This window comes from Fundidesulfovibrio agrisoli (assembly GCF_022808715.1).
In the GTDB taxonomy this organism is placed as follows: domain Bacteria; phylum Desulfobacterota; class Desulfovibrionia; order Desulfovibrionales; family Desulfovibrionaceae; genus Fundidesulfovibrio; species Fundidesulfovibrio agrisoli.
Genome location: NZ_JAKZKX010000019.1, coordinates 1 through 43,049, shown reverse-complemented (window position 1 = coordinate 43,049; position 43,049 = coordinate 1). Strand labels below are relative to the sequence as shown.

The window sequence follows — 43,049 nt, the reverse complement described above, 5'->3', positions numbered from 1 at the left end:
CCCCCCCCCACCCACACCCAAAACACCCCCCCGCCCCCTCACTCTGTCCGGCGCGGGCCTTTGTTGTCGTGAGAACGTCAGGGCTATTTCTTCTTCAGGGCGGCCAGGCGGTCGGAGAGGCTCTGCTGCTCAGCGGCGGGCTTTTCCCCGGCGGCTTCCTTGAGAGCCTGGGCCAGGTAGGGGTCCTCGGACTTGGGCGGGGTGAGCAGCTGGGTCTTGGTGTTGTGCACCTCGGTCTTGGCTTCGAGCTCCGCGGCCTTCTTGGACATGGCGTCGAAGGCGGTGCCGATGGTGGAGGCCTGCTGCTTGATGCCGGCCACCACCTTGGCGCGCTCCTCCTGCTCCTTGGCGCGCTCCATGCGCACCTGGGCGGCGTCCATGCGGCGCTTGGCGTCGCTCAGGCGGGCGCGGGCGGTCTTCAGGCGCTCGGAGGCGTCCTTCACGGCCTGGGCCAGCTCGTCGTAATAGCCCTTGGCCTCGGTGGCTTCGCGCAGCTCGCGTTCCACCTCGGGAACCATCTTCTCCAGCTCGCCCAGCAGGGCGGCCAGGCTGGCCTCCACCTGGGGCTTCTCCTCGGGTGAGGCGGACTCGGCCCGGGCCTGCAGGCGCTCGGCGGCGGCCAGGCGAAGGTCGTAGTTCTTCTGGATTTCCTTGGCTTCGCGGTCTTCCTTTTCCCAGGCGTTCTTGGCCGCCACCATCTGCTGGGTCAGCTTGGTGAGCGCGTCGTCGAGCTCCCCGATCTCGGCCTCGGAGGCTGTCTCGGGGTCGAACTGCACCAGCAGCTGGACGAAACCCTGCTGGGCGTCCTGGGTCTTCTGGATGAAGAAGTGCTTCAGGAAAGTAAACATGCGTTGTCTCCTTGGAGTGTTAGGCGCGTCTTCTGAAGAACATGAAATACGCGGCGCCGCCGAAGGCCACCAGGCCCACGATGGGCCAGAGCATGCTGGAGGCGGCGTTCTTGTTCTCGATCTTGGGCTGGGCCATGACCACGTTGGGGTCAACGTCCTTGGGCAGGGCGTTGGGGTCCACGGGGGTGCCGTCCTTCTTCATCTGGTCGAGCTTGGCGTTGAGCTCGTCCAGTTGCTTCTTGAGGTCCGCGTTGGACTCGGAGAGCTTCTGGGCCTCCTGTTTGAAAGCCTGCACGCCGGGGTCGCTCTGGTGGTTGTAGAAGAAGCTGGAGCCGGAGCCGAGGTGCGAGAGCATGAACCACATGAACATGGCGTCCCACATGCCGAAGCTCGAATAGCTGTGGAAGGCGTAGCCCGGCGCGCTCCAGCCGCGGCCCGCGTAGTAGTCGCCCCGGTAGGAGCTGTAGTCCTGGTAGGAGCCGAAGGTGCGGTTCTGGTTCAGGATGGGCTTGCTGGTGCTCACCTGGCCCGGGTTCACCGGGTTGCCGGACTTGCCGAACTGGCCCTGGTACTCCTGGTAGGACTTGGTTGCGGCCGACTTGTTCACCGAAGAGGCCCCGGAGGAGGAGAAGGCCGAGGTGGACGAGGACTTCGAGCCCGTCGAGGAGGACGCGCCCGAGCTGTTGGACCAACTGGACGAGCCGGAGGGGCCGGCGGGGCTGGAGGGACTCTGGGCCGAGGAACCGGACCCGGAGGACCAGCCCGAGGAAGTGCCGGACGTGCTGCCCGAGCTCGACCCGGACGGAGTAGAGGACGACCCGGAGGACCAGCCGGAGGAGGAGCTGGTCGAACTGGAAGTACCGGAGGAGCTGGTGGAGCTCGGCTTGGATGAGCTTGACCACCCGGAGGATGAGCTTGAGCGGCTGCCGCTGGAAGAGAACGAGCTGCGGCTGGAGCTCGAACTGGAGGATGTCTTGGCCAGCGAAAGGGCGGCTGGCCCGAACACCATGCACAGGGCCAGAGCCAGGGCCAGAAGCGTTCTGAAGCGCATGGGTGACTCCTTAATAGATCTTGAGCGCCTGCGGGGTCATGACCACCCCAGTGAGGATGCGGACCAGGGCCTGGCCGGGCTCGTCGTCGGCCGAGACCAGCAGGTACTCGCGGCTGTCGCCAAGCTCGCGGCTGTAGAGCATCAGCTTGTGCTCGACCACGATGGGCTCCTTGGTGGGGTCCACGAAGATGCGCTCCTGGGCCTCCACGGGCTCGGCGTAGTCCCCGTCGCCCCAGTCGCGCGTGTAGCGCACCCCGTCGGGGGAGGTGATGTCCTGCCCGCCGATGAGCCCGCCTTCGCCGAGCCAGGTGTCCCAATCGCCGGGGGTGGCCGGGAAGACCTCCTGCAATACCTGGAGGCAGTTAACGTCCAGGACGGTGCCGTCCTTCTGCTGCTGGAACTGGTACACGGCCTGTCGCTCGCCGGCCTTCACGTAGGCCCGGGAGATGGTCAGGCCGAAGAGCTCCATGCCGGAGACGGCCTCCACCACGATCTCCCCGGAGGGCAGGGGCAGAGTCAGGCCCAGGCCCTCGTAGCGCAGGGCTTCGCCCGGCTCCACGGCCAGGATGGCCCCGATGCGCAGGGTGTCCGGCAGCTTGGGGTACTGGGGATGGTAGGAATCTTCCTTCTTTGATTTCCAGAACATGCAGGCTCCTTCAGCAAGGGGGTGGAGTCCAGTTGCATTTAGAGTGGGGCCGGGGGTTTGGCAAGATGAGCAGAACCTTTCAAAGATGAAATGATGTTCATGTGCCCGCGGGCGGGAATCAGGCTGGCAGGAAATCGTAGGCGCCAACGCCCTGCACCAGGAGCACGCGGCAGGGCTCGGGGCCGAGGCAGCGCACGCGGTGCGGGGTCCCAGCGGGGATGCGTTTGAATTCGCCCGGCGCGATGGCGTGGGTTTCGTCGGGGTCGGTGGTGGAAATCTCCACCGCGCCCTTGAGGCAGAAGGAGGTGTCGTCCACGGTGTTGTGGCGGTGCCAGGGTATCTCCTGGCCCGGGGCGAAATCCATGAGCGTGACGCGGAGTTCAGGGGTCTGGGCGATGGTCTGCTTGCCGGCGATGGCGTAGGGGGGTGGGCTCGTCTGCATGGCGTCTCCTTGCAGGCGCCGGGGCGGGAGGCTACCCCGGCGCGCCGAGTTGCGATTGCCTTCAGGCGTGCGCGTTATCCGCTGCGGGCGCATGGCAGAAAGCGCCCGGCGGCCTGCGCCGCGCCCCCGGCCGTGTACGCCTAGGACGAGGGTCCGGCGATGGCGGCGCGGGCGTGCGTGAAGCGGTACACGTCGCCTTCCATCAGGAAGGGGGTGTGCACGAAGCTTTCCATCTTCGGGGTCTTGTACTTCAGGCGCCCGAACCCGCCGCACAGAGCGGTGATGGTCACGGTCTTGCGCTGCCAGGGGTTGAAGAAGATGCGCCCAAGTTTGAGCCCGGTGGCGGTGTCTTCGATCTCCACGGCCCTGGGGAAGGAGCTGTGGTTCTCAAGCTCCACGTTCACCAGCACGCCGGAGAAGAACTCGGCGAAATCCATGAGCTTGCCGTAGCGGAACTTGTAGTTCTCGCGGACGGTCTCGATTTTGCCGGCCAGGGTTTCAACCTCATCGTCGTCGAGGTGCTGAAAGGTGTTTTTCAGGTGCGTCCGCAACAGGTGAGCCTCGTCCATTGATAGCCTCCTCATGTGTTCGAGTCTTTCGTCGCCGTCTATCACCGGAAAATCGTCGTGGTCAATTTCCGAAGCCGCGCGGGCGGCCGCCATGAGCAGTGGAAGCGTTACCATCGGGTTGCCTGTACGTCTCTTTGTCAAAAAAATGGGAGCCGCGCGGGCGGCTCCCAAAAGCAACATGAACAGGGTCGGTTGTAAAGCCTATTTGGAGGCCACCACGGAGACGGTCTGGGTGGCGATCTCCAGCTCTTCGTTGGTGGGAATCACGTACACGGCCACCGGCGAATCGTCGGAGGAGATCTTGCAGACCTCGCCGCGCTTGAAGCCGTAGTTGCGGTCCTTGTCGATCTTCACGCCCACGGAGCCCAGGCCTTCGCAGACCATCTGGCGCACGTCGGTGTCGTTCTCGCCGATGCCCGCGGTGAAGGCGATGGCGTCGCAGCCGTCAAGGGCGGCCAGGTAGGCGCCGATGTACTGCTTCACGCGGTAGCAGAACATCTCGACGGCAAGCTGGGCCATCTTGTCGCCCTTGGCGCGGGCTGCGTGGATGTCGCGCATGTCGTTCATACCGCAGATGCCCTTGAGGCCGCTCTGCTTGTTGAGCAGGTTGTCGATCTCCTCGACGCTCATGCCCTTGTTCTTGGCCAGGAAGGCGTAGATGGAGGCGTCGATGTCGCCGGAGCGGGTGCCCATCATCAGGCCCTGCAGCGGGGTCAGGCCCATGGAGGTGTCAACGCAGACGCCGTTCTTCACGGCGTCCATGGAGCAGCCGTTGCCCAGGTGCACGGTGATGCAGCTGGTCTTGTCGAAGGGCTTGCCGATGACGGAGGCGGTCTTCTTGGCCACGTACCAGTGGGAGGTGCCGTGGAAGCCGTAACGGCGCACGCCCAGCTCCGTGTAGTAGGAGTAGGGGATGGCGTAGGTGGCGGCGTAGTCGGGGATGGTGGCGTGGAAGGCGGTGTCGAACACGGCCACCTGGGGCACGCCGGGGTAGAGCACTTCCGCGGCCTCGATGCCGATGAGCTGGGGCGGGTTGTGCAGGGGGCCCAGGATGAAGAACTTGCGGATGGTGGCCTTCACGTCGGTGTCGATGACCACGGGCTCGCGGTACACGGTGCCCGCGTGCAGCACGCGGTGGCCGATGGCGGCGATGTCGGAGACGGCGCTCACAACCTTGGTCTCGGGGTTGGAGCTGATGAGCACGTTGGCGGCCTTGAGGGCGGCGCCGTGGTCGGGGAAGGCCTCCTCGGAGCTCACGGCCTTCTGCTTGTCGCTGCCGGGGAAGGACTTGTGGGCGATCTTGCCCATGGGGTCGCCGATGCGCTCCACAAGGCCGGAACAGAGCACCTCCTGGGTGTTCATGTCGATGAGCTGATATTTAAGCGACGAGCTGCCGCAGTTGAGAACCAGGACGTTCATGCAAAGGCTCCTTACGATGTATTAGTGCTGCGCCTGAATGGCGGTGATGACGACGGTGTTCACGATGTCCTCCACGGTGCAGCCGCGGGAGAGATCGTTCACGGGCTTGTTCAGGCCCTGAAGGACGGGGCCGATGGCCACGGCCGAGGCGGCGCGCTGAACGGCCTTGTAGGTGTTGTTGCCGGTGTTGAGGTCCGGGAAGATGAACACGGTGGCCTTGCCCGCCACGGCGGAGCCCGGCATCTTCAGCGCCGCGACCTCGGGGTCGATGGCGGCGTCGTACTGCAGGGGGCCTTCCAGCAGGAGCTCGGGGGCCATTTCGTGGGCGATCTTGGTGGCCTCGCGGACCTTGTCCACCTCGGCGCCGGAGCCGGAGCTGCCGGTGGAGTAGGAGAGCATGGCGATGCGCGGCTCGACCCCGAAGGCGGCGGCGGTGTGCGCGGACTGGATCGCGATTTCAGCCAGCTGCTGGGCGTTGGGGCTGGGGTTCACGGCGCAGTCGCCGAAGACCAGCACCCGGTCGGCCAGGCACATCAGGAACACGGAGCTCACGATGGACATGCCGGGCTTGGTCTTGATGATCTGCAGGGCCGGGCGGATGGTGTCCTGCGTGGTGTTGATGGAGCCGGAGACCATGCCGTTGGCCTGGCCCATCTGCACCATCATGGTGCCGAAGTAGGTGGGGGAGAGCATCTGGTCGCGGGCCATCTCCTCGGTGACGCCCTTGGCTTTGCGCATCTCGTAGTAGGTGTGCCAGTACTGCTCGTAGAACTCGGACTTGGCCGGGTTGACGATCTGGGCGCCGGAGAGGTCCAGGCCCAGCTGGGAGATCAGCGGATGGACCTCGTCCTCCTTGCCCAGGATGGTCAGGTCGGCCACGCCGCGGCGCAGCAGGATGTCGGCCGCCTTGAGGATGCGGGTGGAGGTGCCCTCGGGCAGAACGATGTGCTGGCGCTGGAGCTTGGCCTTGTCGATCAGGCTGTACTCGAACATCTTGGGCGTGATCTTGGAGGAGCGCTTGGCCTCCAGGCGGGAGCGGAAGTCCTCGCCGTTGACGTGCTTCTCGAAGGTGCCCAGGGCGGTGGCGATCTTCTTCTGGTCGTCGGACTCGATGCGGCCGTAGAGGTCCATGAGGATGCGGGCCACCTTGTAGGTGTGGCCTTCGGCCAGCAGAACCGGCAGGGGCACGCCGGTCCATCCGTCGATGAGCTTCTTGATGCTGGAGTTGGGCTCGATGCCGCCGGTGAGCACGATGCCGGCCACGTCCTGATAGGCGGTGGACAGGCGGGAGGCGTAGCAGCCCAGCACCACGTCGGCGCGGTCGCCCGGGGTGATGACCAGGGCGCCCTTCTTGATGTATTCCAGGAAGTTGCCCACCTGCATGGCGGCCACGATGTAGTCGTCGATGGGGGTGTCGAGCTGGTCCTGCCCGTAGAGCACCTGGGCGTTCAGCCACTTGGTCACGTCGGCCACGGTGGGCTTGCCCAGGGTGGCGTCCTCGGGGATGGCGTAGGTCAGGCAGTCCTGCCCGCCGATGTACTTGCAGGTCAGCCCGTTGAGGACCTTCTCCTCGAAGCCGGGGTCCACGCGGTTGACGATGGTGGCGAAGATGTCCAGGCCCTTCTCCGAGAAGGTGTCGATGGCGATCTGGGTGGAGGCGATGAGGGCCTCGGCGGGCTTGTCCAGGCCGTTGGAGACCAGGATCACCGGGCAGCCGATGTTGGAGGCGATCTCGGCGTTGATGTCGGACTCGAAGGCCAGGTCGCTGCCCAGGAAGTCCGTGCCTTCGAGCAGCACGAAGTCGTACTTGGACTCGAGCTCCTTGTACTTGGCAAGGATGTTCTCGATCATCACGGTGTGCTTGCCCTGGTTCATCATGTCGCGGGCCTGGTCCAGGGTGTAGACGAAGGTGTCCTCGTAGCGCATGTTCAGGTAGAACTGCGAGAGGATCAGGTTGATGTCGTGGTCTTTCTTGCCCTGGGTGGAGCCGGAGATGATGGGGCGGAAGAAGGCGACGCGCTGGAAATCCTTCAGGAGCAGCTGCATAACGCCCAGGCAGATGGCGGATTTGCCGCTGCGGGCCTCGGTGGCTATGATATAGAGGTTTTTAGCCATGCGATTCTCCTCGTTTGCAATGGGGTGGTTGGTGCCGGCGGGAAGAGCCACAGGTGGAGGAGGCTGCCGCCGGATGAGAGAGTGAACCAATAAGAAGGCCGGTTTGCGGCCTGAGAAGTCGGAGTTCCGGCGCGCAGGCCGGGGCGTCGGGCGACGCATATACGGAGGCGGGCGCGCTGTGGCGCGCCAGGAAAGACAGGGTGGGGGTCATGACGGTCCACGCAAGGATTGTGCTCCGGCGGGGCGAGGCCCCGTCGAAACTGGATTCGCAGGCCCTAACAAGGACCGTGCCAGATGTCCATGTTTGGCAATGGTGCATAATTCCAAGCTGTTGTCGATTCCCGTCAACTGCATCGTAGACTTATTTTCCAGACAAAACCAGAAGTGAATTGGGCCCGAGTGGTGTCGTTGCGGCTTGGGGGCGATGGACTTGGGTGAGGCTGGCTGTTCAAACACCCGGATACGCAGGGAATATTGCGAGAAGGGCCTTGCTCCGTCCGGTAAATCGGACAGGTCCGAATTGCGGGACGGAGCGTATCGAGTTTTGGAGGATCTCAGCCTACGCGAAGGATGTCGCGCGCCTCCTGCTCCGTGAGCGGCCGCCCCAGGCGCTCCGAGGCCTCGCGCACGCGGCTCACCAGCGCCTCCACATCCACGGCGGCGGGGTCGATGCCCATCTCGTTGAGCTTGGCGGCCACGGCCGCGCGTCCGCTCTTCTTGCCCAGGGCGGTGGAGCGCGCAAGGCCCAGCCGCGCCGGGTCGTAGGGCTCGAACAGGGCCGGGTCGCGGGCGATGCCGTGCACGTGCAGGCCCGTTTCGCAGGCGAACTGCCCGCTCCCGGCCACGGCCTTGCGCGGCGAAATTTCAATCCCAGCGGCTTCGGCCACGGCCCCGCACAGCCCCGGCAGTTCCGCCACGGCGTAGTCCCGCCCCAGGCGCAGGTGCAGGTAGGCGGCCAGCTCCTCGGTGCAGGCCAGCCCGGCGCGCTCGCCCAGGCCCAGCACCGTGCAGTCGGCGTAGTCGGCCCCGGCCAGCAACCCGGCCAGGGCGTTGCCCGTGCCCAGCCCGAAATCGTTGTGGCAGTGCACGCCCACCGCGATCTTCACCCCCGCCTTGAGCCGGACCACGGCCTCGGCCACGGAAAGCGGATTCCAGACCCCCACCGTGTCCGAGAGCCGCACCCGCGACGCCCCCGCGGCCTGGGCCGCCAGGGCCGCGCGCACCAGAAAATCAGGATCGGCGCGGGAGGCGTCCTCCAGGCCCACGGAGACCCGGGCCGCGCCCAACTCCCCGGCCAGGGCCACGTGGCGGGCCAGGTGCTCCAGGAGTTCTTCCTCCTCCATCTTCAGGCGGGTGCGCATGTGCGCGGCGGAGACGGGCAGGCCCATGTGCAGCCAGTCCGCGCCCAGGGGGGCGGCCGTCTCGATGGCGTCGCGGCGGCAGGCCGTCCACACCGAGACGGGCGGGGCGCCGTCGCGGGCGCGGGCCAGCTCCAGCAGGGCGGCCAGGCTCCCGTCGCGGCCGGCAACGCCCAGCTCCAGCTCGTCCACGCCCAGGCGGCACAGCCGCTCCAGAATGTCCGCCTTCTGCTCCGGGCGGAAATAGACCCCGAAGCACTGTTCGCCTTCGCGCAGGGTGGAGTCGATGAGCTTCACGGCTTCCCTGCCTCCGTGCCGGGGGTCTCCCTGGCCAGGAGCCTGGCGAAGTCGCGCGCGGGCACCGGCTTGGAGAAAAGGTAGCCCTGGAACCCGCCGCCGCAATCCAGCGCCTTGAGGAATTCAAGCTGCTCCTCAGTCTCGACGCCCTCCGCCACCACCTCCAGGCCCAGGTTCTTGGCGATGGAGACGACGGAGCTGACGATGGCCGCGTCCTCCTGGTCGGAGGGCAGGCCGCCTATGAAGGATTTGTCGATCTTGAGCGTGGTGATGGGCAACCGCTTGAGATAGCTCAGGGAGGAGTAGCCCGTGCCGAAGTCGTCCAGGGCCACGGTGATGCCCATGACGGTCAGGGCGGAAAGGCGGCTGTGGGCCTGCTCGAACCCGGTGAGAAAGAGGCTCTCGGTCACCTCCAGCTCCAGGCTGGTGGGTGGCAGTCCCGTGCGCTCCAGGATGGCCATCACGGTGTCCACCAGGCCGGGCTGCTCCAGTTGCCGGGCGGAGAGGTTCACGGCCAGCTTCAGGTGGGCGTGCCCTTCGTCGGCCCAGATGCGGGCCTGCCTGCAAGCCTGCTCCAGCACGATCTCCCCCAGGGGGACGATGAGGCCCGTCTCCTCGGCCAGGGGGATGAATTCCGCCGGGGAGACCACGGACCCGTCGGAGCGGTGCCAGCGCACCAGGGCCTCCATGCCCTGGATGGAGCCGGTGAGCAGGTCCACCCTGGGCTGGTAGTGCACCCTGAACTCATCCCTGGCCAGGGCCTTGCGCAGGTCGTTCTCCAACTGCAGGCCGCGCAGCACCCTGTCGCCCAGGTCCTCCGTGAAGAAGGCGTAGCCGCTGGGGCCGGAGCGTTTGGAGGTGTACATGGCGATCTCGGCGTTGCGCATGAGCTGGCCGGGGTCCGTGCCGTCGTTGGGCGAGATGGCGATGCCCACGCTGGCCGAGATGCGCAGTTCCTGCCCCAGTATCTCCAGCGGGGCGGCCAGGCTGGTCAGGATGCGGCCCGCCACGTGCGCGGCGTCCTCGGGCTCGCGCAGGCCGGTGAGCAGCATGTAGAAGGTGTCGCCCCCGTAGCGGGAGAGGGTGTCGGCCTGGCGCATCAGCGGGGTCAGCCTGCGCGAGACCTCCGCCAGGAGCAGATCCCCGGCGCGGTGCCCCAGGCTGTCGTTGACGGCCCGGAAGCGGTCCAGGTCCAGGCAGATCACGCCCAAAAGCCCGCCGGACTTGGCGGCGTTGCGCAGGGCCACGCCCAGGCGGTCCTGGAAGAGGAACCGGTTGGGCAGGTCGGTCAGGGCGTCGTGGTAGGTCTGCTGGTGGATGAGGTCCTTGTCGCGCTTGATGTCCGTGAGGTCGTGGAACACGGCCACATAGCGCTGCAGCGCGCCGGAGCCGTCGCGCACGGCGGTGATGGCCAGCCACTCCGGGTAGGCCTCGCCGGACTTGCGGCGGTTCCATATCTCGCCGGACCAGTGCCCGGTCTCGGAAATGGCCCGCCACATGTCCGCGTAGAAGGCGTCGTCGTGCCGGTCGGACTTGAGCACTCGCGGGTTGCGGCCCACGACCTCGCCGGCGTCGTAGCCGGTGATGGCCGTGAACGCCGGGTTGACCCACTCGATGTTCCCCTCGGGGGAGGTGATGGACACCCCCTCGCGGCAGACACCGAGCACGGTGCTCAAGAGGCGAAGAATCTCGTCCTGCGAGAGCCCGGGATAGGTGGATTCCATGTACGTCAGCCTTCGCCCGCGAAGCAGGGTCTAGAAGAATTGCAGCAGCATGCGCGTGGCCATGATGAACAGGAAGACCGCGAAGACCTTCTTGAGCTTGGCCACGGGCAGCTTGTGCGCGATCTTCGCCCCGGTGGGGGCGGTGAGCATGCTGCAGACCACCAGCCCGATCAGGGCGGGGATGTAGATGAATCCCAGGGTCGCGCCCGGCAGCCCGGCCTTGCCCAGGCCGCCGAAAATGTAGCCCACGGTGCCGGCCAGGGCGATGGGGAAGCCGATGGCCGCCGAGGTGCCCACGGCCTGGTGCATGGGGATGTTGCACCAGGTCATGAACGGCACGGAGAGGGTGCCGCCGCCGATGCCCACCAGGGCGGAAATGACGCCGATGCCCGAACCCACGCCGAAGATGCCCTTGGCGCCGGGGATCTCGCGGCTGGGCTTGGGCTTGATGTTCAAAAACATCTGGAAGGAGACGTAGTAGAGGAAGAAGACGAAGAAGCCCTTGAGGAATCCGCTGGAGAGGATGGAGGCCAGCCAGCTGCCCGCCAGGGTGCCCACGATGATGCCGGGGGCGATGGCCTTGACCACGTTCCAGCGCACGGCCCCGTGTCTGTGGTGGGCGCGCATGCTGGAGACGGAGGTGAACATGATGGAAGCCAGGGAGGTGCCCAGGGCCATCTGCATCATGTATTCGGGGGGCATTCCCTGCGCGGTGAAGAGCACGGACAGCACGGGGACGATGACGATGCCGCCTCCGACGCCCAGGAGCCCGGCCAGGACCCCCGCAACCGCGCCGGCGAGGGCGTACAGCAGCCAGTACGTAACCATCGGATACTCCGGATCGAAAAATTGCGGCGCAGGCCGCCGCTTGGCCAGGACTACTGACTTTTGCCGAGGATGTCGACAATCCCAGGCGGGTGGAATCAAGCGCCGGCAGGCCTTTCGGATGGGATGGGGGGCCCCTTTACATGTGTCAGCGGCCGGAGGGCGCAGCTGTCGACATTCGATCTTACAAAAAGGAGAACAAAATTGTAAACTTTTTTGAAACATCACAGTGTGACATCGCCGAACGCCCCCATCTGCCAGATTCACCCGAACTCCCCGCAGCCCGCTCCAGCCAACGATTTTACCAAATTTGCAAAAAACTGCCTGTTTTGGCACGGCGCTTGCCTTATGCCTTGCGTATTTCAAATCGACCCCATCCCCTTTCGGAGGTTTGTCATGAGAAAGATCGCAATTTACGGCAAAGGCGGCATCGGCAAGTCCACCACCACCCAGAACACCGTGGCCGGTTTGGCCACCCTGGGCAAGAAGGTCATGGTCGTGGGCTGCGACCCCAAGGCCGACTCCACCCGCCTGCTCCTCGGCGGCCTGCAGCAGAAGACCGTCCTGGACACCCTTCGTGAGGAAGGCGAGGACGTGGAGCTCGAAGACATCCTGAAGCCCGGCTTCAAGGGCACCATGTGCACCGAGTCCGGCGGCCCCGAGCCCGGCGTCGGCTGCGCCGGCCGCGGCATCATCACCTCCATCAACCTGCTCGAGCAGCTGGGCGCCTATACCGACGACAAGAAGCTCGACTACGTGTTCTACGACGTCCTGGGCGACGTCGTGTGCGGCGGTTTCGCCATGCCCATCCGTGAAGGCAAGGCCCAGGAGATCTACATCGTCGTCTCCGGCGAGATGATGGCCATGTACGCCGCCAACAACATCTGCAAGGGCATCGTGAAGTTCGCCGAGGCCGGCGGCGTGCGCCTGGGCGGCCTGATCTGCAACTCCCGCAAGGTCGACCGCGAGCTGGACCTCATCACCGCCCTGGCCGACCGCCTCGGCACCCAGATGATCCACTTCGTACCCCGCGAGAACCAGGTGCAGCGCGCCGAGCTCAACCGCAAGACGGTCATCGACTTCTCCCCCGAACACCCGCAGGCCAACGAGTACCTGGCCCTGGCCTCCAAGATCCAGGACAACCAGAAGTTCGTCATCCCCACTCCGCTGCCCATCGAGGAGCTGGAGTCCCTGCTGGTGGAATTCGGCATCGCCAACTAGCGGCCGACGGAACAACATAGAGCAAGACAGGAGAAACGAGCATGTCCCTTATCATGATCCGTTCCATCGTCCGCCCCGAGAAGGCCGACGACGTGATGGCCGCCCTCATGGACGCCGGCTTCCCGGCCGCCACCAAGCTCGCGGTCGCCGGCCGCGGCAAGCAGCGCGGCATCAAGATCGGCGAAGTGACCTACGACGAGATTCCCAAGGTCCAGATCATGACCGTCGTGTCCGAGAAGGACAAGGACTACGTGATCAAGACCATCGTTGACTCGGCCCGCACCGGCGGGAAGGGCAACTTCGGCGACGGCAAGATCTTCGTCACCCCGGTTGAAGAGATGTACACCATCAGCTCCGGCGTGAAGGAGACCGACCTCTCGAGCATCGGGGAGGCCAGGCCATGAAGGAAGTCATCGCCATCGTTCGCATGAACAAGATGAACCAGACCAAGAAGGCGTTGACCGACGCGGGCATCGCGGCCTTCTTCGCCCACGAGGCCTGGGGACGCGGCAAGGGGCTGGTGAACTCGATCGTGGCCGCGGGCGCGGCCCAGGGCTACCAGGAAGCGGCCGAAGTGCTCGGCAGCAAGGGCAAGCTCTTCGCCAAGCGCCTGATCACCGTGGTGGTGCCCGACGAGCAGGTGAGCACCGTGGTGGAGGCCATCATGGCCGCCAACAAGACCGGCCAGGCCGGCGACGGCAAGATCTTCGTGGTGCCCATGGCCGACTCCGTGCGCGTGCGCACCGGCGAGAGCGGCAACTGCGCCATCGCGTAAACGGCTCCCCGAGCCCCGAAACGGAGCCCCTGAAGAGGAAGCATTATGGACGCCCCAATCACTGAAAAGGTCGCCCCGGCGATCGATCCGGAAGAAGTCAAGAAGGAGCTTCTGGCCAAGTACCCGCCCAAGGTCGGCCGCAAGCGCTCCCAGCAGATATACATCAAGGAAAACGAGGGTCCCGAGGACCGCGAGGTGCTCTCCAACGTGCGCACCGTCCCCGGCATCGTGACCATGCGCGGCTGCACCTACGCAGGCTGCAAGGGCGTTATTCTCGGCCCCACGCGCGACATCGTGAACATCACACACGGCCCCATCGGCTGCGGCTTCTACTCCTGGCTGACCAGGCGCAACCAGACCGACGCGTCCGCCCCCGGCGCCGAGAACTACATCCCGTATGCGTTCTCCACCGACATGCAGGACGAGGACATCATCTTCGGCGGCGAGAAGAAGCTCAAGAGGGCCATCCAGGAAGCCTACGACCTGTTCAAGCCCAAGGCCATCGCCATCTTCTCCACCTGCCCCGTCGGCCTCATCGGCGACGACGTGCACGCCGTGGCCCGCGAGATGAAGGCCCTGCTCGGCATCAACATCTTCGGCTTCTCCTGCGAGGGCTACAAGGGCGTCTCGCAGTCCGCCGGCCACCACATCGCCAACAACAAGATCTTCACCGAGGTCATCGGCACCTCCGACACCCCCAACCGCACCGGCAAGTACAACATCAACATGCTGGGCGAGTACAACATCGGCGGCGACGCCTTCGAGATCGAGCGCATCCTGGACAAGTGCGGCATCACCGTGAACGCCACCTTCTCCGGCAACTCGACCTACAACGACTTCGCCTCCGCCCAGATGGCCGACCTCTCCTGCGTCATGTGCCACCGCTCCATCAACTACGTGGCGGACATGATGGAGACCAAGTACGGCATCCCCTGGATCAAGGTGAACTTCATCGGCGCCCACGCCACGGCCAAGAGCCTGCGCCGCATTGCCGCCCACTTCGGCGACCCCGAGCTGATCGCCAAGGTCGAGGCCGTCATCGCCGAGGAGATGCCCCTGGTCGAGGCCGCCCTGGCCAAGATCAAGCCCCGCACCACCGGCAAGACCGCGATGCTCTTCGTGGGCGGCTCCCGCGCGCACCACTACCAGGAGCTCTTCGCCGAACTGGGCATGACCACCCTGGCCGCCGGTTACGAGTTCGCCCACCGCGACGACTACGAAGGCCGCCACGTCATCCCGACCATCAAGATCGACGCCGACTCCCGCAACATCGAGGAGCTGCACGTCGAGGCCGACCCCGAGCGCTACAGCCCCCGCATGAGCGAGGAGGACATGAAGGCCCGCGAGGAATCCGGCTGGAAGTACAAGGAGTACGAAGGCCTGGTGCCCGACATGGCTCCCAAGACAATGATCATCGACGACCTCAACCAGTACGAGGCCGACAAGCTGATCGAAATGTACAAGCCCGACATCTTCTGCGCCGGCATCAAGGAGAAGTACTCCGTGCAGAAGATGGGCGTGCCCCTGAAGCAGCTGCACTCCTACGACTACGGCGGTCCGTACGCCGGGTTCCGGGGCGCTGTGAACTACTACAAAGACATCGACAGGATGGTGAACACCAAGGTCTGGAGCAAGGTCAAGGCTCCCTGGGCCGCGGATGGTCCCGAACTCACCGCCTGCTACGTGGCCGGCTAGGAGGAACTACCATGGCTATGCTCAGACACACACCGGCCGAAATCACGGTCGACCGCACGGCCCTGACCATCAACCCGGCCAAGACCTGCCAGCCCGTCGGCGCCATGTACGCGGCCCTGGGCATCCACGGGTGCATGCCGCACTCCCACGGCTCCCAGGGATGCTGTGCCTACCACCGCTCCGCGCTGACCAGGCACTACAAGGAACCCGTCACCGCGGCCACCAGCTCCTTCACGGAAGGCTCCTCGGTGTTCGGCGGGCAGGCCAACCTGCTCACCGCCATCCAGAACATCTTCTCCGTGTACGAGCCCGAGGTCGTGGCGGTGCACACCACCTGCCTCTCCGAGACCATCGGCGACGACATGACCCAGATCGTGGAGAAGGCCCGCACCGAGGGCAAGGTGCCCGCGGGCAAGCACGTGATCTACTGCAACACCCCCTCCTACGTGGGTTCGCACGTCACGGGCTACTCCAACATGGTGCAGGGCATGGTCAAGAACCTGGCCAAGTCCACCGGGACCAAGAACGGCAAGGTCAACGTGATCCCCGGCTTCTGCGAGCCCTCGGACATGGCCGAGATCAAGCGCCTGGCCAAGCTCATGGGCGCCGACGTGACCATGTTCCCGGACACCTCCGGCGTCATGGACGCCCCCCTGACCGGCAAGTACGAGATGTTCCCCAAGGGCGGAGCCACCGTTGAGGAGATCATGTCCTCCGGCGACGCCGTGGGCACCATCGCCCTGGGCCAGTGGGCCGCCGCCGCCCCGGCCAAGTACCTGGACGCCGAGTTCAAGGTCCCCTGCGAGATCATGGGCCTGCCCTTCGGCATCGAGGACACCGACGCCTACATCATGGCCCTCTCCAAGATGAGCGGCAAGGCCGTGCCCGCCTCCATCGACTTCGAGCGCGGCCAGGTGGTGGACGTCCTCTCCGACTACAGCCAGTACTTCTACGGCAAGCGCGTTGCCCTGGCCGGCGACCCCGACCAGATCATCGGCCTGACCAAGTTCCTGGTGGAGCTGGACATGATCCCGGCCTACATCGTCTCCGGAACCCCCGGCAACAAGCTGGAGAAGGCCATCCGCGAGATCACCAAGGACGTGCCCGGCGAAGTCAAGTTCAAGTGCCCCGGCGACATGTTCCTGCTGCACCAGTGGATCAAGCAGGAGCCCGTGGACCTGCTGATCGGCAACTCCTACATGAAGTACATCGCCCGCGACGAGGACATCCCGCTGATCCGCCACGGGTTCCCCATCGTCGACCGCTTCGGCCACTCCATGTTCCCCACCGTGGGCTACAAGGGCGCCCTGCGGCTGATGGAGAAGATCCTCGACGCCCTGCTCACGCGCCGCGACCGCGACGCCTCCGAGACCGAGTTCGAGCTGGTTTACTAGGCGACACATCGGGGGTGCGCGCCCCCGGCCTCACCATACCGCCCGGCCCGCGCGCGGCCCCGAAAGGGGGGCGCGGGGGCCGGGCGGAAACTCAAAGAGGAGTAGCGAAGATGGTCAACAAACCCAAACACCACATCCTGGTCTGCAACAGCTTCCGCGCCAAGGGCGAGCCCAAGGGCGTCTGCTTCAAGGCCGGCGGCGGCATGCTGCAATACATGGAGACCGAGATTCTGGACCGCGGCCTGGACATCCTCATCACCGGCTCCGGCTGCCTCAAGCAGTGCGAGCAGGGCCCCGTGATGATCGTCTACCCCGAGCAGTGGTGGTACGGCGGCATCGACTCCGAGGAGAAGGTGGACGAGATCCTGGACGCGCTGGAGAACGGCGAGCCCTGCGAAGACTACCTGATCTAGACTGCTATTTACGCCCCGGCCGGAGAGCGAAGAGAGCGCGCTCCCCGGCCGGGCGCACGACTTCATGCCGGGTGCCAGGCCGGCGTGAATGGGCCTCCTGCCTGCCTCACCTCAGGGAGAAGGGCGCCCCGACTTGTTCGGGGCGCCCTTCGTGCGTCGTGACATGGAGTACGAAAGCCGGACCAGGGTGGGCGGCTATTTGAACAGCCGCTTGCGGTACACGTAGAGGTGCCTTGCCAGCAGCGCGGCGAACGCGCCTCCTGCCCAGGCGTGGGCGCGCTCGTTGCGCAGGGCCAGGGCGGCCAGGGCCAGGCCCAGGCTTGCGGCCATGCCCCGCTTCACGCTGCGCATGGAGGGCCAGGCGAGGCTCCTTTTGGCGCAGGGTGCGGCGGGCGCGAGCCGCTCCTCCAGGGTTTTGCGCACCGCGCGGTCGTGCCCGGGGCCGGGCGGGTAGGTTATCAGCAGGCTGTTGCTGCGCGGGTTGTGCTTAAGCGTCACCCCCGTGACGGCCTCGCCCAGGGCGGCGCGCAGTGCCTGCAGCGCGTGTTCGGGGAAGCCGGGCTCCAGCCGCGCCCGGATGCGGCCGGGCAGGATGCTCGTGAGCATGTCAGGACTCCTTCGTCGCAGGCTGAACCGCCTTGAGCGGGCGCAGGGCGTTGACGGCCGCCGCCAGGGTGGCGCTGTTGTGCATCAGCGCCGAGATCTGGGGCGAAAGCCTGCCCACCAGCCCGCCCGCCAGCAGCAGGGTGTTGACCCCGACGATCAGCAGGTAGTTGCGTTTGACCCTTTCCAGCGCGGACTTGGCCAGCAGGCGCGCCCTGGCCAGGGCGGTGAGGTCGCCGGTGGTGAGCACCACGTCGGCCACCTCCCTGGTGACGTCCGCGCCCTGGTGCATGGAGATGCCCACGGAGGCCCTGACCAGGGCCGGGGCGTCGTTGAGCCCGTCGCCCACCATGGCCACGGTGTGGCCCTCGGCCAGCAGATCCTCGACCACCCGGTGCTTTTCGTCCGGGAGCACCTGGGCGACCCACTCGGTGATGCCGAGCTGTTTTGAGATGCGCGCGGCCATGCCGTCCAGGTCGCCGGTGAGCATGACGACGCGCTTGACCCCGGTGTCGTGCAGCGCCTGGAGGGCCTGGGCCGCTTCGGGCCGCAGGGGGTCGTCCAGGGTGATGAGCCCGGCCAGGGCGTCCCCCACGGCCAGGTACAGCAGGGAGTGCCCCTGTTCCGCCAAGACGTTCGCCACGTCCTCGGCTTCCCCCAGGGGCACCTTCTCGTCCTCGTGGATGAAGTGCCTGCTGCCCAGCAGCACCCGCTGGCCCTTGAGCCAGCTGGCCACCCCGTGGGCGGCCACGTATTCCACGCGGGCGTGTTCCTCCTGGTGGACGATGTCCTCGATTTTGGCCTGGCGCACCACGGCGCGGGCCACCGGATGGGGGAAGTGCTCCTCCAGGCAGGCGGCGATGCGCAGCACGTCCTCGCGGGTGTGCCCTCCGAAGGGGAGCACTTCGCGCACGGCGGGTTCGGCCATGGTCAGGGTGCCGGTCTTGTCGAAGACGAACACGTCTGCCTTGGCCAGGTTTTCAAGGGGGGCGCCGCCCTTGACCACCACGCCCGAGGCGGCCATCTGGCGCATGCAGGCCAGCACGGCCAGGGGCGTGGCCAGTTTGATGGCGCAGGAATAGTCCACCAGCAGCACGGAGGCGGCCCGGCGCGGGTCGCGGGTGACGGCGTAGACCGCCCCCGCCAGCCCCAGCGAGAAGGGCACCAGGTTCCCGGCCAATTTTTCGGCCTGGCTCTGCACCCCGGCCTTGCGCAGCTCGGCCTGCTCCACCAGGGCGAGCATGCGCCGCCAGCGCGTGGCGTCGCTGCCGCCCGTGGCCTTGACCACGACCTCGCCCTCCTCCACCACGGTCCCGGCGAAGACGGCGCTGCCGGGGCGCTTGGGCACCCCGCGCACCTCCCCGGTCATGGAGCTCTGGTTCACCAGGGCTTCGCCTTCCTCCACCACGCCGTCCACCGGGGCCACCGCCCCCAGGCGGATCACGACCAGGTCGCCGGGCTTCACCAGCCTGGCGTCCAGCTGCTCCTCCTCGCTGCCGCGCCTGACCCAGGCCCAGACGGTCTGGGAGGCGAGCGTGGCGGCCAGGCTCTCCTCGGAGCGCCTGCGGCTCCAGGATTCGAGGAACTCCCCGGCGGAGAGCATCAGGGTGATGGTGCCGAGCGACCGGTAGTCGCGGCGCACGATGCAGATGCCAAGGGCGGCGGCGTCCAGCACGTCCATGGAGAGCTTCCCCGAACCCAGCGCCCGCAGGCCCTGCCACAGGCGGGGCAGCGCACCGCGCAGGCTCAGGGCCAGCCGGAACCCGGCGGGCAGCACGGGGCGCAACAGCAGCGGCGCGACAATGCCCAGGAAGCCCGGCGTGGGGCGCTCGTCCGGCCTGCGGGTGCGGCAGTCCGGAGCCGCCTCTCCAGGCATGATCTTGGGCACCAGGGCATCGGTCCCGGAATCCGCCGAGTTTGCCGCGGACGGGCCGCCCCCGCGGGAAACCAGTGCGTCCAGGAGGATGCGGGGAGTGACCGCCTCAGGATCGAACCGCAGCAATACCGAGCCGGTGCGGGGGCTGACGCGGGCGCTCGCCACCCCGTCCATCCGCTCGATGTGTTTCAGCCTGTGAGAGAGGCCGAGCACCGTGCGGGGCGGCGTGAAGCGCACCCGGACCCGGCCCGGCGTGGAATGGACGACCTGGCAATTCACGAGGCCTTGGTCTCCCCGGCGGTTGCCTCGCGGGACTTTCGGGCGTGCTCGGCCTCGGCCATCAGGTCGTCCAGGTTCTCCTTGGCGTGTTCCACCACGCCCTGGAATTTCTCCTTGAGGTTCAGGCCGCCCGCCATCAGATCGGTGAGCACGGGTTTGAGCGCCGAGTTCTCGCGGGTCAGGGCGTATGCGGCCAGGGCGCCGAGGGCGGCCCCGCCAAGGAACAGGAATGTGGATTTGGAATCGATATTCATGAGGTGTCCTCCCAGTGGGTGATGGTTCAGGGGATGCGAAACGGTTGGAAGCCTTGAAGCGCCGTCATCCGGCGGCGAGCAGGGCCTGGATCAGGCGCTGCTGCAGTTCCTCCTGCCCGAGGGTGTCGAACAGCTCGCAGACGTGGAGGTGCTGCCAGTAATTCTGGCGCGGGATGCCTCGGAAGTTGCAGAGCCGGGCGCGGATGTTGCTCCAGGAATTTTTGAGGCGCTGCTGTCCCGCCGCGCTCACCAGGCAACAGGGCATGATCTGGAATGTATCCGTGGAGGGCTGCCCCAGCGCGTCGTAGCCCGGCCAGCCGGGGGTGAGACAGGCCATGTTGGCGTCCAGGCTCCCGCGGAAGATCTGCAGCGCCGTGTCGCGCTGGCTGTCGGGCAAGACGCGGAAGTGGGTCGCCGTGGATGTCAGGAACAACCCGATGACCGGAGCGCCGGAGGGCACCGTCCTGAGGCTTTCAGGCACGTCCTTGGAGAGCGCCTGCCTGAAGAGTTGGTAGTAGCGGTTGACGGTGTTGCGGTTGAGCTTCAGGGAGCGGGACGCGTCGCTGGCGGTGGCCCCTTTGGCCATGGCGTCGGCCAGGGCGAGCAGTTTGGTCTCGGCCACCTTGGCGTTCAGGGCGTAACGATTCTTGCGGCGGGGCGGGGGGGCTGGATACGGCTTCATCAAGGTTTCCTGAGTGATTTTGGCAGTGATTATCAAAATCAATTCCAAGGTCAAGATGAAATATTCATGAAATGCACTTGATGAGATCAGGTGATTCCGAGGTGTTAAAAGCATCGCTGGTCCTGATCTGTTCATGTTCAAAGTCTGGGCAATGGGAATAATGGCAACCGGGAGGATTGCTTCTGACCCTGCCAGGAGGCCCCTGTCCGCTGGACGCCCGCCCCTCCTGCGGCTAAGATGCGCCGTCATCACACGCCAGAGGAGCCCCCATGGAAATCGCCCCGGACCTGTTGGAAAAAGAGAAAAGCGTCGCCGCCAGGATCAGGCGGGCGCTTTCGGAAGCCGAACAGGCCGCCGTGGCGTGCGGAGAGTCCAACACCCTGGCCCCCCACCTCGCCGAACTCCTGGAGGAGTACGAAGCCCTGGCCCAGCGCGCCCGGCGCGTGGCCGACCTGGCCCGCTCCGTCCAGCAGGACCTGGACGACGCCCTGGAGCAGGTCACCCAACTCACCCAGGTGGACGGCCTCACCGGGGCCATGAACCGCCCCAGCTTCGAGCGCCTGCTCTCACGCGATTGGGCCCAGGCCCAGCGCGAGGGCACCTCCCTGTCCCTGCTGTTGGTGAACGTGGACAGCCTTCAGTCCTACAACGTGCACTACGGCTCCCTGGCCGGGGATGAATGCCTGCGGGCCGTGGCCCGCGCGCTCATGCGCTGCCTGTACCGCGAGGTGGACGTGGTGGCCCGCCTGGAGGGAGACACCTTCGCGGCCCTGCTGCCTGGCACCGCGGCCGAGGGCGCTGCCGTGGTGGGCCAGCGCATCCTGGACGAGGTGGCGGGCATGGAGATCCCCCACCTGGAGTCGGTCCACGGCGGTTTCGTCAGCGTGAGCGTGGGCCTGGCCACCATGACGCCCGGGCGCGGCGACGCCCCCCTGGCCCTGGTGCGCGCGGCGCAGGCCGCCCTGGGCGCCGCCAAGGACGGCGGCCGGGCACGCCTGGCCCTGGCCTGAGCCCGGTAGGGCGTTTTTGATCGGTCAGGCTTCGCCCCTCTGGGGGGCATTCAAACGCGCGACACTGGCCTGGGCCTCGCTGCCCGCAGCTTGGCGCGCGCCCAGCGCAAGCTCTGAACATTCCCCGTTTGTCATCTGAAAGTCCACGCACGCGCGGCTGGCCTGTAACAATTCAAGCCTAGCCTTCCTCCAGCTTGTCGAGCGGCCCGCTGGGCCGGTTCGGCGCAATCGCACCTTTTCCGGCGGCCAGCGCGGCCGCCGCAGCCGGAGGATACACCATGTCGGACCTTTTCAGGCCCATGGCCTTGACCTTGCTGAGCAGCCTGACCATCCAGGCGGGCATGTACGTCTATTGCCTGGAGACCCTGGCCAGGTAGCCCCCACGTCATCCATTTCCCCTTGCGCCCCCGGCCGCCCGAAGCGGCCGGGGGCGCTCCCTTTTTCCGGCTTCGGACATACGTGTCTTACAAATTTGTACAATAGTGTGCGTTTTTGTGTCGCATCATCAGGGTCTGCATTGTCAACCATTTGGAATCGCGACTTTTTTCTATTGGCACGAGACTTGATGTCGTTGGTAGAAAACAACAAGCCACCAACAGACAGGGAGTAGGATCATGAGCGCAACCACCATCCGCGACACTCTCGAAATGGCAGGAGCCCTGGCAGGCAGTTTGGTTATCCAGGCTCTGTATTACGCTCTCTGTCTGAGAACGCTGGCGTCCTAAGCCGCACAACCAACGAGGCACACCGTGTCCGACCTGATATTCGAAGAACGCAAGGACCAGATCCACCGCAAGGGCGAAGGGCCCTTCAAGCTGGCCTGCAACCGCGACTCCCTGGCAGGGGCCGTGAGCCAGCGGGCCTGCGTGTTCTGCGGCTCGCGCGTGGTGCTCTATCCCATCGCGGACGCCCTGCATCTGGTGCACGGACCCATCGGCTGCGCCGCCTACACCTGGGACATCCGGGGCGCGCTCTCCTCCGGGCCGGAGCTGCACCGCCTCTCCTTCTCCACGGACCTGCAGGAGACCGACGTGATCTTCGGCGGCGAGAAGAAGCTCTACGCCGCCCTCACCGAACTCATCGACCGCCACCAGCCCAAGGCCGCCTTCGTCTACTCCACCTGCATCGTGGGCATCATCGGGGACGACCTCCAGGCCGTGTGCAAGAAGGTCTCGGCCGAGAAGGGCATCCCCGTGATCCCGGTGCAGTCCGAGGGTTTCAAGGGCAACAAGCGCGAGGGCTACCTGGCCGCCTGCAAGGCCATGTTCACCCTGATGGGCACCGGCGACACCTCGGACATCGGGCCGCTGTCGCTGAACATCCTGGGCGACTTCAACCTGGCGGGCGAGATCTGGATCATCCGCGAATATTTCGAGCGCATGGGCATCAAGGTGGTGGCCAACATCACCGGCGACGGCCGCGTGGGCGACATCGCCCGGGCCCACGGCGCGGCGCTCAACGTGGTGCAGTGCTCCGGCTCCACCATGGACCTGGCCAAGATGATGAAGGAGAAGTACGGCACCCCCTTCGTCAAGGTCTCCTACTTCGGCATCGAGGACATGGCCGAGGCACTCTACACCGTTGCCCGCTTCTTCAAGGACAAAGACCCCGGCATCCTGGTGCGCACCCAGGAGCTGGTGAAGGAAGAGCTGGCCGTGCTCTACCCCAAGCTCCAGGAATTCAGAAAGGACCTCGAAGGCAAGAAGGCCGCCATCTACGTGGGCGGCGCCTTCAAGGCCTTCTCCCTCATCAAGGCCTTCCGCCACCTGGGCATGTCAGTGGTGATCGCGGGCTCCCAGACGGGCACCGAGGAGGACTACGAGGAGCTGGCCTCCATCTGCGACCCCGGCACCATCATCGTGGACGACGCCAACCCCCTGGAGCTCTCCGCCTTCCTCAAGGAGAAGGACGTGGACATCTTCGTGGGCGGCGTGAAGGAGCGCCCCATCGCCTACAAGCTGGGCGTGGGCTTCTGCGACCACAACCACGAGCGCAAGGAAGCCCTGGAAGGGTTCGTGGGCATGTACAATTTCGCCCTGGAGGTCCACCGCACCGTGATGAGCCCGGTGTGGAAGTTCGTACCCCGCAGGAGCGGCAAGGTTCTGGCCGGCGAAGGCGCGGACCTGCCGAAGGAGTGTTCCCTGTGAGCGCCCCCGTGAAGAATATCAAGGCGGCCAAGGCCCCGGCGGAGAACTTCGTCTCCACCACCAACGCCTGCAAGCTGTGCAAACCCCTGGGCGCCACCCTGGTGTTCAAGGGCATCGAGGGCGGCGTGCCCTTCCTGCACGGTTCGCAGGGCTGCGCCACCTACATGCGCCGCTACATCATCAGCCACTTCCGCGAGCCCATGGACATCGCCTCCAGCTCCCTGGGCGAGAAGCAGGCCATCTACGGCGGCGGCCCCAACCTGAAGAAGGGCCTGCTCACTGTCATGGACAAGTACGGCGCGGGTCTGATCGGCGTGGCCACCACCTGCCTCACCGAAACCATCGGCGACGACGTGCCCGGCATCCTGGGCGAGTTCCGCCGCGAATTCGCCGACCTGGAGCTGGCCCCCGTGGTCAACGTGTCCACCCCCAGCTACTCCGGCTCGCACATGGAAGGCTTCACCGCCGCGGTCAAGGCCGTGGTGGAGCAGCTGGCCCAGGCCGGCGAGCCCAACGACTCCGTGGGCTGCTTCCCGGGCTTCGTCTCCTGCGCGGACATCCGGCACCTGAAGGACGTGTTCGCCTCCTTCGGGATGAACGCCGCCATCCTGCCCGACTACTCCGAGACCCTCGACGGCCCGGCCCTGGACGACTACGAGAAGCTGCCCTCCGGCGGCACCCCCGTGGCCGCCATCCGCGCCCTGGGCGGGGCCAAGGCCAGCTTCGAGTTCGGGGCCACCCTGGCGCCCGTGGGCGAGGCGGGCACCGCAGCCGGGCTGCTGGCCGCGCGCTTCGGCGTTCCCGCGCACCGCATGGGCCTGCCCATCGGGCTGCGCGCCTCGGACGAGTTCTTCAAGGCCCTCGAGTCAGTGGCCTGCGCGCCCACGCCCCGCCGCCACGCCCTGGAACGCGGCCGCCTGCTGGACGCCTTCGTGGACGGCCACAAATACATCTCCCAGAAGCGCTGCGTGATCTACGGCGAGGAGGACCTCATCGTGGGCCTGACCTCGTTCATGGCCGAGATCGGCGTGACCCCGGTGCTGGTGGCCGGAGGCGGCCGCTCGGGAAGGCTCAAGGCCGCCGTGGAGGCCGCCTGCGAGGGCCTGGTGCCCGAGATGCCCGAAGTGCGCGAAGGCGTGGACTTCTACGACATCGCGGACCGCGCCCGCGAACTGGCCCCGGACTTCTTCCTGGGCCACTCCAAGGGCTACCGCCTGGCCCGCGAGCTGAACGTTCCCCTGGTCCGGGTGGGCTTCCCCATCCACGACCGTTTCGGCGGCCACAGGCTGCACCACCTCTGCTACCTGGGCGCCCAGGAGCTGTTCGACCGGGTGGTCAACGCCATGATCGAAAAGAAACAGACCGACTCCGACATCGGGTACGGATACATTTAAGGAGCACCCCCATGGCCATGGATCTTTCCAAGCACCCCTGTTTCAACAAGGACGCCAAGGGCTCCTGCGCGCGCATCCACCTGCCGGTGGCGCCCAAGTGCAACATCCAGTGCAACTACTGCAACCGCAAGTACGACTGCGTGAACGAGTCGCGCCCGGGCGTCACCTCCTCGGTGCTCACCCCGGCCCAGGCCATCCTGTACATGGAGAAGGTGCTGGAGGCCGAGCCGCGCATCACCGTGGTGGGCATCGCCGGCCCAGGCGACCCCATGGCCAACGCCAAGCAGACGCTGGAGACCATGCGCCGCATCAAGGCCAAGTGGCCCGACATGATCCTGTGCCTGTCCTCCAACGGGTTGGAGCTGGCCGAGCACGTGGACGAGCTGGCCGAGATCGGCGTCTCCCACGTCACGGTGACGGTCAACGCCATCGACCTGGACATCGCCGAGAAGATCTACTCCTGGGCGCGGGTGGGCAAGGTGCTCTACCGCGGCCGCGAAGCCGCCCGCATCCTGCTTGAGCGCCAGGAGGAGTCCATCCGTCGCCTCAAGGAGAAGGACCTGATCGTCAAGATCAACACGATCATCATCCCCGGCGTCAACGACCAGCACATCGAGGCCATCGCGGCCAAGATGAAGTCCATGGGCGTGAACCTGCTCAACTGCATGGCGCTCATCCCCAACAAGGACACCAAATTCGAGCACATCATCGAGCCCACCAAGGACGACGTGGAGGCCATCCGCGCCATGGCCGAGGGCTACCTGCCCCAGATGCGCCACTGCCAGCGCTGCCGCGCCGACGCCGTGGGCCTCCTGGAGAAGGACTGTTCCCGCCAGTTCTCCGGGCTGCTCTCGGCCTGCGCATCCGACAAGTCCGCCGGGCTGGACGCCTCCCGCCCTAACGTGGCCGTGGCCAGCATGGAGGGCATGCTCGTGAACATGCACCTGGGCGAGGCCGCGAGCTTCCAGATTTGGGGCGAGGACGGCGCTGGCGGCTACAAGATGGTCGAGACGCGCCCGGCCCCGGCCGCGGGCACCGGCCCCAAGCGCTGGTACGAGCTGGCCAAGAGCCTCTCGGACTGCAGGGCCGCGCTGGTCTCCGGCGTGGGCGACACCCCCCAGGCCATCCTGGAGGAGGAGGGCGTGAAGGTTGTGGCCATGTCCGGGTTCATCACCCAGGGCCTGGACGCCATCTACAAGACCGGCGACATCGAACACCTGCGCGCCAAGGGCGGCGGCGGCTGCAAGATGGGCAGCGGCTGCACCGGCGGCGGCGAGGGCTGCGGTTGATTCGAGGGACGAAACTTTGGGGTTGTGCGAGAGGCATGGTCGGAGACGGCCATGCCTTTTCGTTTTCGGAACGTGATGAGCTGCAGCGGGCACTCATTTTAGAGACAAATCAAGGAGGCGCCTCCAGATAAGTCCAGCTTGGAATCATTTGTCAGCCTCAGGAGGCAATATTGGATTGCCCTAGGGTTTTCCCGGACACCGACTTGGACGTATGATGCCGACGCTCATCCCCGGACGTGACCGGCGGGAGCGCTCGGGGCGATCTGCCCGGGCTCGTTTTCCCGTCCCGGCTGGTTCCATGGGCCACCGCGCCCGGGTGTCGGTGCAGTTCTCTGCCCGCTCCTGTCTATTTCGTGATAAATCAGGGAATTATGCGCCAGGCGTATGGCGTTGATCGCAACGTGCTGATTATGCGCGGCAATTATGTGAAATTTGTTCTTGCTTGTTTTCAATATTCCTGCATGGAAGGATACAGATATAAGACCGTGCTGGCGTGGTGTGGGGATTGCGTGTCGCCAGCCCAGAACGGTTTCCGACGAACAAGAGTGTGGTTCAGGTGGCGCATATTTCATTCGATGCAAGACAAAGGCGGTGTGAGATTCGCTGTTTATAGAGGTTGTGACGGGTGCGTGGCCATTCCGGCAATCGCATTTCCGTACCTGGAGGCAGAAAATGAGATATTTTTCTCTCCATCTCTTTGTAGCAGCAGCCTTTCTTTTCTCGTGTATTCCCTGTCAGGCGGAAAAGATTGCCTCGGGCATGGTCCATGGCGCCCGGGTCGCCCCGGACGGCTCACTGTGGGCCTGGGGGGCCAACTTCTATGGCCAGGTGGGTGATGGAACCACCGTCACCAGGCCATCACCGGTGCAGATCGGGGAGGAAAAGTTCTGGGACCAGGTGGCCGCAAAATCCGTCTTCACCATGGCCATCAAGAAGGAAGGCTCCCTCTGGGCCTGGGGGAGCAACGACCACGGCCAACTCGGCGGCGACTTCCCAACTGGCAGGCACCAGCCCGGACAGGTGGGCCTCGATTCCGACTGGGCCAAGGTATACCTGGGCTCCTACCATGTGTTGGCCATAAGAAAGAACGGCACCCTCTGGACCTGGGGGATCAACTCCGACGGCCAACTCGGCAACGGCACCACGGACGACGTCCACCAGCCAGCGGAAATCCACGAAGGCTACAAGGCGGTGTGGGCGGCGGCGGGCGTCCTGCATTCCATGATAATCAAGAGCGACGGCACGCTCTGGGGTTTTGGCGACAATTCCATGGGGCAATTGGGAAATGGCCCGGTCTTCAACAGCCCTTCGCCGGTGCAGATCGGTACTGACACGGATTGGGCCGTCATCAGTGCGGGGTACTGGCATACCGTGGCCCTGAAGAACGATGGCAGCCTCTGGGCCTGGGGATACAACGACAAGGGCCAGCTCGGCGACGGGACCACGACGAGCAGGAAAACTCCTGTCAGGATCGGTATGGACACGGACTGGATGGCCATTTCGACCGGCATGAGCCACACCCTGGCCATCAAGAACGACGGGAGCCTCTGGGCCTGGGGCAACGACGAATTTTCTCAACTCGGAGACGGCGGCTCGACGAACCGCACCGCCCCGTTCAGGATCGGCACGGACAATCACTGGGCCGCCGTGGCCGGAGGCGCGGACCAGACGCTCGCCCTCAAGACAGGGGGGGCGCTCTGGTCCTGGGGCCGGGGGGAGTTCTCCGCCTTGGGGAACGGGACGACGTCCCTGCAGATCACGCCAAAGCTTGCGCGGGTCACGGCGGTCGTCTCCGGCGCCAGTCCCGGCATGCGGAGTTCCGCCGCCCTCGACGTGGGCGGATCCGGGGTGACGGCCTACAGGTATCAGCTCGACGACGGAGCCTGGAGCGGGGAAATACCCGTCGGAACACCGATCACGCTGAGCGGGCTGGCCAAGGGTCGGCATATCCTGCGCGCGGTCGGGAAAAACGGCGCGGGCGATTGGCAAAGCACCTCCTGGGCCACCCCCGCCGTTTGGTACGTGGGGGCGACCCACATGGCGGCGGGTTCCGGCCACTCGGCCATCGTCTACCCCGACGGAACGCTCTGGACCTGGGGCTGGAACAATTACGGCCAGCTCGGCGACGGCGGCACCACGCACCGGCTGCTCCCCAAGCGGGTCGGCACGGGCACGGACTGGGCCGCCGTCGCGACCCATTTCGACCACACCCTGGCGCTTAAGACCGACGGCACTTTGTGGGCATTCGGGTATAACGCCTTCGGCCAGCTCGGCGACGGCAGCACCACCTCCAGGAGCAGCCCCGTGCAGGTCGGCCAGGATGCCGACTGGGCCATGATCAGTACGGGGTACCGCCATTCTCTGGCCATAAAGAGCGACGGAACGCTCCGGGCCTGGGGCCACAACAACCTGGGCCAGCTGGGGGATGGAAGCAGCGAGAACAGGCTGTCGCCCATACTCGTGAACCCTGTTCAGGACTGGGCCCAGGTCGCGGCCGGGGGCGACCACGCGCTGGCCATCGGAGGCGACGGCAGCCTCTGGGCATGGGGGCGCAACGACTGGGGCCAGGTCGGGGACGGTTCCACCACAACCAGGTTCAGGCCGGTGCGTTACGGCCTGGACACCAACTGGGGCGCGGTCGCCGCAGGCTACATCCACAGCCTGGCGATGAAGTACGGCGGCTCGCTGTATGCTTTCGGGGCCAACGCGCATGGTCAGCTCGGCGATGGGGGGACGACCCAACAGATCTCGCCGGTGATGATCGGAATGTACAACTGCGCCATGGTTGCCTCAGGCAGCTATCACAACCTGGCGGTCAAGACGGACGGCAGCCTCTGGGCCTGGGGATACAACGGCTTCGGCCAGCTCGGCGACGGCTCCGCGACGGAACGGCCCTCCCCGGTCCGGGTGGGGGCGGAACGGACCTGGGTGGCGGTCGCCCCCGGCGGCAACCATTCACTGGCTCTGGACGGCAAGGGCGCGGCCTGGGCCTGGGGCAACAATTCCGATGGCCAGCTCGGCACCGGTTCCACCGCGAACAGATCGCTGCCGAGTCGTGTTCTCACGCACACGATGCGGGCCTGGCCAGCGCTGCGCATATTGCTGTTGCAGGGCGGGTAGGGGGGCGTCCGGCGTTTCATTGAATACCCCGCTCCAGCGCTCCCCATGCTGGCCCCGTTCGCAGCCATGGAGAGCGCTGAGGACTTTATGGAACACGCGATAGGAAAGAAGATCCGGGACCGGCCAGATCCGGAGGAGTTCGACGAGTGGTGGATCAATAACCCCGACGAGGCAGAATGGGCCTCGTGCCGGGCGGCCGTTCTCGCCGCCCGGCAATGCGGACCGGTCCAGGCTTGAGTAAAAAGCAAGTATGGTATGGCTTGGCATATATGCAGCTGGTATTGGAAGTCCTTCTCGGCATAGCCGCCTCAGTCAGGTCGACTGTCTGCTGAGTCGTAGCGATCAACAGGAAACACCGCGGGGAGGACGCGCAGAGCTGGTATTTTGAGATCGCCCTGTTGCTGGTGAGCCTCCTTACCTTCCTTTCGTGGCTTCCATCCACGTGTTCCAAGCCCGGCAGCGTTCAGCCCGCGCCCCGTCCTGCTTACAGTTCGGCCCCCTCGGCGGCCCCTGCCCCGAAGCCAGCTTCGCACCTGGCCCCGCCCGCCGGGATCGGCAGGGATTGAAGCCCGGCGTCCCTCAAGAAATACCCGTCTTGCCTGCAGCCAGGGCCGCGCCCGGCCTATTCCGGTCCGTCCCGGCGCAGGCCCTCAACACCGCCCGCCCGTCCACACCCCGCCGAAAGCCGTTCGCCAGGCTAAACGGTCTTCCGCCGCAGGTGAACGGCGGCCCCAAAAACCGTCCACCGGCCATTGCCAAAGCTTCAACCGCTCGCCGAAACACCCCTTTTTTTTCTTGCGCCCCGGTATACATACGAATCGCGCCCGGCTTGGAAGCGCGCTGAGCCGACGCCATCCCGCACCCCAGGAGGAAAACCATGCATCACGCATCCCTCGACCAGTCACGGTTCCAGGAACTTGTGCGCAAGAAATGGTCCATCTCGCTGTCGCTCACGGCGCTCATGCTGACAATCTATTTCGGCTTCATCCTGCTGTTGGCCTTCGGCCGCCACGTGCTGGCGCAAAAGGTGGGAACCTACATCCCGCTGGGTATACCTGTGGGCTTGGGTGTGATAGTGTCCGCTTGCGTCCTTACCGGCCTGTACGTGCGCTGGGCAAATACCGTGTATGATCGCTCCGTGAAAGATTGCATCGAGAGCATGAAGAGGTAGCCCATGAACACGACGACCTTCACCATCGGCCAGCCCAACACTGTCTCGATCATCTTCTTTTTCCTGTTCGTGGCCGCCACCCTGGTCATCACCTATTTCGCGGCCAAAAAATCGAAAACAGCCTCTGACTTCTACGCCGCCGGGCGTTCGGTCACGGGGTTCCAGAACGGCCTGGCCCTGGCGGGCGACTATATGTCCGCCGCGTCCTTCCTGGGCATCGCGGGCTTGGTGGCCCTCAAGGGCTATGACGGGCTGATCTACTCCATCGGCTTCCTCGTCGGGTGGCCGCTCATCATGTTCCTCATCGCGGAGCCTCTGCGCAACCTGGGCAAGTACACCTTCGCGGACGTGGTGGCCTACCGCCTGCGCCAGAAGCCCATCCGCGTGGCGGCCTCCTGCGGCTCGCTCATGACGGTGGCCTTCTACCTCATCGCCCAGATGGTGGGTTCGGGGTCGCTCGTGAACCTGATGTTCGGCCTGCCCTACGAGTGGGCCATCATCATCGTGGGCGTGGTGATGATCATGTACGTGCTCTTCGGCGGCATGCTCGCCACCACCTGGGTGCAGATCATCAAGGCCGTGCTGCTTTTGGGCGGAGCCTCCGTGATGGTCTTCATGGTGCTCTCCAAGTTCGGGTTCGACCCCTCCGAGCTGCTGGCCGAGGCCTCGCGCCGCTACGGGCAGAAGGTGCTGGAGCCGGGCGGCCTGGTCTCCAACCCCTGGGACGCCGTGTCCCTGGGCGTGGCGCTCATGTTCGGCACCGCCGGGCTGCCGCACATCCTGATGCGCTTCTACACCGTGCCCGACGCCGAACAGGCCCGCAAAAGCGTGTTCTACGCCACGGGCTTCATCTCCTACTTCTACATCCTGACCTTCATCATCGGCTTCGGCGCCATGGTGCTGGTGGGGCAGGACGTGATCTCCAAGCTGGACAAGGGCGGCAACATGGCCGCGCTGCTGCTGGCCGAGACCACGGGCGGCACCATGTTCCTGGGCTTCATCGCGGCGGTGGCCTTCGCCACCATCCTGGCCGTGGTGGCGGGCCTGACCCTGGCCGGTGCGGCCACCTTCTCCCACGACCTCTACGTGAACGTGTTCAAGAGCGGCAAAACCACCGAGGAGCAGGAAGTGCGCATGGCCAAGCGGGCAACCGTGGCCCTGGGCGTGGTGGCCATGGCCCTGGGCATCGCCTTCAAGGGCCAGAACGTGGCCTTCATGGTGGGCCTGGCCTTCGCAATCGCGGCCAGCGGCAACTTCCCGGCGCTGCTGCTCTCCATCCTCTGGCGGGGCATGTCCACCACCGGGGCCACGGCCAGCATCGTAGTGGGCTCCGTGACGGCGGTGGTCCTGATCGTGATCTCGCCCACGGTCTGGGTGGACATCTTCCACTTCCAGCAGGCCATCTTCCCCTGGAAGAACCCGGCGCTCATCTCCATGCCCCTGGCCTTCGCGGCAGGCTGGCTGGGATCGGTGCTGGCTCCCGAGCCGGACGCCACCCGGCTCTATGAAGACCAGAAAGTGCGCAACTACCTGGGGGTGGGCGTGGAATGACGGAAAGCGACGAGGGATTCCTGGGCCTGAAGGTCGGCAGCCTTGCGCTCAAGGCTCCGGTCTTCGCCCAGCCGGGGACGACGCTCGGGGAGGCGGCGCGCGCCATGCGCGCCGCCCGCCTGAGCGCTTGCCTTGTGGGCACGCCTCAGGCCGTGCAGGGCATCCTCACCGAGCGCGACATCGTCTGGGCCGTGGCCGACGGGGTATCGCCCGAGGCCTCGGCCGGAGCGCTCATGACCGAGGGGCTCGTGAGCGTGGGCAGCGAGGAGCTGGTCTCCGAGGCCTTCCTGCTCATGATCCGCCACAACATTCGCCGCCTGGGCGTCACGGACGCGGGCGGCGACGTGGTCGCCCTGCTGGAGGAGCGCGACCTCCTGGCCGCCCGGCTGGAGAGCCCCGTGGCGCTCTGCGCGGCCATCGCCCGGGCGCAGGGGCCGGAGGAGCTCGCCCGGGCGGCCCAGGCCCTGGGGGCGCTGCTGCCGCGCTGGCTGACCCAGGGCGCGGGCGTGGCCCGGGCCGGGGCGCTGGCCGCCGCCGTGCGCGACCAGCTCTTCACCCGCGCGGCCGAGCTGGCCCTTGAGGGAGGCGGGCATCCCGGCCCGTTCGCCCTGGTGGCCCTGGGCAGCGAGGGCCGGCGGGAGCAGTTCCTCTCCACGGACCAGGACAACGCCCTGGTGCTGGGCGCGAGCACGGACGAGGCCTTGGCCGAGGGCTTCGCCATACGGCTCATGGGCATTCTGGAGCAGGCCGGGCTGCCGCCCTGCCAGCACGGCGTCACGGCGGACCACGCGGCCTGGCGCATGCCCCTGCCCGCCTGGAGCAAGCACCTGGAGGCCCTGGGGCGCGACCTCGGGCCGGACGCGGTGCTGGCCCTCTCCCTGCTGGCGGACGCCCGGCACATCCTGGGCGAGCGCGCGCTCAGCGCGGGCCTGCGCGCGGCCCTGCGCGAGAGCGTGGCGGGCAACTCCCGGGCCTTGCGCTACATGGCGCGGGAGGCCGTGCGCTTCGAGCCGCCGCTCTCCATCTTCGGGGCGCTCGTCACCGAGCGGGGCGGGCCGGAGCACGGCGGGCTCGACATCAAGCGCGGCGGCATCTTCCCCCTGACCCAGGGCGCGCGCGTGCTGGACCTGGACCTGCCGCAGGGCAGGGAACCCCAGGGCACGGATAGTGCATCCCGCCTGGGCAGGGCCGCGCGGGCCGGGGTCATCGGGGAGGAAACCGCCGGCGACTTGACCCAGGCCTTGGAGTTCATGCAAGAGCTCAGATTGCGCTTCCAGGCCATGGCCCTGGCCACGGGCCGCGAGCCGGGCAACCACGTGCGCCCGGAGCTGCTCTCCGGGCTGGAGCGCGCGCGGCTCAAGGAGTGCTTCAAGGCAGTGGCCGCCTTCCAGGCGATTCTCTCCAACCGTTACGCACTGCACCTGCTCACATGATTATAGAAGACATCGTCGCCTTTCTGCGGGAGTGCCCGCCCCTTTCCTTCCTGGAACCGGGGCGGGTTTTGGAACTGGCGAGCGTGGCCGCCGTGGACTTCTATCCGGCCGGGACGCTCATCCTGGGGCAGAAAGGGGCCGGGGCCGGGTACGTGCTCGCGGTCAAGAAGGGGCTGGTGCTCTGCGACGGGCACCAGTTCGGCGAGGGCGAGATTTTCGGCCCTGACGGCAGGGCCGAGGCCCTCGAGGACTGCGTGTGCTGCCTGCTGCCGCCGGAGGCCGTGCTCCGGGCCGTGGAAGGCAGGCCCGAGCTGGAGGACTTCCTGTCCGGGCGCTTGAGCGAGGCCGTGCTGGAGCTGGGCATGGCCGGCATGGTGCGCGGCATCCCGGCCTGGGTCGAGGGGCGGCCCCTGGCCGCGGTCCACGTGGCCGAGGTGGTGCGGCGCTGCGAGGGGGTGCCGGAGAACTTGTCCATCGAGGACGTGGCCAGGGTCATGGGGCGTCAGGATAGTGACGCGGCCGTGGTCCTGGACGAGGGGGGCATCCCCTGCGGCATCGTCACCGACAAGGACTTCAGGGCCAAGGCCGTGGCCAAGGGCCTGGGGCCGCGCACCCCGGTGCGCGAAGTGATGACCTCCCCCGTGGTCTCCCTGGACGGCGAGGCCAGCTGCTTCGAGGCCTTCATGGCCATGACCCGCCACCACATCCGCCACGTGGTGGTCATGGAGGGCAGGCTGGCCCTGGGCGTACTCTCCGCGCAGGAGCTCATGCTGCGCCGGGTGGGCTCGCCCCCGGCCCTGGCCGCGCTGGCCGCGGGGGCCGCCGACCTGCAGGACCTGGCCCGGGCCGCCGCAGGGCTGGACAGGCTGGCCCTGACGCTCCTGCGCGAAGGCGCGGGGGCCGCCAGCCTGGGCCGCATGGTCGGCGGGGTGCGCGAGGCCCTGGTCTCGCGGGCCTGCCAGCTCGGCGAGGATTTCCTTGGGCCGCCCCCCGGCGGCTATTGCCTGATGGTGTTCGGGCGGGCCGCCCGGAGGGAAGGCCCGGCCCTGTGCCCCATGTGGCACGCCCTGATCCACGAGGAGGGGCCCGAGATGGCGCGCTGGGCCGCGCAGCTGGGTCAATGGCTGGGTCGGGCCTTGGAGTCCGCCCAGATGGCCGGGGGGCCCAGGGCTCCCGGAGCCTCCAACGAGGCCTGGCGCGGCACGCTGAAGGACTGGCGCGAAAGGATGACCTCCTGGATGCGCCACGGCCCCGCCAGCAAGGACTGGCTCGATTTCCGGCCCGTGCACGGCCTGGCCTGGATGGCCGAGGCCCTGCGCGCGCAGATGCTCTCCCTGGCGGCCGGGTCCAACGCGGCCCCGCCGGGCCCCTCCTACGAGGGCGCGCCCCTGGTGGAGCGCCTGGTTGAGCTGACCCGGAGCCTGTCGCTCCGGGCCAACGTGTCCCGAATTTCAAGCGTGGAGAGGGCTCAGGCCCTGGAGGCCCTGGGCTGGGCCAGGCCGGGCCTCTCGCAGTCTCTGGAGTACCTGACGGCCTGGCAGTGGGTGGGGGAGCCCGCGCGGCGCAGCCCCCTGGACCGCGCCCTGGAGCGCATGTGCCGCACGGCGGCGGGAGGGTAGGCTATGAGCTGGTGGCCTTGGTCCAACCGGGAATCCGGGCGCATGGCGGACGAGACGGCCTTCGTGGTCTTCGACCTGGAGACCGGAGGGCTGGACCCCTCGCGCGACGACATCCTCTCCATCGGGGCGGTGCGCATGCGCGGGGGCCGGATCGAGGCCGGGGGCGCGTTCTCGGCCCTGGTGCGCCCCGCCCGGGCCAAACCCAGCACGGAGAGCGTGCGCGTGCACCTGCTCACCCCGGCCCAACTGGCTGACCAGCCGCCCCTGGCCGAAGCCCTGCCCCGCTTCCTGGACTTCTGCGGCGACGCGGTGCTGGTCGGCTGGCACGTGGGCCTGGACATGGCCTTCCTCAAGGCTTGGGCCAAACGGCTCAAACTGCCCAAGGCCCCGGAGCGCTGCCTGGACGTGCTGGGGCTCTACCTCTCCATCCGGGGCGGGCGCGGCTCCCAACTGCTGGAGGAGCTGCCCCTCAAGGACGCCACCCTCTACTCCGTGGCCCGGGCCCTGGGCATTCCGCCGCGCGGCGCGCACGACGCCCTGGGCGATGCCTACCTCACGGCCCAGGTGCTGCAACGATTCCTTTCCATCATGCGCGTGAGCAGGCAGGGCGAGCCGCTGCCCCTGGAAACCGTGCTCAGGCTGGGCGCGCCCGGCGGGGCCCAGGCCCCCCAACCGGCTTTCTGACGCCGCTCACCGCCGCATGCAGGCCGCTTGCCTGAAAGGCGGATGTAATTTCACCGGGACTCGTATAACCGACTGACCATCATACATACGCAAGGAGCCCGTTCATGACCGACAACATCGAATCTCTGCTCCACGAGAACCGCGTCTTCAATCCGCCCGTGGGCGGCCACCAGGGCAGGGCACATATCAAGAGCCTCGACGAATACCGCGCAGTATACAAACGCTCCATCGAGGACCCCGAGGGCTACTGGGGCGACCGCGCCAAGGAGTTGCTGACCTGGTACGAACCGTTCGGCAAGGTCATGGACTGCGACTTCGAGGCCGCCCGCTTCGAGTGGTTCAAGGGCGGCAAGCTCAACGTGGCCTACAACTGCCTGGAGCGCCACCTGGCCGGCCCGCGCCGCAACAAGGCGGCCATCATCTGGCAGGGCGACCGCCCCGAGGACGTGCGCGTGCTCACCTATCAGATGCTCGCCGACGAGGTGAACCGCTTCGCCAACGTGCTCAAGGGCCTGGGCGTGCAGAAGGGCGACCGCGTGGCCCTCTACCTGGGCATGGTGCCGGAGCTGGCCGTGGCCATGCTGGCCTGCGCCAAGATCGGCGCGCCCCACTCCATCGTGTTCGCGGGCTTCTCCGCCCACTCCCTGCGCGACCGCATCAACGACTGCCAGGCCAAGGTGCTGGTCTGCGGCGACGCCGTGCGCCGCGCGGGCAAGGCCATCGGGCTCAAGGGCAACGTGGACGAGGCCCTCAAGGAATGCCCCAGCATCCAGAAGGTGGTGGTGCACAACTCCGCCGGGACACCCATCAACATGGAGGAGGGCCGCGACGTCTGGTGGCACGACGCCATGAGCGCCCCCGGCGTGAACGCCCCCTGCCCCTACGAGCCCATGGACTCCGAGGACGTGCTCTTCATCCTCTACACCTCCGGCTCCACGGGCAAGCCCAAGGGCGTGTTCCACACCTCCGGCGGCTACCTGACCTACGCCGCGCACACCACCCAGCTCGTGTTCGACATCCAGGAGGAGGACGTCCACTGGTGCACGGCGGACATCGGCTGGGTCACGGGCCACAGCTACATCGTCTACGGCCCCCTGGCCCTGGGCGCATCCTCGGTGATGTTCGAGGGCGTGCCCACCTGGCCCGGCCCTGACCGCTTCTGGGCCACGGTGGAGAAGTTCAAGGTGAACATCTTCTACACCGCGCCCACGGCCATCCGCGCGCTCATGCGCGAAGGCGTGAAGTGGACCCAGGGGCACGACCTCTCGTCGCTGCGCATCCTGGGCTCCGTGGGCGAGCCCATCAACCCCGAAGCCTGGATCTGGTACCACGACAACATCGGCGGCGGCAGGCTGCCCATCGTGGACACCTGGTGGCAGACCGAGACGGGCGGCCTGATGATCTCCCCGCTGCCCTACGCCACCCCGCTCAAGCCGGGCTCCGCCACGCTGCCCCTGCCCGGCATCCTGCCCAAGGTGGTGGACAAGGACGGCAAGGAGGTCTGCTGCGGCCAGGGCGGCTTCCTGATTCAGGCCATGCCGTGGCCCGGCATGCTGCGCGGCGTCTGGGGCGACCCGGTGCGCTTCAAGAACCAGTATTTCAGCGCCTTCCCCGGTGTCTACGAGACCGGCGACGGCGCGCGCATGGACGCAGACGGCTACGTGTGGATCATGGGCCGCGTGGACGACGTGGTGAACGTCTCGGGCCACCGCATGGGCACCGCCGAGATCGAGTCCGCCCTGGTGGCGCACCCCGACGTGGCCGAGGCCGCCGTGGTGGGCATGCCCCACGACATCAAGGGCCAGGCCATCTACGCCTACATCACCCTCAAGGAGGGCGTGGAGGCCACGGACGAGTTGCTGGCCGCGCTCAAGAAGCACGTGCGCGCCGAGATCGGGCCCATCGCCACCCCGGACGTCATCCAGTTCGCCCAGGGCCTGCCCAAGACCCGCTCGGGCAAGATCATGCGCCGCATCCTGCGCAAGATCGCCGAGGGCGAGATCGGGCAGTTGGGCGACACCTCCACCCTGGCCGATCCCGGCGTGGTCACGGACCTCATCGAGGGCAAGAGCAAGCTGTTCGGCTAGGCATCCGCCGCATCGCCGTATTCCAGGGCGGCCCCTCGTGGGCCGCCCTTTACTTTCGCCGCGAAGCGATGCAGTTTGAACAAAATTAGCATGTTGCCCCAACTGTACGCGCACTGGAGGGACTCGGCATGGCTTCTTCCGTCTTTGGCAGACTCGCCGATTCCCGGCTCACCATCAAGTTCCTCTCCATCTCGGTCTATTCCACAGCCATATTCGCCCTGCTGCTCTTCGGGCTCGTGCTCCCCAGAATGGAGAGCGAGCTTATCGAGATCAACAAGGAGAACCTCCACAACCTGGTGGGCTCCGTTACCTCCCTCATCAAGGACTACGACGCCCAGGTGAAGCGCGGCGAGATGGACCTGGGCGAGGCCAAGCGCAGGGCCACGGCCCGCATCAAGGGCATGCGCTACGGCAACAACGACTACTTCTGGATCAACGACCTCACCACCCCGGTGCCGCGCATGGTCATGCACCCCACGGTGCCCGCCCTGGATGGCAAGGTGCTGGACGACCCCAAGTTCGCCTGCGCCACGTCCGCCCAGAGGGGGCTCAAGGGCGAGCTCGTCCCCGTGGCCGGGGGCAAGGGCAACCTGTTTTCCGAACTGCTGCGCGCCGCCAGCGACACCGGCGACGGCTTCATCACCTATTCCTGGCCCCGGCCCACGCAAAACGGCGTGAGCAGCGGGGTGTGGCCCAAGCTCTCCTACGGCGTCATCGTCAAGGATTGGGGCTGGCTCATCGGCTCCGGCGTCTACATCGACGACATCAAGGCCAAGGTGAACCAGCTGCGCCTGTGGTGCGGCCTGGGCCTGGGCGCGGTGTTCGTGGCCGGGCTTCTGCTGACCCTCTGGCTCACCAGGACTTTCGTGGGCCGCCAGGTGGACGCCCTGGCACGCTACTCCGTGGACGTGGCCGGGGGGGATCTGGCGGCCACGGTGCCGCCGGTGGCCTTCCACGCCGAGCTGCGCGTGCTGCGCGACGCCATGCGCGCCATGGTGGAGCGCCTGCGCGAGAGCCTGGCCCTGGCCGAGGACAAGACCCGCGAAGCCGGGGAGCAGGCCCGCCAGGCCGGTGAGCAGACAGGCATCGCCCGGGAGGCTTTGGAACGGGCCGAGAACGCCCGGCGCGAGGGCGAGCAGGCCGCGGCCTCGGCCATGGGCCACACGGCCCAGAGCATCGGCGGCGTGGTGGAGGAGCTCTGCGTGGGCCTCACCCAGACCGCCCAGGGCGCGCAGGAGCAGCGCAAGCGCGTGGAGGGCACCTCCCGCGAGGTGCAGGCCATGAACGCCTCCCTGACGCACGTGTCGCGCCTGGTCGAGGAGGTCGCCGGGCTCGCCGAAGACGCCAGCGGCAAGGCCAGGGCGGGCGCGGGCGTGGTGGAGCGCTCCGTGGAGGCCATCGAGGCGGTGGACGCCCAGGCCAGGGCGCTGGCGGCCTCCATGCACGAGCTGGGCGCGCAGAGCCAGTCCATCGGAGCCATCCTGACCACCATCGCGGACATCGCCGACCAGACCAACCTGCTGGCCCTCAACGCCGCAATCGAGGCCGCGCGCGCGGGCGATGCGGGCAGGGGCTTCGCGGTGGTGGCCGACGAGGTGCGCAAGCTGGCCGAGAAGACCATGACCGCCACCCAGGAGGTCAACCGCTCGGTGCACGCCATCCAGGAGGGCGCCAAGCGCAACGTGGAGCGCATGGACGAGGCCGTGCGGGCCATCTCCCTGGCCACGGGCCTCTCGCGCGAGTCGGGGGAGGTCTTCGCCTCCATCGTGGACATCGTGGGCCGCTCCGCCGGGCAGACCGCCGCTATCTCAGGCGACGCGCGCAACCAGGCCCAGGCCATGGAGCAGGTGGCCCAGGCAGTTGAGGCCGTCTCCAGCCTGGCGGAGGAGATAGCGGCCAACACCGCGCGCTCCCAGCGGGTGGTGGAGCGCCTGGAGCAGGAGCAGGCCGCCCTGGGCCGGATCATCGCCGGGTACGGGCAGGACGGCGCGCCAAAAGCTTTGGGGGGCGGGCGTTGAACGTATCCGACTTGAGGCTGTGGCGCGCGCCCGGCCTTGACGGGGTGGACCTGTTGCGGGCCAGCCGCTGCGACACGCGCTACGCCAGGCATTTCCACGACGGCTACGCGGTTGGCGCGCTGGTCGAGGGGGCGCTGGGCTTCCGCTACCTCGGGCGCGACTGCATGGCCCGCGCCGGGGAGGTGAACATGGTGGCCCCGGGCGAGGTGCACGACGGCTGGCCCGGCACGCCCCAGGGCTGGAGCTACCGCATGTTCTACCTCGAACCCCGTGCCGTGGCCGCCGTGGCCGCGCAACTGGGCGGCAAGCCGGGCCAGCTGCCGGATTTCGGGGCCGGGGTGCTGCGCGACCCCGAACTGGCGGCGGCCTTGTGCGCCCTGCACCGCGACCTGGACCAGGGCCAGACCACCTTGCTGGAGCGCCAGAGCAGGCTGGTGAACGTGCTCGGGGCCTGGATCGCGCGCCACGCCGACGGGAGGAGGGACAGGCTCCCCCGGCGCGAGCCGGGGGCCGTGCGCGCCGTGAAGGACATCCTGCGCGAGCGCTTCGCCGAATCCGTCCCTCTGGAGGAGCTGGCCCAGGCCACGGGCCTCTCCGGCTTCCACCTCAACCGGGTGTTCCGGCAGTCCGTGGGGCTTGCGCCCCATGAATACCAGGTGCAACTGCGCGTGAACCGCGCCCGCGCCCTGCTTGAGCGCGGCGAGATCGCGGCCCAGGCCGCCCTGGATTCCGGCTTCGCGGACCAGAGCCACCTCAACCGCCATTTCCGGCGCATCCTGGGCCTGACCCCCGGGGCCTACCGCAAGATCGTTCAAGACCGCTGAGGCCGCCGCATGGCAGGGCACGCCTCCAGAAGTTCCCTGGAGGTTTCCCATGCCGTCTTCCGTTTCCGCCGACATCCTCTCCGCCGCTTCTTCCGGTGAAGCCGCGCCTGCAGGAGCAGCCATGCGCCCGCGCTTCCCGCTGCTCTCCATGTGCCTGGCCATGCTCCTGGTTGGGGCCACGGCCCCGCTGGGCGAGGTGGCCCTGCGCGGCATGGCTCTCCCTCAGGTTCTGGCCGTGCGCCTGGTGCTGGCCTGGGCCGTGCTGCGCGCGCTGAGCCCTGGGAGCGGGGCCGTCCCGCGCCTGGAGCCGCGCCACTGGGCCGTGCTGGCGCTGCAGGCCCTGTGCGGGGTGGTGGTCTTCAACGCCTGCCTCTGGCTGGGCATGGAAGGCGGCGGGGCCGCCGCCGCGGGCGTGTTCACCAGCGCCACCCCGGCCGTGATGGTCCTGCTCGGGGTGATCCTGTTCAGGGAGCGACCCGGATTGCGCGCGCTCGGGGGCGTGGCCCTCTGCGTGGCTGGCGTGCTGGCCGCCAGGAACGTGTTCGGCGTCGGCCCCGACTCGGGCGCTGGCTGGTCCCCCTCCGGTTCCGACGCACTGCTCCTGGCGGCAGTGGCCGGAGAGTCCGTGTTCCTGCTGGCCCTCAAGTGGCTGCCCGCCTGGCTCACCCCTTTGGAGGCCGCCCTCCGCATCACCATGCTGGGCTTCTTCATGGTGCTGCCCTGGGCGCTCTGGACCCTTGACCCTTCAGCCGCGCTCGTGGCCGGGCCCGGGGCCTGGCTGGCCGTGGCCGCCCTGGGTGTGCTGGTCACCGCCGGGGGCTACGTGTTCTGGTTCAGGGGCGTGGGCAGCGCCAGCGCGAGCCAGGCCGCCGTCATCACGGGGCTCATGCCAGTGAGCGCGGTGTTCTCCAGTTGGCTCCTCTCAGGGGCCGCGCCTACGGCCGGGCAGGCGCTGGGGTGTCTGGCGGTGGGCCTTGGCATCTGGCTTTCGGCGGGAAAATGATGAAAAATGCATTTTCTTGGCCCCATGTGACGTGCGTCACAGCTTGGGGGTTCACCCGGGCCTATATGGTGGCCAACCGACGAAGGGAGGAAGACAGATGAAAACGATTCGTAAGATCGTGCAGATAGACGAGGAACTGTGCAACGGCTGCGGCGAGTGCCTGCCCAACTGCGCCGAGGGCGCCATCAGCATCATCGACGGCAAGGCCAGGCTCAAGGCCGACAAGCTCTGCGACGGGCTGGGCGCGTGTCTGGGCCACTGCCCCATGGGCGCGCTCAAGGTCATCGAGCGCGAGGCCGACGAGTTCGACGAGGACGCCGTGCACCACGAACTGGAGGCCATGAAGGCCGCCGAGCAGCCCAAGCCCGCGCCCAAGCTGGGTTGCGGCTGCCCCGGCTCCAACATGATGACCATGAACCGCGCGCCGCAGGCCGCCGCCCCCGCCACGCCCGCCGCTCCGGGCTTCGCCAAGGCCGAACAGGCATCGCAGCTGGGCCACTGGCCCGTGAAGCTCAGGCTCGTCCCGGCGGACGCCCCCTTCCTGCGCGGGGCCGAGGTCGTCATCGCCGCCGACTGCGCCCCCGTGGCCCTGCCGGACTTCAACAGCCGCCTGGGCGGAAAGGTCGTCATGATCGCATGCCCCAAGTTCGACGATCCCCAGCCCTACATGCAGAAGCTGGTGGCCATGTTCAGGGGCGCGGGGCTCAAGAGGGTCCAGGTGGTGCGCATGGAAGTGCCCTGCTGCACCGGGCTGTCCTCCCTGGTGCACCAGGCCGCCGAATTGGCCGGGACAAATGTGCCTGTGGAGGACCTGATCGTCACCCGCGAAGGCAAGCTGGTGGTTGGCCAGTCCGCCGGATTGATGAAGCAGATGTTTTAGGGAGTTGGCGGACGGCCTTGTCCCAAACTGATGCACGAAGGGGAAGGGGCCTCCGGCGGCCAAGGGGCTGCGCCCCTTGGAACCCCATTCAGCTTCGCGTCTTGAGCGCTAGATTTTCGAACTGATGGAATGTTGAAAGACCCCTCCTGGGCCGTACCGGCCCAGGAGGGGTCTTTTTGTTGGGAATTCAGGGCATGATTCCGTGTTTCAGTGTCCCCAACCTGGTTCAACAGAACACGATTCAGATTCCTCAAGCCAACGCGATAACCAAATTGCCTCCGTTGGGCGCTCCGTGGGCGGAAGCCATTCGACATTCTTCAAATATGTCTGATG

Annotated in this window: 35 protein-coding genes; 21 read left to right on the top strand and 14 right to left on the bottom strand. The window is 67.0% G+C overall.

What is annotated here, in order from left to right; translation table 11 throughout:
- Positions 1 to 83 precede the first annotated feature (83 nt).
- From MLE27_RS13345 to MLE27_RS13300, 10 genes are all read right to left on the bottom strand, one after another.
- Positions 84 to 848, bottom strand: a complete 765-nt coding sequence (locus MLE27_RS13345) for a hypothetical protein (protein ID WP_243312581.1) — start codon at positions 846 to 848, stop codon at positions 84 to 86.
- Between the two features lie 19 nt (positions 849 to 867).
- Entirely contained in the window at positions 868 to 1,899 is a 1,032-nt protein-coding gene (locus tag MLE27_RS13340; protein WP_243312580.1) for a coiled-coil domain-containing protein, read from the bottom strand.
- Between the two features lie 10 nt (positions 1,900 to 1,909).
- The gene (locus MLE27_RS13335; protein WP_243312579.1) at positions 1,910 to 2,545 is read right to left on the bottom strand and encodes a DUF2491 family protein; all 636 of its coding nucleotides are present in this window, start codon (positions 2,543 to 2,545) and stop codon (positions 1,910 to 1,912) included.
- Positions 2,546 to 2,663: 118 nt separating this feature from the next.
- The gene (locus MLE27_RS13330) at positions 2,664 to 2,987 is read right to left on the bottom strand and encodes a cupin domain-containing protein (RefSeq protein WP_243312578.1); all 324 of its coding nucleotides are present in this window, start codon (positions 2,985 to 2,987) and stop codon (positions 2,664 to 2,666) included.
- Between the two features lie 140 nt (positions 2,988 to 3,127).
- Entirely contained in the window at positions 3,128 to 3,556 is a 429-nt protein-coding gene (locus MLE27_RS13325; protein WP_243312577.1) for a hypothetical protein, read from the bottom strand.
- A gap of 201 nt (positions 3,557 to 3,757) precedes the next feature.
- A complete protein-coding gene (locus MLE27_RS13320) occupies positions 3,758 to 4,975 on the bottom strand; it encodes an acetate kinase (protein WP_243312576.1) in 1,218 nt (405 codons plus the stop codon).
- A gap of 21 nt (positions 4,976 to 4,996) precedes the next feature.
- Entirely contained in the window at positions 4,997 to 7,090 is a 2,094-nt protein-coding gene (gene pta / locus MLE27_RS13315) for a phosphate acetyltransferase (protein ID WP_243312575.1), read from the bottom strand.
- A 554-nt stretch (positions 7,091 to 7,644) separates the two neighbouring features.
- On the bottom strand, positions 7,645 to 8,745 hold the full coding sequence (locus tag MLE27_RS13310; protein WP_243312574.1) for a LeuA family protein: 1,101 nt from the start codon (positions 8,743 to 8,745) through the stop codon (positions 7,645 to 7,647).
- A complete protein-coding gene (locus MLE27_RS13305) occupies positions 8,742 to 10,469 on the bottom strand; it encodes a putative bifunctional diguanylate cyclase/phosphodiesterase (protein ID WP_243312573.1) in 1,728 nt (575 codons plus the stop codon). The genes MLE27_RS13310 and MLE27_RS13305 overlap by 4 nt, the downstream gene beginning before the upstream one ends.
- Positions 10,470 to 10,499: 30 nt before the next feature.
- A complete protein-coding gene (locus MLE27_RS13300) occupies positions 10,500 to 11,297 on the bottom strand; it encodes a sulfite exporter TauE/SafE family protein (protein ID WP_243312572.1) in 798 nt (265 codons plus the stop codon).
- Between the two features lie 393 nt (positions 11,298 to 11,690).
- Between MLE27_RS13300 and nifH the strand changes: the two genes are divergently transcribed.
- The 6 genes from nifH to MLE27_RS13270 all read left to right on the top strand — a co-directional run bounded on the left by nifH (position 11,691) and on the right by MLE27_RS13270 (position 16,792).
- Complete coding sequence (gene nifH, locus MLE27_RS13295) at positions 11,691 to 12,515, top strand: nitrogenase iron protein (RefSeq protein WP_243312571.1); 825 nt, start codon at positions 11,691 to 11,693, stop codon at positions 12,513 to 12,515.
- A 41-nt stretch (positions 12,516 to 12,556) separates the two neighbouring features.
- Complete coding sequence (locus tag MLE27_RS13290) at positions 12,557 to 12,919, top strand: P-II family nitrogen regulator (RefSeq protein WP_243312570.1); 363 nt, start codon at positions 12,557 to 12,559, stop codon at positions 12,917 to 12,919.
- Positions 12,916 to 13,290: a P-II family nitrogen regulator gene (locus MLE27_RS13285; protein ID WP_243312569.1), complete on the top strand. Its 375-nt coding sequence runs from the start codon at positions 12,916 to 12,918 to the stop codon at positions 13,288 to 13,290. Before MLE27_RS13290 ends, MLE27_RS13285 begins: the two co-directional genes overlap by 4 nt.
- 45 nt (positions 13,291 to 13,335) lie before the next feature.
- Entirely contained in the window at positions 13,336 to 14,985 is a 1,650-nt protein-coding gene (gene nifD / locus MLE27_RS13280; RefSeq protein ID WP_243312568.1) for a nitrogenase molybdenum-iron protein alpha chain, read from the top strand.
- A gap of 11 nt (positions 14,986 to 14,996) precedes the next feature.
- A complete protein-coding gene (nifK, locus tag MLE27_RS13275; RefSeq protein WP_243312567.1) occupies positions 14,997 to 16,379 on the top strand; it encodes a nitrogenase molybdenum-iron protein subunit beta in 1,383 nt (460 codons plus the stop codon).
- A gap of 110 nt (positions 16,380 to 16,489) precedes the next feature.
- Entirely contained in the window at positions 16,490 to 16,792 is a 303-nt protein-coding gene (locus MLE27_RS13270; RefSeq protein ID WP_243312566.1) for a (2Fe-2S) ferredoxin domain-containing protein, read from the top strand.
- Between the two features lie 195 nt (positions 16,793 to 16,987).
- Here the strand turns inward: MLE27_RS13270 and MLE27_RS13265 are convergent, their stop codons facing one another.
- The 4 genes from MLE27_RS13265 to MLE27_RS13250 all read right to left on the bottom strand — a co-directional run bounded on the left by MLE27_RS13265 (position 16,988) and on the right by MLE27_RS13250 (position 20,486).
- Positions 16,988 to 17,398, bottom strand: a complete 411-nt coding sequence (locus tag MLE27_RS13265) for a hypothetical protein (protein ID WP_243312565.1) — start codon at positions 17,396 to 17,398, stop codon at positions 16,988 to 16,990.
- A 1-nt stretch (position 17,399) separates the two neighbouring features.
- The gene (locus MLE27_RS13260) at positions 17,400 to 19,550 is read right to left on the bottom strand and encodes a heavy metal translocating P-type ATPase (RefSeq protein WP_243312564.1); all 2,151 of its coding nucleotides are present in this window, start codon (positions 19,548 to 19,550) and stop codon (positions 17,400 to 17,402) included.
- On the bottom strand, positions 19,547 to 19,804 hold the full coding sequence (locus tag MLE27_RS13255; RefSeq protein ID WP_243312563.1) for a hypothetical protein: 258 nt from the start codon (positions 19,802 to 19,804) through the stop codon (positions 19,547 to 19,549). The genes MLE27_RS13260 and MLE27_RS13255 overlap by 4 nt, the downstream gene beginning before the upstream one ends.
- Positions 19,805 to 19,868: 64 nt before the next feature.
- Complete coding sequence (locus MLE27_RS13250) at positions 19,869 to 20,486, bottom strand: hypothetical protein (RefSeq protein WP_243312562.1); 618 nt, start codon at positions 20,484 to 20,486, stop codon at positions 19,869 to 19,871.
- Between the two features lie 269 nt (positions 20,487 to 20,755).
- On the opposite strand from MLE27_RS13250, the gene MLE27_RS13245 reads away from it, so the two are divergent.
- From MLE27_RS13245 to MLE27_RS13175, 15 genes are all read left to right on the top strand, one after another.
- Positions 20,756 to 21,496 (top strand): diguanylate cyclase domain-containing protein, encoded by a 741-nt coding sequence (locus tag MLE27_RS13245; protein ID WP_243312561.1) that lies wholly within the window; start codon positions 20,756 to 20,758, stop codon positions 21,494 to 21,496.
- A gap of 749 nt (positions 21,497 to 22,245) precedes the next feature.
- Positions 22,246 to 23,643 (top strand): nitrogenase iron-molybdenum cofactor biosynthesis protein NifE, encoded by a 1,398-nt coding sequence (gene nifE / locus MLE27_RS13240; RefSeq protein WP_243312560.1) that lies wholly within the window; start codon positions 22,246 to 22,248, stop codon positions 23,641 to 23,643.
- A complete protein-coding gene (locus MLE27_RS13235) occupies positions 23,640 to 25,037 on the top strand; it encodes a nitrogenase component 1 (protein WP_243312559.1) in 1,398 nt (465 codons plus the stop codon). The genes nifE and MLE27_RS13235 overlap by 4 nt, the downstream gene beginning before the upstream one ends.
- A gap of 11 nt (positions 25,038 to 25,048) precedes the next feature.
- Entirely contained in the window at positions 25,049 to 26,326 is a 1,278-nt protein-coding gene (nifB, locus tag MLE27_RS13230; protein ID WP_243312558.1) for a nitrogenase cofactor biosynthesis protein NifB, read from the top strand.
- Between the two features lie 672 nt (positions 26,327 to 26,998).
- Entirely contained in the window at positions 26,999 to 29,446 is a 2,448-nt protein-coding gene (locus MLE27_RS13225) for an RCC1 domain-containing protein (protein WP_243312557.1), read from the top strand.
- 877 nt (positions 29,447 to 30,323) lie between these two features.
- Complete coding sequence (locus tag MLE27_RS13220) at positions 30,324 to 30,617, top strand: DUF485 domain-containing protein (protein WP_243312556.1); 294 nt, start codon at positions 30,324 to 30,326, stop codon at positions 30,615 to 30,617.
- 3 nt (positions 30,618 to 30,620) lie between these two features.
- Positions 30,621 to 32,168 carry a cation/acetate symporter ActP gene (gene actP / locus MLE27_RS13215; RefSeq protein WP_243312555.1) on the top strand — a complete coding sequence of 516 codons (1,548 nt, stop codon included), beginning with the start codon at positions 30,621 to 30,623 and terminating at the stop codon, positions 32,166 to 32,168.
- Entirely contained in the window at positions 32,165 to 33,601 is a 1,437-nt protein-coding gene (locus MLE27_RS13210) for a putative nucleotidyltransferase substrate binding domain-containing protein (protein ID WP_243312554.1), read from the top strand. The genes actP and MLE27_RS13210 overlap by 4 nt, the downstream gene beginning before the upstream one ends.
- Positions 33,598 to 35,220 (top strand): DUF294 nucleotidyltransferase-like domain-containing protein, encoded by a 1,623-nt coding sequence (locus tag MLE27_RS13205; RefSeq protein WP_243312553.1) that lies wholly within the window; start codon positions 33,598 to 33,600, stop codon positions 35,218 to 35,220. The genes MLE27_RS13210 and MLE27_RS13205 overlap by 4 nt, the downstream gene beginning before the upstream one ends.
- Before the next feature lie 3 nt (positions 35,221 to 35,223).
- On the top strand, positions 35,224 to 35,904 hold the full coding sequence (locus MLE27_RS13200) for a 3'-5' exonuclease (RefSeq protein WP_243312552.1): 681 nt from the start codon (positions 35,224 to 35,226) through the stop codon (positions 35,902 to 35,904).
- Positions 35,905 to 36,008: 104 nt separating this feature from the next.
- A complete protein-coding gene (acs, locus tag MLE27_RS13195; RefSeq protein WP_243312551.1) occupies positions 36,009 to 37,991 on the top strand; it encodes an acetate--CoA ligase in 1,983 nt (660 codons plus the stop codon).
- Positions 37,992 to 38,119: 128 nt separating this feature from the next.
- The gene (locus MLE27_RS13190) at positions 38,120 to 40,009 is read left to right on the top strand and encodes a methyl-accepting chemotaxis protein (protein ID WP_243312550.1); all 1,890 of its coding nucleotides are present in this window, start codon (positions 38,120 to 38,122) and stop codon (positions 40,007 to 40,009) included.
- A complete protein-coding gene (locus MLE27_RS13185) occupies positions 40,006 to 40,833 on the top strand; it encodes an AraC family transcriptional regulator (protein ID WP_243312549.1) in 828 nt (275 codons plus the stop codon). The genes MLE27_RS13190 and MLE27_RS13185 overlap by 4 nt, the downstream gene beginning before the upstream one ends.
- Positions 40,834 to 40,882: 49 nt before the next feature.
- Positions 40,883 to 41,836: a DMT family transporter gene (locus MLE27_RS13180; protein WP_243312548.1), complete on the top strand. Its 954-nt coding sequence runs from the start codon at positions 40,883 to 40,885 to the stop codon at positions 41,834 to 41,836.
- 97 nt (positions 41,837 to 41,933) lie between these two features.
- Positions 41,934 to 42,716 (top strand): ATP-binding protein, encoded by a 783-nt coding sequence (locus MLE27_RS13175; RefSeq protein ID WP_243312547.1) that lies wholly within the window; start codon positions 41,934 to 41,936, stop codon positions 42,714 to 42,716.
- The last annotated feature ends 333 nt before the right edge of the window (positions 42,717 to 43,049 follow it).

Bases quoted from the DNA above. Each gene is read 5' to 3' on its own strand.
- MLE27_RS13305 (WP_243312573.1), bottom strand. From the start codon at position 10,469: ATGGAATCCACCTATCCCGGGCTCTCGCAGGACGAGATTCTTCGCCTC.
- MLE27_RS13190 (WP_243312550.1), top strand. From the start codon at position 38,120: ATGGCTTCTTCCGTCTTTGGCAGACTCGCCGATTCCCGGCTCACCATC.
- MLE27_RS13335 (WP_243312579.1), bottom strand. From the start codon at position 2,545: ATGTTCTGGAAATCAAAGAAGGAAGATTCCTACCATCCCCAGTACCCC.
- MLE27_RS13175 (WP_243312547.1), top strand. From the start codon at position 41,934: ATGAAAACGATTCGTAAGATCGTGCAGATAGACGAGGAACTGTGCAAC.
- MLE27_RS13285 (WP_243312569.1), top strand. From the start codon at position 12,916: ATGAAGGAAGTCATCGCCATCGTTCGCATGAACAAGATGAACCAGACC.
- MLE27_RS13300 (WP_243312572.1), bottom strand. From the start codon at position 11,297: ATGGTTACGTACTGGCTGCTGTACGCCCTCGCCGGCGCGGTTGCGGGG.
- MLE27_RS13320 (WP_243312576.1), bottom strand. From the start codon at position 4,975: ATGAACGTCCTGGTTCTCAACTGCGGCAGCTCGTCGCTTAAATATCAG.
- nifD (WP_243312568.1), top strand. From the start codon at position 13,336: ATGGACGCCCCAATCACTGAAAAGGTCGCCCCGGCGATCGATCCGGAA.
- MLE27_RS13200 (WP_243312552.1), top strand. From the start codon at position 35,224: ATGAGCTGGTGGCCTTGGTCCAACCGGGAATCCGGGCGCATGGCGGAC.
- MLE27_RS13340 (WP_243312580.1), bottom strand. From the start codon at position 1,899: ATGCGCTTCAGAACGCTTCTGGCCCTGGCTCTGGCCCTGTGCATGGTG.
- MLE27_RS13245 (WP_243312561.1), top strand. From the start codon at position 20,756: ATGGAAATCGCCCCGGACCTGTTGGAAAAAGAGAAAAGCGTCGCCGCC.
- MLE27_RS13330 (WP_243312578.1), bottom strand. From the start codon at position 2,987: ATGCAGACGAGCCCACCCCCCTACGCCATCGCCGGCAAGCAGACCATC.
- MLE27_RS13250 (WP_243312562.1), bottom strand. From the start codon at position 20,486: ATGAAGCCGTATCCAGCCCCCCCGCCCCGCCGCAAGAATCGTTACGCC.
- MLE27_RS13345 (WP_243312581.1), bottom strand. From the start codon at position 848: ATGTTTACTTTCCTGAAGCACTTCTTCATCCAGAAGACCCAGGACGCC.
- MLE27_RS13205 (WP_243312553.1), top strand. From the start codon at position 33,598: ATGATTATAGAAGACATCGTCGCCTTTCTGCGGGAGTGCCCGCCCCTT.
- MLE27_RS13290 (WP_243312570.1), top strand. From the start codon at position 12,557: ATGTCCCTTATCATGATCCGTTCCATCGTCCGCCCCGAGAAGGCCGAC.
- nifB (WP_243312558.1), top strand. From the start codon at position 25,049: ATGGCCATGGATCTTTCCAAGCACCCCTGTTTCAACAAGGACGCCAAG.
- nifK (WP_243312567.1), top strand. From the start codon at position 14,997: ATGGCTATGCTCAGACACACACCGGCCGAAATCACGGTCGACCGCACG.
- MLE27_RS13225 (WP_243312557.1), top strand. From the start codon at position 26,999: ATGAGATATTTTTCTCTCCATCTCTTTGTAGCAGCAGCCTTTCTTTTC.
- nifH (WP_243312571.1), top strand. From the start codon at position 11,691: ATGAGAAAGATCGCAATTTACGGCAAAGGCGGCATCGGCAAGTCCACC.
- MLE27_RS13210 (WP_243312554.1), top strand. From the start codon at position 32,165: ATGACGGAAAGCGACGAGGGATTCCTGGGCCTGAAGGTCGGCAGCCTT.
- MLE27_RS13180 (WP_243312548.1), top strand. From the start codon at position 40,883: ATGCCGTCTTCCGTTTCCGCCGACATCCTCTCCGCCGCTTCTTCCGGT.
- MLE27_RS13270 (WP_243312566.1), top strand. From the start codon at position 16,490: ATGGTCAACAAACCCAAACACCACATCCTGGTCTGCAACAGCTTCCGC.
- acs (WP_243312551.1), top strand. From the start codon at position 36,009: ATGACCGACAACATCGAATCTCTGCTCCACGAGAACCGCGTCTTCAAT.
- MLE27_RS13220 (WP_243312556.1), top strand. From the start codon at position 30,324: ATGCATCACGCATCCCTCGACCAGTCACGGTTCCAGGAACTTGTGCGC.
- MLE27_RS13325 (WP_243312577.1), bottom strand. From the start codon at position 3,556: ATGGACGAGGCTCACCTGTTGCGGACGCACCTGAAAAACACCTTTCAG.
- MLE27_RS13265 (WP_243312565.1), bottom strand. From the start codon at position 17,398: ATGCTCACGAGCATCCTGCCCGGCCGCATCCGGGCGCGGCTGGAGCCC.
- pta (WP_243312575.1), bottom strand. From the start codon at position 7,090: ATGGCTAAAAACCTCTATATCATAGCCACCGAGGCCCGCAGCGGCAAA.
- MLE27_RS13255 (WP_243312563.1), bottom strand. From the start codon at position 19,804: ATGAATATCGATTCCAAATCCACATTCCTGTTCCTTGGCGGGGCCGCC.
- actP (WP_243312555.1), top strand. From the start codon at position 30,621: ATGAACACGACGACCTTCACCATCGGCCAGCCCAACACTGTCTCGATC.